Genomic DNA, 54,319 nt, shown 5'->3' on the forward strand with positions numbered 1-54,319 from the left:
GGAGGGCTTGCGGCTCCCGGCCTCGATCGCTCTGCGGGCTTGCGGTGGTTTCCGCTCGATCGCGACTCCCGGAACCGGCCGGCCTGCCGCTTCGTCATCGGTCCCGAGCGGCGCCGCCGCCGGATCGGGAAAGTCGACCTTGTCTCCGGTGGCGCCCCGATCGATCGCTTCTCGGAGTTGCTCCGTGTTTTGCTGCTGCGGTGACGGCGTGGGCATCAGCTAGCTTTCCGGCCGATCGCGACGGCCTGTGTTCGGAGGTGCAAAATGAACCGCGCCCTGCCGACGGGGTTCCGCAGCCGCCGCGACAGAACGGCTCGCGACATTGGGGCATCGCGCGCTATACTCGCGACGCTTCCGCCGCCGGGCCATCGATCGGGGGGACCCTTCGTGGAGTTCGACGCTCTTCTGCTCTCACGCCTGCAATTCGTCTGGGTGGTCGCTTGGCACATCCTGCTGCCGGCCTTCACTGTCGGCCTCGCCTCCTTCATCGCGGTGCTGGAGGGCCTGCATCTCGCGACCGGCAAGCCGGTCTATTTCCGGCTCTCCGGATTCTGGACCAAGATCTTCGCGGTTTCCTTCGGCATGGGCGTCGTCTCCGGCATCGTGATGCCGTTCCAGTTCGGCACCAACTGGAGCCGCTTCTCCGATGCGACCGCCGACGTGCTCTCGCCGCTGCTGGCCTATGAAGGCCTGATGGCCTTCTTCCTGGAATCCGCCTTCCTCGGCGTGCTGCTGTTCGGCCGCAGCCTGGTGCCCAAATGGGCGCATTTCGTCGCCGCCCTAATGGTGGCCGGCGGGACCTTGTTCTCCTCTTTCTGGATCCTCTCGACCAACAGCTGGATGCAGACGCCGGCCGGATATGCGATCGAGAACGGCCGCTTCGTGCCGGTGGACTGGCTCGCAATCATCTTCAATCCCTCCTTCCCCTACCGGCTGGCGCATACCGTGACCGGCTTCTATGTCACGACCGGCTTCGTGGTGATCAGCGTCGCCGCCTATTACATGCGCCGCGGGCGCTTCATCGAGGAAGCCCGCAGCATGTTCTCGATGACCCTCTGGCTGCTGACCGTGCTGGTGCCGCTGCAGATCCTGATCGGCGATCTCCACGGCCTCAACACCCGCGAGCATCAGCCGGCCAAGCTCGCCGCGATCGAGGCGCGCTGGGAGACGGCGTCGCGCGTGCCCCTGAGCCTCTTCGCCATTCCCGACCAGGAGGCGGAGACCAACCATTTCGAGATCGAGATCCCGGTTCTGGGCAGCCTCATCCTGGCGCACGATCCCAACGGCACCGTGCAAGGCCTGAAGGATTTCCCGAAGGCAGACCGCGCCCCGGTGATCATTCCCTATTTCGCCTTCCGCATCATGGTCGGCTTGGGGCTCGTCATGCTGGCGATCGTGATCGCGAGCCTGTGGTTGCGGCTGCGCCGCGACCTCTACCTCGCCGAATGGTTCCTGAAGGCCTGCCAATACGCGGCGCCGATCGGCTTCCTGGCCGTGCTGGCCGGCTGGACCACGACCGAGGTCGGACGCCAGCCCTGGACCGTCTACGGCCTGCTCCGGACAGCCGATTCCGTGACGCCCTCGCTGAGCGGCACCGACGTCGCCCTCTCGCTCGCCGGCTACATGATCGTCTATCTCATTATGTATCCGGCCGGCGGCCTCATGATGATGAAGCTGGTGAAGCGCGGCCCGGCTGACCAGCATCACGATGCGGTCGAGAGCGGCCGCCCGCGCGGCCCGGTCGAAGCCCTGCCGTTCGCCGAAGGCCGCGAGGGGAGGCAGCCATGATCGACTTCGTCCCGCTCTGGACCGTCATTCTCGGACTCGGCGTCTTCCTCTATGTGATGCTCGACGGCTTCGACCTCGGGGTCGGCATCCTCTACGGCTTCGCGCCGCACACTACGGCCCGCAACCTGGTCATGAACTCGATCGCGCCGATCTGGGACGGCAACGAGACCTGGCTGGTGCTCGGCATCGTCGGCCTGCTGGCGGCCTTCCCACTGGCTTTTGCGATCATCGTGCCGGCGGTCTATTTCCCGATCCTGGTGATGCTGCTGGCCTTGGTCTTCCGCGGCACCGCCTTCGAGTTCCGCTTCCGCGATTCCGAGCACCGCACCTTCTGGGATCACGCCTTCTGCTACGGCTCCGCGGTCGCCACCTTCAGCCAGGGCGTGGTGCTCGGCGCCTTCATCCAGGGCTTCGAGGTCGAGGGCCGGCATTTCGTCGGCAGCTCCTTCGACTGCTTCACGCCTTTCTCGCTGTTCACCGGCGTGGCGCTGCTGTTCGGCTACGGCCTGTTGGGCGCCGGCTGGCTGATCCTGAAGACCGAAGGCGAGCTGCAGGCCTGGGCCCGCCGCTGGGGCTTCCGCTGCTTCATCGGCGTGGGCCTTGCCGTCGCCGTGGTCAGCATCTGGACTCCGCTAGCCGACCCGCGGATCGCCGAGCGCTGGTTCTCCTGGCCGAACATCGCCTTCCTGGCGCCCGTGCCGGTGATCACCGCGGCGCTGGCGATCTGGGAATGGCGGGCGCTCCGCGGCACGGCCGAAGTCGCGCCCTTCCTGGCCGCGATCTCCCTCTTTGCGATGTCCTATCTCGGCGTTGCAATCAGCCTCTGGCCGATGATCGTTCCGCACCACTTCAGTCTCTGGGAAGCCGCCTCGGCGCCGAGCACCCAAGCCTTCCTCGCCGTCGGCACGCTGTTCCTGCTGCCGGTCATCCTGATGTACACCGGCTGGTCCTACTGGGTCTTCCGTGGCAAGGTTCGCGCCGATATCGGCTATCACTGAGCCGAAGAGTTGCTATCCTCCCCGGCACCATGACCGATGCCACCATCCTCACCGAACTCCGCGCCATCCTGGGCGATGGCGGACTGCTCACCGCAGCCGCCGACCGCGCGCCCTATGAGTCGGGAGCCCGCTACGATCGCGGTCAGGCCGCCTTCGTCGCCCGCCCGAAATCCACCGCGGAGGTTTCGAAGACCGTCGCGACCTGCATGCGCCACGGCATCGCGCTGATCCCGCAATCCGGCAATACCGGCGTGGTCGCCGGCTCGACGCCGGACGCCAGCGGCACGCAGGCGATCCTCAGCCTCGATCGCCTGACCGCGCCCTTCGCGCTCGATCGGGCCAACCGCTCGGTCACCGCCGGCGCGGGGCTGCGGCTCTCGGAATTGAACCGGCGCCTCGCCGCCGACCGCCTCTTCTTCCCGATCGATCTCGGTGCCGACCCGCGGCTCGGCGGCATGATCGCGACCAACACCGGCGGCTCGCGCTTCCTGCGCTACGGCGACGTCCGCCGCAACACGCTGGGGCTGACCGTGGTGCTGGCCGACCGCGACGGCACCGTGCTCGATCTCTCCGGGGGCTTGCGCAAGAACAACACCGGCCCGGACTGGAAGCAGCTCTTCATCGGCACCTCGGGCAGCTTCGGCGTGGTCACCGAATGCGTGCTCAACCTCGAGCCGCTGCCGCAGCAGACCGCCGCCGCTTTGCTGGTGCCGGCCGCGGAGCAGAGCGTCCCCGACCTGCTGGTCGCCATGGAGCAGGCGCTCGGCAGCTATCTCTCGGCCTTCGAGGGGATGTCGAAGAATGCAATGGCCGCGGCGCTGGCCCATGTGCCGTCGCTGCGCAATCCCTTTGCCGGCGGCGCGATCCCTGATTTCGCGATCCTGGCCGAGGTCTCACGCAGCTGGCCGCCGCGCGACGGCGAGCAGCCGCTCTCCGCCGTGCTCGAAGAGGTGCTGGCCGCTCTCCTCGACCGTGGAACGCTCAGCGACGCCCTGGTCGGGCGCGCCGAGGAAATGTGGGCGCTCCGCCATGCGCTCTCGGAAGGCGTGCGGCAGTCGGGCAAGCTGATTGCCTTCGATCTCTCCTTCCGGCGCGGCGACATCATGCGCTTCAGCACGCATATGAAGGCGGAAATGGCGCAGCGGTTCCCCGGGATCACGATCTGCGACTTCGGCCATGTCGGTGACGGCGGCGTCCACTTCAACCTGGTGGTATCCAAGTCGGACCCGCGCGCCACCGATCCCGCTTTCGAGCAGGCCTTGCGCGACTGGGTGTTTCAGGTTGCGGTCGAGGAGTTCGGCGGCAGCTTCAGCGCCGAACACGCGATCGGTCGCCGGAACCAGGGCATGTATGCGCGCTACACCGAGGCGGAGCTGCGCCGGCTCGCCGCGCAGTTCAAGGCCGCGACCTCGCCGGGCCCGCTCGGCGCGGTCGAGCTCTAAAGGTAGCGCAGGCCCGAGCGGGTGAGCAGCGCCGCGTAGAAATAGAGCTCGGCGTCGAGCGCGCGGCGGATATTCTCCGCTTTGCGGAAGCCGTGCTGCTCGCCTTCGAACAGCAGATAGCCGACCGGCACGTTCCGGTCCTTCAGGCCATCGACCATCATCTGGGTCTGGTTCGGCGGCACCACCTCGTCCTCCGTCCCCTGGAAGAAGATCACCGGCACGGTGAGCTGGTCGATGTGGTTGATGGGCGATCGCTCGGCATAGATCTTCTCGTCCTCGGGGTAGGGCCCGATCAGCCAGTCGAGATAGCGCGATTCGAATTTGTGCGTGTCGCGGGCGAGCGCCGCCAGGTCGCTGACGCCGTAATGACTGGCGCCGGCGCTGAAGGTCTTCTCAACCGCGGTCAGCGCCCGCAATGTCGTATAGCCACCGGCGCTGCCGCCGCGGATCGCCAGCCGCTGCGGATCGGCGTTGCGCGCCGCCACCAGATGCCGCGCGCCGTAGGCGCAGTCGTCGACGTCGACAATCCCCCAGGCCTTCTCCAGGCGCAGCCGGTAGGCGCGGCCATAGCCGGTGCTGCCGCGATAATTCACGTCGAGCAGGCCGAAGCCCCGGCTGGTCCAATACTGGACCGCGAGGCTGAGCATGTGGCTGCTGCTCGCGGTCGGCCCGCCATGGCTCTTCACCAGCACCGGGACCTTCTCGCCGTGGGGGGCGCTGTAATCCTTCGAAGCCGGCGGGTAATAGAAGGCATGGGCGATCTCTCCGCCGCTGGTCGGAAAAGCGATCGCCTCCGGCGTCGAGATATAAGGGCGCAGCGCATCGCTGACGATCGCTGACGTCCGAATCACGCGCTCGACGCCGGTCTCGAGGTCAAGCGCCACCAGGGCCTCCGGCTCGGACCCGCTGCCGCCCAGGAACACCACCCGGCCGGCGCCGACGCGGACCTGCGAGATTTCCGTGAACCGCGTGGCGATCTCGGTGAGCTTGCCCGAGCCGGTGTCGAGGCTGCCGAGCTTCCAGAGCCCGTCCTTCACATAAGAGCAGACCAGCCGATCGGCGGCGGCGAAGCCGTAGGTGGACATGTTGAAGTTCCACTGCGGCTTGCCGAACTCGGCTTCCATCGGCAGCACGCGCTCGACCCGGCCGGCCCGCAGGCGATGCAGGTTCCACCAGCCGCCGTCCCGGTCGGACACGAAGTAGAGCTCTCCGGCCGGCGACCATTGCGGCTGGAACAGCGCTTCATCCGGCCCGCCGGCGATGCGCTTGGGCGCGCCGAGCGTCCCGTCTGCGGCCACCTCGGCCAGCCAGAGATCGGTGGTGACCCAGGGCATGTTGGGATGATCCCAGGTCAGCCAGGCGAGCTGGCTGCCGTCCGGGCTGAGCCGCGGCGCCGCGTAGAAGTCATGGCCGGAAGCGACGATGCGAGGCGGCATGGCGCCGGCGAGATCCACCCGCACCAGCGCGTTCCGCACCGCGCCGGGCGAGGTGTGATCCTCCTGCACCAGGAAGATGGCGTTGCGCCGGCGACCCACCGTGCCGTCGGCATAGCGGAGCGCCGCGGCGGGATCGGTGGCCGGCGTGATCGCCCGCGGCGCTTCGCCCGGGCCCTGCCGATAGAGGCATTGGTCGGGATAGTGGGAGAAAATCGCCACGCCGTCGACGACAGTGAAAGCGCCGCCGCCGTATTCATGGGCCCGCGTGCGGACGTTCCAGGCTGGGCCGTCTTCGGGCGTCACCGCCTCGATCGCGCCGTCGCGCCGCTGTCGATAGATCAGGTAGCGGCCCTTCTTCTCCGGCTGCGATTCGGTCCAATAGATGTCGGCACCGTCGAGCATGACCTGGTCCAGCCGGACCGCGTCGGCGGTGACCAGATCGGACGTGATCGGGGAAGCCCAAGACCCATAGGGAGCGACTGGCATCGATCTACCTCATCGAAACTTGCTTCACACGACCCGCAACGCCCGGACGCCCAGCATCACCAGCAGCAGACCGGCGACCACGCTGACCGCGATCATGCCATGCGGGTCCCAGAGCCACATCGCCGCGCCGCCCAGCAGCGGACCGACGAAAGCGCCGAACTCCCAGAACATGGTGAAGATGGTGTTGGCGCTGGGCAGCTCCTCCTTGGTGAAGGCGCGCCCGAGCATGGTCAGCGAGGTGGTGTAGATCCCGTTGCCGAAGCCACCCCAGACCAGCAGCAGAATCCAGATGCTCGGGTTGTCGATAGAGAAGGGCAGCAAAGCCGCACCGATCGCCTGCACCGTGCCGGAGAACATCAGCACGCGCCCGGCATTGAAGCGGTCGAGCAGATGGCCGACCGGGATCTGCGCCGCCATGCCGCCGACGATCAGCGCCGTCACCAGCGAGACCGCCTGCGCCTCGGAGAGGCCCATGCGCATGCCGTAAACCGGCAGCAGGGTCATGTTCACCACCATCGTCCCGCCATGGATGACCGCGGCGATCATCGGCACCGGCGCCCGCCGCGCCGCCTGCAGCAAGGGGATCGACTCATGGTGATGGAAGGTCGGCACGCTGCCGCCCGCCGCCGCGATCGGCACCGGCAGCAGGGCCAGTGCCAGGATCGCCGCGCTGACGAAGAAGGGCACGGCGCCTTCGACCCCCAGCACGCCGATCAGCAGCGGCCCGCCGGCCGAGCAGCCGCTCAGCACCGTCACGTAGATGCCGATGATCTTGCCGCGGGCATGGTCGGGGGCCAGCGCGTTGACCCAGGTCTCGCTGACGATCCAGATCACGCCGATCGAGATCCCCATGATGAAGCGCAGCGCGAACCAGGCCGGCAGCGCAGGCAGCAGCGGGAACAGGACCAGGCAGAGCACCGCGACCGCGGTGCCGGCGACGATGCTGGCGATGGCGCCCAGCCGGCGCACCAGCATCGGCACGAAGACGCCGCACAGGAGCACCGCGATCGGCGGCATGGCGGCCAGCGCGCCATTGGTGAACGAATCGATGCCACGCCGTTCGAGATTGACCGAAAGCAGCGGCCCGACCAGGCTGTAGATCAGCGCGACCACGCCGACGCTCGCCATCACCGCGACGAGGCCCCGCAGGCTGACGCGCTGAACCGCGCCTCCCGAAGCTGGTAAGATCCGCTGACCGTCCAAATGCCACCGCCTGCCGTCCGGACGCGACTATCGACGCCGCGCCACAAAGTTGCAAGACCGGCGCACACGGCCTAGAGATCGGGGATGCCGCACCGGATTCGCAAGCTCGCCCCTGCCGACCTCAAGGACGCCGCGCTCAACTACCTCGGGCGCTACGCCGCCTCGACCGCGCGGTTGCGACAGGTGATGACGCGTCGGATCAACCGCTCGGCCAGGGCGAACGAACTCGACCCGCAGCCCTTGATGGCCGAGTTGGAGCGCGTCGTCGCCATGCTCCACCGCACCGGCCTGCTCAACGACGAAGCCTTCGCCGAAGGCCGCGCCCGCAGCCTCAACCGCCGCGGCGGCTCGCGCCGCCAGATCGCGGCGAAGCTCTCGGCCGCCGGTGTCGCGCAGGCGACCACGGCGCAGGCCCTCGCCGGCCTCGAAGACGAGCTGCCGGATGCGGAATTCACCGCCGCTCTCGCCTATGCCAAGCGACGCCGCCTCGGTGCCTTTCGCGCGGTGTTGGACGAGAGTCCCGAGCGGCGGCGCAAGGACCTGATGGCGATGGCCCGCGCCGGCTTCGCGCTCGACCTCGCCCGCCGCGCGCTGGCCGGTGAAGAAGACAGTTGAACGACGAATCGGAGGAGCTGCATGGCGAAGAAAGTCGCGTCCAGGAAACCAGCCAAACCGGTCCTGCTCTCCGGCGGCAACCCGCAGATCGCCAAGGGTGACGGCGACGCGCCGGTGCAGGCCTATATCGCCGCCATGCCAGATTGGAAGCGTGGCGTCGGCCAGCAGCTCGATGCGCTGATCACTAGGACCCTGCCGCGGGTGCAGAAAGCGGTGAAGTGGAACTCCCCCTTCTACGGCATCGCCGGCCATGGCTACGTCATCTCGTTCCACGTCTTCACCCGCTATGTGAAGGTCGCCTTCCTGCAGGGCGCACATATGAAGCCGCCTCCGCCCGGTTCCAGCAAGGACAGGAACGCACGCTATCTCGACATCCACCAGGGCGATGTGATCGACGAGAAGCAGTTCGCCGCCTGGGTGAAACAGGCGGCGAAGCTGCCGGGCTTCCTCGGGCCGAAGGGCTGAGCCGTTGCTTCCTTGACGCGTTAGAGGTGGCCTTCCTTCTTAAGATCCGACATCGCCGCCTCGATACCCTTCCTGAGGATTCCGACCAGCTCGTCGATCTGCGCCTCGGTGAGGGTGAGCGGCGGGGAGATCACGTTGAGCGCCCCCAGCGGCCGCACGATCAGGCCCAGCCGCTCGCAGTGATCCGATATCCGCTTGCCGATGTTGACCTCGTCCGGCAGGTGCTCGCGGGTCGCCTTGTCGGCGACGTTCTCGACGCACATCATGAAGGCCTTGCCGCGCACCTGGCCGACGATCGGCAGGTCGAGGAGCTCGTTCAGCTTCTTCTCGAGATAGGGCCCCATCTTCTGCACATGGCCGCAGATGTCGTCCCGCTCCATGATCGCGATATTGGCGAGGCCCGCCGCGCAAGCCACCGGATGGCCGGAATAGGTGTAGCCGTTGGTGAACCAGTTGTCGGGATCCGGCGCGCTCATCGCGTCGTAGATCCGGTCCGAGAAGATGCAGGCGCCAAGCGGCTGATAGCCGGAGGTGAGGCCCTTCGCGGTCACGATCATGTCTGGCTCGATGCCGAACACGTCCTTCGAGGCGAAGAAGTGGCCCAGGCGCCCGAAGGCGGTGACCACCTCGTCGGAGATGTAGAGCACGTCATGCCGCCGGCAGACCTCCAGGGTACGCGCGTGGTAGCCCTCAGGGGGAACGATCACGCCGCCGGCACCCATGATCGGCTCGGCGAAGAAGCAGGCCACGTTGTCCGGCCCGATCTCCAGGATCTTGGCTTCCAGCTCCTGCACCAGGTGGTCGCAGAACTCCGCTTCGCTCATCCCCTCCTTCCGGGCCTTCTCCGAGCGATAGAAATTCGGCGAGGAAACGTGGTGAATCCACCCGTCGAGGAAGTTAAGGTAGGGACTGCGATCGCCGGGCCGGCCGGTGATCGAACCGGTGAGGTAGGTGCTGCCGTGATAGGCGTCGATCCGGCTGATCACATGGAGCTTGGACTTCTTGCCGCGCCGCGCGTGGTAGTAATGCGCGAGCCGGACCGCCGTGTCGTTCGCGGTCGAACCGCCGCAGGTGAAGAAGACCTTGTTGAGATCGCCCGGCGCCAGGGTAGCGAGCTTGGCCGAAAGCTCGGCTGCGGGGACATTCGTGGTGTCGACGAAGGGATTGTAGAAGGCTATGCGCGTTGCCTGGGCGGCGATCGCATCGACGATCTCCTTCCGCCCGTAGCCGGCGTTCACGCACCACAGCCCGCCGATGCCGTCGAGATAGCGCTTGCCCGAGATGTCGGTGACGTAGACTCCCTCGGCGCGGTCCATGACCAGCGAGCCGTCCTTCTTGAAGGAGTCGAAATGGGTCCAGGGATGGACGAAGTGATCGCGGTCCTTCCGCCAGATGTCCTGAGGGTCGACCTGGTTGAGATCCGCCGCCCAAACATTCGCCGCGCTGCTCATGACGCGCACTCCCTTTCAAAGGTCCGGGGTAAATCCTATAGTGACTATAATATTATAGTCAACCTAGGAAAGGTTAACGCTTCGGCATGAGCGGACTCCGGGAAAAGCAGAAGGAAACCCGCCGCCAGGCCATGCTGACGGCGGCTGCCAAGCTGTTCAAGGAACAGGGTTTCGCCAAGACCTCGATGGAGGAAATCGCCGCCGCGGCCGAGCTCTCGGTCGCCACCGCCTACAACTACTTCAAGACCAAGGGCGAGATTTGCGTGGCGATCTACAAGGCCGACCGCGACCTGGTGCAGCAGGCGACCGACCGCATCATCGCCGCTCCGCCCAAGGACCCGGTCGCTGCGATCTGCAAGCTGATCGAGACCGATTTCGAAACCGAGGTGCCCTTCATCGACCGCGGCGCCTGGGAGGCCCTGTTCCTGGCCGCGTTCCAGAGCCCGCCCGGCGTGACCGAGGCCTGGAGCGGCGCCGCCTTGTTCCGGGTCGACCAATATCGCCGCCTGCTGAAGGCCTTGCAGGAGCGCGGCTCGGTGGGGAAGGAAGCGGATATCGAAAGCGCCGCCGAGCTGCTTGGCGCGCTGGACTTCTCCTTCTTCTTCACCTGGATCGTCGAATGGCGGACCGGCTCAGGCGCGCCGCGCCGCTTCCTGGATGCCGCCAAGAAGCGCAGCCTCCGGGCCCAGGTGAGACAGCTGGTCGCCGGGCTCAAGGTCTAATTTCCGCCGGGTATACGGATCACATACAAATCAGCGAACCCGGCCGTGGGCTCGGGTGTTGAGTCAGGCGGTGCGGCGTTTCCAACCGGACAGTTCCAACCAGGCAAGGGGCATGACGAAAGGGCGGCGGATCGCAGACGTGCTCCTGGCATTGCTCCTCGCCTCGGTCCCTCCTGGGGCGGCGGCGGCGGCCGAGCCCAAGATCGAACAGGCCGGCTACAAGGTCGAGATGACCACGGTCGAGGACGCGACCCTCGGTGCCGCCCTGCATTCGAGCTCGACCCTGATTGAGCTGGAGGAGAAGCCGCCGGAGGATGTGACCGCGCTCCGCCGCCGCGCCATCGAGGATCTCGCGCGCCTCAAGAAAGCGCTGCGCTCCGCCGGCTACTACGATGGGAACGTCACCATCACGGTGGACGGCGAGACGGTGGTGCCCGGGGCGACGCCCGGCGACTACGAGGACGCCAGCAAGAAGAAGATCCCGGTCGCAATCAGGATCGAGCCCGGCCCGCTCTACAAGCTCCGGAAGATCGAGGTCACCGGTTACCAGGGTCTGCAGTTGCGCCTGAAGCCGGGCACCGCGGCGCGCGCCTCGATGATCATCGCCGAGCGCCGCCTGCTGCTCGACAAGGTGATGGCGGAAGGCCACCCCTTCGCCGCCGTCGCGCTCAAGCCCGCGACGGTGGATCATGCCACGCATGAGCTCGACGTCAGCTTCGAGGTGACGCCGGGTCCGGTCGCCGATCTCGGCAAGGTCACGGTCAAGGGTCTCGACTACACCAACCCCGATTTCGTCGCCAAGCGCGCGGTCTTTCCGCCCGACACCAAATACAGCCCGGCGGCGCTCGAAGGCCTGCGCAGCGATCTTCAATCGCTCGACCTCTTCAGCGCGGTCAAGGTGATCCCGGCGGCGGAGTTGGACGCGGACGGCACGCTCCCGGTCAGCGTCGAGGTGACCGAGCGCGAGCGGCACTTCGTCGGCTTCGGCGCCAGTTACTCGACCAACGACGGTGCCGGTGCCACGGCCTATTGGGGCACCCGCAATCTCTTCGGCAACGGCGAGCGGTTGCGCTTCGATGCGACGGTCGACGGCGCCGATCCCGGCGAGATCACCGACAAGCTCGACTACCGGCTCTCCAGCACCTTCCGCAAGCCGGATTTCATGACCCTGCGCCAGGACCTGGTCGCCAGCCTGGTCGCCGCCGACGAGCACGATCCCGACAGCTTCGACAAGCGCGCGGCGACGCTCAATGTCGGTTTCGAGCGCGCGCTCTCGAAGACGGTTCGCGTGAACTACGGCTGGGAGACCGAAGCCGCACATATCAAGGACGACACCGGCACCAACGATTTCTTCCTGAACGGCCCGACCGCGTCGATCGCCTACGACACCAGCGACGACCTCCTGAACCCGACCCGCGGCGTGCGCTTGACCTTCGGCGGCGAGGCGCTGCCGACCTGGCTCGGCTCCAGCGAGGACGTCTACACCCTGAACGGCACGGCGGCCGGCTATCTCAACCTGCTCGGCAAGGGCGATCTCGTCCTGGCGGGCCGGCTCGGCGTCGCCAGCGCCTTCGGCAGCAGACTCGAGGACCTGCCGGCGGATCGCCGCCTCTATGCTGGCGGCGGCGGCTCGGTGCGCGGCTACGAGTTCCGCTCGATCAGCCCGGAAAGCAGCGACGGCGACGAGATCGGCGGCCGGAGCTCGATCACCGGTAGCATCGAGCTGCGCTACCGCTTCCTCGAGGATTTCGGCATCGTGCCGTTCTTCGATGCCGGCACGGTTTCGTCGGACTCGACGCCCAATTTCGACGAGCCGATCCAATACGCCGCCGGCGTCGGCTTTCGCTACTACACCAGCTTCGGCCCGATCCGTGCCGACATCGCCGTGCCGCTGAACCCGCGCCACGACGACGATCCGGTCGCCTTCTATGTCAGCATCGGACAGGCCTTCTGATGCGCCGCGCCCTGAAGATCCTGCTCGGCATTCTCGGCACCCTGGTCGTGCTGCTGCTGATCGCCTTCGGCCTGATGCAGACCGGTTTCGGCAAGCGCCAGATCCTCGCCTTCATCGAAGCCCAGCTCTCCGAACCCCCGGCCAAGCTCGAAGCCCAGGCGCTGGAAGGCTTCGTGCCCTTCGACATGACACTCATCGGCGCCAAGCTCTCCGATGCCAGCGGCATCTGGCTCGAAGTCGATCGCCTGTCGCTCGCCTGGTCGCCCTCGGCCTTGCTGCGCGGCACAGCGTCGGTCGAAGCTCTTACGGCCGATCGCATCGCCCTGCTGCGGTCGCCGGTCTCGCCGCCGTCACCACCCAGTGACGAACCGACCAAGCTTGAACTGCCGCGCCTCCCGGTCGATATCGATCTCAAGCGGCTCGCGGTCGAGCGTCTGGAGCTGGGGCCGGAGCTTCTCGGCGAGCCCGCGGTCTTTGCGATCCGGGCCCAGGCCAAGCTCGGCGATCCTGCCAAGGGATTGCAGGCCGAGCTCGCGCTCGACCGCATCGACCGCGATCTCGACCGGCTCGCCTTGACCCTCGACTATCGTCCCGCCGCCGACACCCTCGCGATCGAGGTGAAAGCCGAGGAGCCCAAGGGTGGCCTCATCACCAAGCTGGTCGGCCTGCCCGGCACGCCGAAGTTTGCGCTGCACATCACCGGCAGCGGCCCGCTCACCAACTGGCAGGCCAAGGGCCAGGCGGCGTCGGATGACCGGCCGCTGCTCGATCTCACCGTCAGCAGCAATGGCCCGGCCGAGGACCGGACCGTGGCTTTCAACGCGCAGCTCCACGACGCGCCGATGCTGCCGGCGGACATCGCGCCCTTGATCGCGGGTGGCGTCGCCGTGGATGGCCAGGTTCACGTTGCAGCGCTCGACCAGCCGATCCGCATCGACCGCGTGAAGGTCGAAACCCGCGCCGGCACGGTCTCGGCCCAGGGCTCGATCGCGCCCGACCAGGCGCTCGACCTGAAAATGGACCTGCGTCTCGTCGATTCCACGCCCTTCGCAACATTGCTGCCGCCGGAACTGCGTTGGGACGGCGCCAGCGCGGAGCTTCATCTCGCCGGTCCGCTCGCCCAGCCGAAGCTGACGGCGGAAAGCCGGCTCACCAACCTCGGCTACGCAGCCTACGGTATCGGCGACGGCCAGATCAGCCTTGCCGCGAACCTCGACACCGAGAAGCTGCGCGCCGAGGCGGCGACGATCTCGATCGGCGCCAAGGCGATCACCGTCCCCGATCCCAAGCTGCAAGCGATGCTGGCCGGCGGCGCCACCCTCGACTTCGCCGGCGCGCTGGACCAGAGCGGTGCGATCACCGCCGATCACCTTCAGCTCCGGGCCGGCACGGCGGCGCTCGACGCCGAAGGTGCCGCGGCCGGCTGGGGCGTAGAGAGCACCCAGGTGAAAGGCAAGCTCGCTCTCGGCGATCTCGCGCCCTTCCTGGACTTCGCCGGATTGCAGGGCAAGGGCAAGCTCGACGCCGGCCTAGCCTTCGATCGGACCCAGGAAGGAATGTCGCTGGACCTCGATGCCGCGGCGGCGGAGCTTTCGATCGGCATCGCCGAGGCCGATCGCCTGATCGGCGCGACACCCAAGCTCGCCCTCAAGCTGCGCCAGGATCAAGCCGGACTTCTGACCGTCAATGAAGCGAAGCTGGACGGCGCCGGCGTCGCACTGACCGTCGGCGGTACGATGACCCCGGAACAGCGGCTCGATCTCAAGGCCGACGCGAGCCTCGCCGATCTCGGCCGGGTCGTGCCGAATGCCAAGGGCGCCGTCACGCTGGCGGCGACGGTCACGGGCAACGCCGCCGATCCAGCGGCAAAGATCCAGATCGGCAGCGAACGGCTGAGCTTCGACCAGTTCACCCTCGCGCGCTTCCAGGCGGCGATCGATGCGAGCGATCTGGTCTCAGCGCCGAAAGCGGCGATCGATGCGAAAGCCCAGGTGAACGACCTGCCGGCATCCCTGCGTGGCAAAGGCGGCTTTGACACCTCTACCGGCAAGGCAACCGCGGCCAACCTCGACGCGCGGCTCGGTGCGACCAGCGTCACCGGCAAGCTCGACATCGTCGGCGGTCTGCTCAACGGTACCCTCGCTTTCGCCAGCCCGAACCTCGGCGAGTTGGCGCCGCTGCTCGGCACGGCCCTCGGGGGGAGCGCCGAGGGTAGCGTCGAACTGCGCGCAGCGAAGGGAAAGCAGGACGTCGCCCTCGATCTCACCGCGGATCAGTTCGCCGCTTCGGACACGAAGGTCGCGAAGATCCAGGTGAACGCCTCGGCCGCCGATGCCTTCGGCAAGGATCCGGCGCTCGAGGCGGCGCTGACCGCCGGCGGCATCGAGGCCGGCGGCCAGGCGATCGACCGGCTCGACGCCAAGGCGACGGGCCGGCTCGCCGATCTTGCCGTCTCCGCGGAAGCGACCGGCAAAGATCTTGCGCTCGCGACCCGGCTGAACCTGCAAGCCGCCGGCGAGGCGACGCGTATCGCCCTCGCGCAACTCGATCTCACCTTCCGCAAGGTGAAGGCCAATCTGCAGCAGCCGGCGGAGGTGACGCTCCAGGGTGGGGGCACCCGCATCGCCAACCTGGTGATCGCCAGCGGCGGCGGCACGGTCGCGCTGGACGCCGATCTCGGCGCCGACAGCAACCAGATCGCGCTCACGCTGAAGCAGCTCCCGACCTCACTGGCGGAGGTGGCCGCGCCCGACCTGCATCTCCTTGGCACGCTCGACGGCACGCTCAACCTCGACGGGCCGAAGAGCGCGCCGCAGGCCAGGCTCGCGCTCACCGGCAAGGGCCTGGGCGTTTCCGGCGCCTCGGCCCAGCTGGTCGATCTCAACCTCAACGGCGACTGGACCGCGGGACAGTTGCGGGCCGACGGCAAGGCGGTGCTCGGCAAGGGCAGCGGCCTCGATTTCAACGCCGCGCTCCCGATGGCGGCGGATCCGGCGAGCGGCTTCCCGGTTTTCAATCGCGGCGCGGCGCTCACCGCCTCGGCCAAGGGCGAGATCGATCTCGGCCTGGCCAATGCCTTCATTCCCGGGGGCGCCGACCATGTCGCGGGCCGTGCGGCGGTCGATCTCGCCGCCGGCGGCGCGGTCGGACAACCGGTGCTGTCCGGCAAGGTCGCGATCACCGAGGGCAAATACGAGAACCAGCGCTACGGCACGCGCCTCTCTAATCTCACCGCCCAACTCGAAGGCAAGGGCAGCAAGCTGCGCCTGGTTGCCTTGAGCGCGCGCACCCCGGGCGGCGGCACCCTGAGCGGGGAGGGCGATTTCGATTTCGCCGGCGCGATGCCCGTCACCATCGCCATCCACATGGACAAGGCGCGGATGCTGGATGCCACGATCGGCACCGCGGTCACCGCCGGCGACCTGCAGGTCAAGGGCACTTTGGGCGAGGATCTCACGCTCACCGGCAAGATCATGATCGTGAAGGCGGAGATCAAGATCCCCGACCAGCTGCCGGTTGATGTCGAGGAAATCCCGGTCAAGGAGATCAACCTGCCGCCGGCGCGCCAGGCCGAGGTCGATGCCGCAGCGGAGGCGCCGCCGCCGAAGACGGTGAAGATCGGTCTCGATCTCGCGGTCGATGCGCCGGAGCAGGTCTTCGTGCGCGGCCGCGGGCTGGACGCAGAGATGGGCGGCGACCTGAAAATCACCGGCACCGCGGATCTGCCGATCATCACCGGCGCGCTCAAGCTCCGGCGCGGCGACTTCGATCTCTTGAGCCGGCGGCTCGATTTCAACAAGGGCATCGTCACCTTCAGCGGCGCCGAGCGCGTCGATCCGGTGCTGGACTTCGCCGCCACCACCAAGTTGCCCGAGGCCGACGTCACGGTGACCGTGACCGGCACGGCGTCGCGCCCGGTGATTGCGCTCAGCTCTTCGGCCGCCCTGCCGCAGGACGAGATCATGGCGCGGCTGCTGTTCGGCAAGGCCAGCGGCGCGCTCTCGCCGTTCGAGGCAGTGCAGCTGGCCCAGGCCATGGCGCAGCTGACCGGGGTCGGCGGCGGCGGGCCGGGCGTGCTGGACAAGATCCGCAAAGGTCTCGGCCTCGACCGGCTCGACATCGAGGCGGGCGAGGGCAGTGCCACGTCTGCTCCAAGTCTCAGCGCCGGCCGGTATGTCTCCCGCGGCGTCTTCGTCGGCGCCAAACAGGGCGCGACGCCCGGCAGCAGCAGCGCCACGGTCGAGATCGAGCTGACCCCGAACGTCAAGGTCGAGACCGACGTCGGCGCCGATTCCAGCGGCAAGGCGGGTATCAATCTCGAATGGAACTACTGACCTGTCACAACCGCAGGGGCAGATTCGTCCCATAGGGACGAAACCACCGGAAAGCCGCTACCATGGCCGAACCTGTTGATATCTATGCCCACCGCCGCCAGCTCCAGGCGATCGCCTACCGCATGCTCGGCTCCATGGCCGAGGCGGAGGATGCGGTGCAGGAGACGTTCCTCCGCTGGCACCGCCAGGACCAGGCGCAGCAGGTTTCCGAGATCCGCGAGCCCAAGGCCTGGCTGATCACGACCTTGACCCGGCATTGCATCGACCGCCTGCGTGCCGCCAAGGCGCAGCGCGAATCCTATGTCGGCATGTGGCTGCCGGAACCGCTGGTGGAGGAGCCCGCCATCGAACCCGTGGACCGGCTGGAGCTGGCGGAGAGCCTGTCCATGGCCATGCTGATGATGCTGGAGCGGCTCTCGCCCGATGAGCGCGCCGCCTTCCTGCTGCACGAAGTCTTCGATACCGACTATCCGGACATCGCCCGCATCCTGGGCAAGACCGAGGCCGCCTGCCGCCAGCTGGTGCACCGCGCCAAGGAACGGGTCAAGGCCGGCAAGCCGCGCTTCGTCCCGTCACGCGCCGAGCAGGAGAAGGTGATGGCGGGTTTCAGGCACGCGGTCGCCAGCGGCGACGTCGCCGGCCTGGCCGCGCTGTTCAGCGCCGATGCGACGCTCTATTCCGACGGCGGCGGCAAGGCGACGGCGACCATCAACCCGATCTTCGGCGCCGAGAAGATCGCCCGCTTCTTCATCGGCGTGCGCGACAAGCAGCCGGAGGGCGCCGAAATCGTGCCGCGGATCGTCAACGGTTCGGTCGGCTATGTAGTCTATCTCGGCGACAAGGTGCTGCAGGCCAGCCACTTCGAGTTCGACGGCGATCGCATCGCCGAAGTCCACATCGTCCGCAACCCGGACAAGCTGCAGCATCTGATGCGCGGTCAGGCCTAGAGCCGTCGCTCCACGGTCAGCACCGCGCCGCGGACGCCGGTGATCAGCACCTTGGCGCCGTCCGGGGCGTCGTCGCCTTCGGCGCTCCAGACCGAATCGTCGATCTTCACCCGGCCGCGGCCGTTCACGATCGGCTCGGTCAGCTGACCGGTCCGGCCGATCAGGGAGTCGCCGCGGCGGTTCAGGTTCACGTCATCGGTCGCGACGATGATCTTGCGGCCGAACTTGTACCAGCCGAGCACCGAGAGTCCGGACAAGGCTGCGAACAGGATCAGCTGCACCTCCCAGCTCATGGCGGAGAAGACCAGCGCCACCAGGCCGACGATCAGCGCCGCGCCACCCAGCCAGATGAAGAAGAAGCCGGGGGTCAGCATCTCGACGCCGGCGAAGATCACCGCCAGGATGAACCAGTGCCAGAATTGCAGATGATCGAAGCCGGACATGGTCTCCACCTACTCCAAACGCACCCTACTTAACTCTGCGGCCGGCTGAGCACGCTGCTGGTCCGCGTCTGCTGCTGGTCCATCGCCGACTTGGCGAGCTCGGCGATGCCGCCGATGGCGCCGATCACGTTGGCGGCTTCCAGCGGCATCAGAATCACCTTCTGGTTCGGCGCGGTCGAGAGCGCCTGCAACGCCTCGACATACTTGACGCCGAGGAAGTAGTTGATCGCCTGCACGTTGCCCCGGGCGATAGCATCGGAGACGAAGGAGGTCGCCTTGGCTTCCGCTTCGGCCTCGCGTTCGCGGGCCTCGGCGGCGCGGAACGCGGCCTCGCGCTGGCCTTCGGCCTGCAGGATCGCCGACTGCTTCTCGCCTTCGGCCTTCAGGATTGCGGCCTGGCGGAAACCCTCGGCTTCCAGGATGTTGGCGCGCTTCTCGCGCTCGGCCTTCATCTGCCGCGCCATGCTGTCCACCAGCTCCTTCGGCGGGGCGATGTCCTTGATCTCGATGCGGGTCACCTTGATGCCCCAGGGCGAGGTGGCTTCATCGACCACCTTGAGGAGCTGGTGGTTGATCTTGTCGCGCTGGGAGAGCAGCTCGTCGAGATCCATCGACCCCATCACCGTACGGATGTTGGTCATGGTGAGGTTGAGGATCGCGATCTCGAGGTTGTTGACCTCATAGGCCGACTTCGCCGCGTCCAGCACCTGATAGAACACGACGCCGTCCACGCTCACCATGGCGTTGTCCTTGGTGATGACCTCCTGGGTCGGGACGTCGAGCACCTGCTCCATCATATTGACCTTGGCGCCGACCCGGTCGATGAAGGGGATCAACAGATTGAGGCCGGGGCGCAGTGTCTGGGTGTAGCGGCCGAACCGCTCGACCGTCCATTCGCGCCCCTGCGGCACGGATTTGACCCCCATGAAGACGAGCAAGATCGCCATCACCACGATGACGATGGCGAAGACCCCGACGATCGAAATCATGTGCTTCCCCACAGTTGAAACCCGGTCGCGGGTCGCGACCCGATATCGCAACGTAATGTAATCGACCGCGACCGGGGTTCAAGCGAAACCGGACAAAGGGTTGTATGCGTTCGGTGATTTGGCGCGTGATGGTTACCGCGCGAAATCGTTAACCGTCGTAGCTCGCGGCCTGCTGAGAGAAGAACGAGGCCTGGGCCGGCTTCTGCGGCAGCTTCAAGGTGAAATCCTTGGAGCGGACGCGCCCGGTGCGCTCGCCGCGAACGACCACGCCTTCGAGCTTGCTCGGCACCGGGTTCGGCACCAGCGGCACCGCATCTTCCGCCGAGTAGACGCAGATGAACAGCGTCCGCGGCATCGGCGAGAGATTGGGCTTGGAGCCATGGGCCAGCCGCGTGTGCATGAGACACACACTCCCTGCCTGACCCAGGCAGAGCGCCGCGCGACTCTGCATCTCGTCGGCGGTCTTCTCCTCGATCGCGCCGGTGAAGGCGCCGTTGTGCCAGAGCGTGTGCAACTCGCCGCAATGCGAGCCGGCCAGCACTTCCAGGGCGCCATTCTCCTCGGTCATGTCGTCCAGGAGCAGCAGGGCGGTGACCAGGTCGTCATTGCTGTGCGGCGTGAAGGGGAAGTCCTGGTGCCACTTCACCTTGGTCGCCGCACCCGGCAGCTTCGAATTGATCTTGCTGTGGTGGAACTTGACGTTGGGCCCGATCAGATCGGCGACGTAATCGGTCATCCGGCTGGACGCCATCACGTCATGAAAGGCTTGCGACACCTCGACCGGCGAGTTCACCCGCCGCAAGGCAGGTTGGGCGGCGCTATGGCCGGGCTCGAGATCGAAGCGCGGCCGGCCGTCGACCATCTCGCCGTAGTTCTGGGTCTTGGCCCGGCTCTCCTCGACCCAGGCATTGAAGTCGCGGTGCAAGGCGGCGAGCTCGGCCGGGGTGACGGCGCCGGGCGCCATCAGATAGCCGTTCTCCCGGAAGAAGTCTTTCTGTGCTGTGGTCAGCGCGGACATGCGTTGATGATAGAGCGTATCGTCGTCATTTTGAAAGTCTCGTCATGGCCGCCCAGCTGGAACCCACTAGCCCGTCAGCTTGAGGGCTGGATCAAAGCCTGCTCAGTCAAAGTTTCGATTTGCAATCTCCTGGACTGGATTCGTCTCAACTTTTGGTTATGCTTGTTCCGCAGAGGCTCGGCGTTGGCGCTAGCTTAACGACTGGTGAATCGCGGCAATTGCTTGAGCATTCGATTGTGAAGGTAGTTCATGACGCACCCAACCGAAGTGGTAACGGCATGGCGAAGTAAATCAGCTCTACTCTTTTATGAACGAGTAGTTCCGCTCAACATGATGTTCGAAATGACGGGTTATGCTCTGGGCCAAGAAGCAAATCTCGCGGAGTTGGATTTAGCAACACTTAAGCGTCTTCCCGTAGAGGAGTTCTTTCCAGAACGGTTCAGAACTCCTGCGTTCATGGAAGATCTGGATGAAGCTAGTAAATACTACTTTCTGTTCTGGTTTCCGCGCTTTTCGCAGATGAGCGAAGTAATGCAGTCGATACTCTACGCCCATTTTGGCGAAACCAAAGGTTCGGCTGAAGAAAGGGCACCAAAGGTCGTCGGGCAATTTCTGGCGAAGTACTCACTTACTGCTGCGCCAGTTTACTTCAATGACGGGATGGCAACGGCCGATGAATCTGAATCGAACATAGCGACGGACCCTGTGCTTACCCTATCTGCATGTAAGCTCGTTGATGCCCGTAAGCTTGATTGGGATAAATTGATAGAGTTCCGCAAAGACAGAGATGGAACGTCGAAATTCCGGCGGTTTCGAGGATTCCTCTACGAGAACTATGTTGGGAAACCGGCGTCTTATGTTGAAGACGACATTTTGCGACGGGTGGAGGACTACGAAAGCACGATCAAGCGCTGGGACTTCGAAACTGTTCAGGGCACGCTTAATACAATTTTCACTTCAAAGATTCTCGCGGGCGCGGTTACTGGCTCGTTTCTGGCGAGCCTAATGGGCGCTCCCCTTCCTGCAATTTTATCAGCGGCGGGTGGCGTTTCTCTCGAAATCGGAAAGAGTTTGATTCAGCTCAGAGGGCGAAAATTTACCCTCCGCGAGATGCTTAAAGATAACCCGATCTCATACATCGTTACCGCCAAGGCGCTCGAAAACGAAACTAATTCTGGAGAAAGTACGAAGGCTCTCTAAGGATTAGTTCGACCTCAGACATTGAAAATCCAACTTCGATCCGGTCGAACCAAACTCGTGGGGTACGTCTTCGCGATTCATGACGATGATGAAAGGACAAGTTATCCCGGCATCCGTTCCGGCAAGGGCAGCGGGGTCACCTTGCCCTGGTCCTCGAGCTCGACGGATTCGATCTGTTCCGCGCGTTTGGTGACCTTGTCGGTGGAAATGCGGATCTGCCGCACGTCCTCGTTCGCCTGGTTGAAATGGTTCTGCAGCTTCTCGACCCGGTCATCCAGCCGGTTGATGTCCTGGAGCAACTCCCGGACCTTGGTCTGGATGACATGCGCCTGCTCGCGCATGTTGACGTCGCGCAGCACCGCGCGGATCGTGGTCAAGGTCGCCATCATGGTGGTCGGCGAGACGATCCAGACCTTGGCGCGGCCGGCTTCCTCGACCAGGTTCGGGAAGTTGCTGTGCAGCTCCGCATAGACCGCTTCCGAGGGCAGGAACATCAGCGCCGAATCCGCGGTGGTGCCGGGCAGGATGTATTTCTCGGCGATCGCCTTCACATGGGTGCGGATCGCGGTGGTGAACTCGCGCTGGGCAAGCTTGGTGGCGATATCGTCCTTGGCCTCGCGCAAGGACCGATAGGCTTCCAGCGGGAACTTCGCATCGATCCCGATCGAGCCCGGCGGGTTCGGCAGCCGCAGCAGGCAATCCACGCGTTTGCCCGAAGGGAGCGTGGCCTGGAACTCGTAGTTGGCGGCGGGCAGCACGTCGCGCACCAGGTCGGCGAGCTGGATCTCGCCGAAGGCGCCGCGCGACTGCTTGTTGGAGAGGATGTCCTGGAGGCCGACCATCTGGCCGGCCAGCCCATCGAGCTTCTTCTGCGCCTCGTCGATCACCGCCAGCCGCTCTTTCAGCTCCGAGAGCGACTTGCCGGCTTCATGTGAGGATTGCTGCAGCCGGTCGGCGACGCGGTTGCCGAACTCGGTCAGGCGGCGGTCCATCGCCTCCTGGCTGCCGGCCTGGTGCGCGGCCAGCTGCTGTAACTGGCCGGAGAGCGCGTCGATCCGCGGATCGGGCAGCGCCACCGGCGCGGCCGGCTTCGGGCGGAGCAGCAGGATGAGGATGGCGACAACGCCCAGCAGGGCGAGAGCGGAGAGGACGAGGGGCATTTCAGGCATGGCTCACTTCCCGATAGAGATTCGCGACTCGGCGCGGCCGGTTGCTTGACGATAGCCCGGGAAATCCATAGGTAAAGGTACGAAACGAGTACGGTTGAGTAAAGTACGAAACGAGAACGAAAGCAATGGCCGTTCTGCCCATCATCGTCGCGCCCGATCCGCGCCTGAAGCAGGTCGCGAAACCCGTCGACAAGGTCGATGCCGAGATTCGCCGGCTGATGGATGACATGCTGGAGACGATGTACAAGGCGCCGGGCATCGGGCTCGCGGCACCGCAGGTCGGCGTGCTGAAGCGCGTAATCGTCATCGACATCGCGCGCGAGGATGAGAAGCCGGAGCCCTTGCGCATGGCCAACCCGGAACTGATCGCGGTCTCGGACGAAGACGCCGTCTACAACGAAGGCTGCCTGAGCCTGCCCGAGCATTACGCCGACGTGACGCGACCGGCGGCGATCAAGGTGCGCTATCTCGACCATGAGAACGAGATTCGCGAGCTCGAGGCCGACGGCCTGCTCGCCACCTGCATCCAGCACGAGATGGACCATCTCGAGGGGATCCTGTTCGTCGATCATCTGACGGCGCTGAAGCGCAACATGATCCTGCGCAAGCTGTTGAAGGCGAAGAAGAGCCAACAGCCCGTCTCGGCCTGAGCTGATGACTGCGCTCAAAGTGATCTTCATGGGCACGCCCGACTTCGCGGCGGTCGCCCTGAAGGCGCTGGTCGATGCCGGCCACGCGATCGTCGCCGTCTATTCCCAGCCGCCGCGGCCCGCCGGGCGCGGGCAGGAGCTGCGCAAATCGCCGGTGCAGATGCTGGCGGAAGCACGGGGATTTCCGGTGCGCACCCCCGTCAGCCTGAAGACGACGGAAGCGCAGGCCGAGTTCGCCGGCTTCAAGGCCGATCTCGCCGTGGTCGCCGCTTATGGCCTGATCCTGCCGCAGGCAATTCTCGATACCCCGCGGCGCGGCTGCCTCAACATCCATGCCTCGCTGCTGCCGCGCTGGCGCGGGGCCGCGCCGATCCAGCGTGCGATCCTCGCCGGCGACAAGGAGACCGGCATCTCGATCATGCAGATGGATGCCGGGCTCGACACCGGCGCGGTGCTGCTGGAAAAGCGGATCGCGATCCGCGACACCGAGACGGCCGGCGCATTGCACGACCGCCTCGCGGCACTCGGCGGCACGGCGATCGTCGAGGCACTCGCTGGAAGTTACAAGCCGATGCCGCAACCCGCCGACGGCGTCACCTATGCGGCGAAGATCTCGCCGGAAGAAGCGCGGCTCGACTGGAATCGTCCCGCGGCGGATCTCGCGCGCGCCGTGCGCGCCTTCAATCCGGTCCCGGGCGCCTGGACCACTTTGCCGAACGGCGAGCGGTTGAAGATCCTTTCGGCCCTGGTCGCCGACAGGAAGGGCGCGCCGGGCACGCTCCTTGACGCGCAGCTCACCATCGCCTGCGGCGAGGGCGCGCTGCAGCCGCTGCTGGTCCAGCGGCAGGGCAAGCGCGCGATGGAAACCGGCGAGCTGCTGCGCGGCCTTGCGCTGAAACCCGGCGAGCGGTTCACGTGACCCGCTTCAAGCTCACCATCGAATATGACGGCGGCGGCTTCGTCGGCTGGCAGCGCCAGGACAACGGCCCCTCGATCCAGCAGTCGCTGGAAGACGCGGTGTTCCGCATCACCGGCGAGACCGTGCTGGTGCAGGGCGCCGGCCGCACCGATGCCGGCGTGCATGCACTGGGCCAGGTCGCCCATGTCGATGTCGAGAAGGCGATCGAGGCGGAGAAGCTCAAGGACGCGATCAACTACCACCTGAAGCCCGCGCCGATCGCCGTCCTCTCTTCGGCAGTCGCGCCGCAGGACTTCCACGCGCGCTTCTCGGCGACCGGCCGCGCCTATCTCTACCGCATCGTCAACCGGCGCGCGCCGCTGACCGTCGATCACGGTCGGGCCTGGCTGGTGAACGCGGCGCTCGATTCCGACGCCATGCACGACGCCGCGCAAGTGCTGCTCGGCAAGCACGACTTCTCCACCTTCCGCGCCTCGCTCTGCCAGGCGCAATCGCCGGTGAAGACCCTCGACCGCCTCTCCATCCACCGCGTCGGCGAGGAGATCCAGGTGATCGCCGAGGCGCGCTCCTTCCTGCACCACATGGTGCGCAACATCGTCGGCACCTTGCGCCTGGTCGGCGAGGGCAAGTGGTCCAAGGACGATGTGCGTGAAGCGCTCGAAGCCAGGGACCGCACCAAGGGCGGTCCCACCGCGCCGCCCGACGGGCTCTATCTGACAAGGGTAAGCTACTGAAGAAGAAACGCCCGCCCTCTTTCGAGAGCGGGCGTCCCCGATCAGATCAGCCGGATGAGCGCTACCTGCATTCGCGCAGGAAGGTCAGGTTGTTCTGGCGCAAGCCATCCGGCGAAGTCGTCAGGTACGGCTGTTGCGTGCGCGGATGCGTGATGACCACGACCGCGACGCGCTTGCCGGCATTGACCCAGTAGCTGTCACCGCGACCGATATTCGCGATCACCTCGTCGATCGTGTGATACCAGCCCACGCCGCCCAGACCCTCCAGACGCTGGTCTTCGTCCGGGCCATCCTTGCGCGAACAGGTGACATCGTAACTCGCCATCTCTCTCCTCCACTCCCCATGATGAAGACGCGTGGTGCCATGAACCGGCTCGACTGAAGCGACGATCCTTCATGCGGACATGCGCATGCGCCGACACGCAGCCGGTTCCCCATGCTTGCGGGTCTTACAATCCGCGGCGTCACGCCGCGCTTGCTTTTTCAGCCAAACTCCCGATGTCCATCGATGTGGCCCGTGCTCGATGAAATTCAAGCACTAGGGGTAGTGGGTGCGTGTGTGAGGGTTAATCCGCGCGCGATTCACTCGCAGATGCAAGCGCGCGCGATTCGCCGGCGCAACCGCCGCGATATCAGACGCGCCGGCTCATATGCACGATGAAGCCACCCTTGAACGCGGACTCCGCGTCGAGGCGATAGCCCTGCTTGCGATAGAAGGCGACGTTCTCCGCGAACAGCTTGTTGGTGTAGAGGCGGAGCTCTGTGAAGCCGAGTTCGCGGGCCAGCGCTTCTGCATGGCCGAGCATCCGGCGGCCGTAGCCACGCCCCTGCTGCGCCGGATCGACGGCGAGATTCTCGATCAGCAGATGATCGGGCTCGTGGATGCATTCGACCAGGGCGACCAATGCGCCTTCCGCGAAGAGCAGGTCGATCAGGTGCTCGCGCACGGCGAGGTCATAGTCCGCTGTCATCGGCTTCGGCGCGCGGCCGATCACCGGAATCCATTTCTCGTAGGCGGCGCGGGTCAATGCGGCGATCGCGGCGGCATCGGCCGGGACCGCGCGGCGAATTTCCGTCTCAGCCACGGGCCGCGAGCCAGCCCGGGAGTTCGCGGATGCTCTCCAGCTGGGCGAAGCGCGGCGAGTCCGAGGGCGGCTCGGCATGCTCATGCGCCCAGGTGATGTGATAGGGGATGTGGATGCCCCAGAGGCCCGCTTCCAGCGCCGGCAGCACGTCCGACTTCATCGAATTGCCGATCATCACCGTCGCTGCAGCTTGGATCCCCTGGCGCGCGACGATGCGGCGATAGGTGTTGGCATCCTTCTCGCTGACGATCTCGATCGCCTGGAAGAAGTCGCCGAGGCCGGAGCGGGCCAGCTTCTGCTCCTGGTTCATGAGGTCGCCCTTGGTCACCATGACCAGCCGGTAGCCGCCCTGCAGTGCCTCCAGGGTCTCGGCGACACCGGGCAGCGGCTCGACCGGATGTTCCAGCATCGCCCGGCCGAGATTGAGGATCTCCATGATGGTCTTGGCCGGCACGGCGCCGCGCGTCAGGTCGATGGCGGTCTCGATCATCGACAGGGTGAAGCTTTTGACGCCGTAGCCGTAGAGCTTGAGATTCTTGATCTCCACCTCGAGCAGGCGCGCCCGCATATGGTCCGGCTCGCCGTAATCCTTCAGCAGGCCGACATAATGATCCTGCGTCAGGTGGAAGATCGACTCGTTGTGCCAGAGCGTGTCGTCGGCATCGAGTGCGACGGTGGTGATGATCATTCGAACAAGCCCTTCTTCAAGCCGTCGATCCAGCGATGGGCGATGGCGGCGGCTTCGGATGCGCTGAAGGTCTTGGGGTCGAGACAATGCTCCAGCCAAAGCCCGTCGAGCAAGGCGGTGAGCGCCAGGGCTGCCTGCCGCGCCTCGATGGCAATGCCGTGCTCGCGCCTCAGTTCCGCGATCATCCCCTCGAGCAGGCGGCGATAGCCGGCATAGACCTTGGCGTGGATCGCGTGAATCTGCGGGTCGGTGCGGGTCAGATTCCAGAAGGCGAGCCAGACCGCGAGGAGATCGGCGTCGAGCAGCGGCGGCTTGAAGCTGGTCTCGATGAAGGCATGCAGCCGCGCCTCGGCCGAGGGACCGGCGGCGGCGAGCGCCTGGTCCAGGATCGCGGCGATCTGCTTGCCGGTCGCGCGATAGGTCTCGGCGATGAGGTCCTGCATGCCCTCGAAGTGATGCCGGACCAGGCCGGGCGAGACGCCGGCCTCCGCCGCGACATGCCGCACCGAGGTGCCGGCAAGGCCGTCCCGTGCCAGGCAGCGCGCGGTCGCCTCGATCAGCTGCTGGCGGCGGCTTTCCGGCAGGTCGCGGGTGAACTTCGGTCCCGGGCTGGCTTTGGCGGAAATGGCGGCATCCTCGCAATTGTACAGACGTAAAATAACCGCTTGCACGCTATTATACGATCGTATAATTACGATCTCACCCAGGACACAGCCGGAAGAGGCAGCCATGTTGCGCGACGTGAGGTTGGAAGCGGGGTCGGCGGTGATCGCCTGGACCGATGGGCATCAGGTGACGGTGCCGCTGCTCTGGCTGCGCGACCACTGCCCCTGCCCGAAATGCCTGCACCCGGAGACCCGGCAGCGCCTCTCGGATCAGGTGGCGTTTGAGGATGCGCTCTCCACCCGCCGCCTCAGCATCGCCGCCAACGCGCCGGAGCTGGAGATCGAATGGGCCGGCGACGACGCCCATGTCAGCGCCTTCGATGCCGCCTGGCTGCGCAACGCCACGCGCCTCGCCGGGCCCGCCGCGCCGGAACCCTTCCTTTGGAATGACGCCCGCTTGAACGGTGCCCCGCCCCACGTCGCCTATGAGGCGCTGATGGCGCCGGATGCGGCCGGCGACCGCGTGCTGAAGGACTGGCTGGAGCAGATCGAGCGCTACGGCTTCGCCTTCGTCGAAGGCACGCCGGCGACGCCCGAGGCGACCCAGGCGGTGGCCCGGCGCGCGGCCTATATCCGCGAGACCATCTTCGGCGGCTATTACGATTTCACCGCCAACATGGAGCACAAGGACACCGCCTATACCTCGATGGCGATCGGGCCGCATACCGACGGCACCTACAGCTTCGACGCGCCCGGCTACCAGATGTTCCATTGCCTCGGCCTCGACTGCGTCGGCGGCGACAGCGTGCTGGTCGACGGCTTCGAGATCGCGGCGATCATGCAACGCGAGATGCCGGACCTCTACCGCGTGCTGACCGAGGTCGAGGTCACCGGCCAGTACATCGACCATGAGAAGGGCATCCACCTCATGGCCAAGCGCCCGGTCTTCCGCCTGGATTCGAGCGGCCGCCTGGTGCAGGTCAGTTTCAACCATCTCGACCGCGCGCCGCTGTTCCTGCCCGCCCCCGAGCTCCAGGTCTTCTACCGCGCCTATGGCGCCTTCGCGCGTCTCGCCAACGACCGCAAGCTGCAATATCGGCGCCGCCTGGAGCCGGGCGCGCTGGTTCTGTTCGACAACTGGCGCCTGTTGCATGCGCGCGATGCCTATCAGGGCTACCGCCGCCTGGCCGGTGCCTACCTCAACAAGGAGGATGTCGAGAGCCGGCTGCGGGTGCTGCGCCTCAAGGAGAAAGATTTGGCCGAAGCGGCCTGATCTTCAGAACATCGGCCCGTGGACGAGGCCATAAAGCACGAGATCGAGGATTCGACTGAGGCTGAACTCCGCGAGGACCAGCGCGACGATGACGCCGATTCCGGTACCCAGCAACCGCCAGAATGCGAAGAACTCGCAAGCGGTGACGAACAGGATGACCAGCCAGAACAGGTCGTAGACCACGCTGTCGTCCAGTCCGTAATAGCCGGCGACCACGATCGGGATTTGCAGGCCGATGCTGAGAATTGAAAGCCAGTTGTAGACCGCGATCGCGCCATAGATGCGCGCCTCGCGGTCGATGGCCCGGCCGGCATAGAACAGCAGCAGCGGGAATGAGACCCAGCCCAGCCCATAGGTGATCAGCTCGCCGAGGACGACGCGGACCATATCGGTGTCCTCGGGCCACTTCGCCCGGAGGTGTATCAGGAAGAGCACGATCGGCAGCAGTGGAAGCGCGAGCCGGAACGACCGCCGCGCCCCCCGCGCCGAGAGATCAAAGAAGCCGGCGAAGCCGGCGTCGAAGCGGGCGAGGCGCAGCAGGCCGTGCAGCGCGATCTCAAATTCTGCGAAGCTGATCATGCGGGGAGTGTGGCGCGTTCCGGCTACTTGATCCAGTCGATGATGTGGTCCTCGAGGTCGCCGGCCGCGCGCTCCGAGATCGCCCGGCCGCGGACCGAGATCCCCGCCTGGTGCACGGTCTTGGGATCGCCCGAGACCAGCGGGTGCCACCAGTACAGGTCGCGGCCTTCTGCCACCAGCCGATAGCCGCAGGTCTCCGGCAGCCAGTCGAGGCGGCGGATGTTTCGCGGGGTCAGCTGCACGCAGTCCGGGACGATTTCCTTGCGGTGCTTATAATCCTTGCAGCGGCAATTCCTGAGATCGAGCTGCTTGCAGGCGACATTGGTGAAGTAGAGCTCGTTGGTGTCGCCGTCGCGCAGCTTCTCCAGGCAGCAGCGCCCGCAGCCGTCGCACAGGCTCTCCCATTGCTTGCGGTCCATCTGTCCGAGCGGAGTCGTCTTCCAGAATGGTTTGTCTGCTGGATCGGCCATGGCCGGCACCGTAGTCTTGCCGGCGCGGCGATGCAAACAGCAGCGCCTCCCGAATTTCCGACGCGCGACTCGCTCGGCGCCAAGGTGTCAATCGCGCGCGGCGGGCAGCGGTGAAAAATTACCGAAAATTTGACGCAATTTTTACTACCGGCGAATCGCGCGGCAAATGTATGACTCGGCTCGACAGTTTCGGGGACTCGATCCGTCCGCCTGCGGATCGAAGACTGCATTGGAATCGGGATGAGCACCTTCGCCCGTGATCGACGATCGCCCGAACGGGGATCGCTAACCGAGTTTGCTGTGGGACGCCCGCAGCGCCGCGCCGTCGATCTGATCGAGAATCTGGAGCTCCTGCGCCGTGCGCCGCGGCGCCCGAGCGGACTGCCGCTCAGCGCCGTCGAGCTCTCCGCCGCCGATAGCTTGATGCGGATCGCGCGGGCGATGGCGCCGTCGCTGGACGAGATCCGCGCCATTGCACAGCGCTACGCGATTGCCGGCAGCGACACCGAATTGCTGCGCCATCCCGAGGTGGCCGAGCTGGTCGCGGAGCGCTTCCCCTATCACCAGCCCGACCGTGCCGCCTGCCGGGCCTATTATGAAGCGCACCCGCAGGAGTTCCGCGGCACCGACCTTTATGAGGGCGGCGAGATCGTGATCGGCGGCGATGTCACCGACCGCGACTGGCGCAGCGACGCCTATGGCCGGGCCGAACGCATCATCGCGATGCTCCACTACGACCGACGGGTCTTCAACGACCTGCTGCTAACCTCCGCCGCCAGCGCCGATGCGCGCGGCGGCCGGATCGGTCCGGTCGCTTGCGGCGCTTGGCAGAGCGAGGTCGCGGCGCCGTTCTTCAGCCTGAAGGCCGGCGAGGTCTTCCCGCTGCCGGTGCCGTCCCGACAGGGCTTTCATGTGCTGCTGATGGAGCGGGTTCAGGCGGGGCGGTTGCGTCTCTTCGCCGAGGTCGAGACCGAGGTGGCCCGGCGCCTGGCCACGCGGTCGCGGCTCGCCGCCGCTTGGCGGCATCTGGAAAACCTGAGCGAGCGCGCGGGTCGCTAACCACGGGTTGTCACCCCCAGAAATCTATACACCATTCCTGGGGTGTGGCCGGCTGGTCGCGGGTCCTGTCGCATTAAGATAAAATTTTAGGTTCATTCTTGACTTCTGAAGGCATCAGTTCCTAGTCTTATTCGGAGATAGGCCGAGCTCGCTTGGGGGGAGAAATATGACCGCTCTAGCGCTTAACGGTAGATCGCTGAATTTCCGGGGAAAGTCCGGGCCTCACTTGGCGCGCGGCCAGCACCGCATCGCCATGGGTCCACTCGAGCATGATCGTCTTAGAGTTGTCATAGCTCAAGCCCAACAGGCGGGGATTCAGGGGTCAATTCCTGAGACTCTACGAGATCCGCGCCTGGCCCAGATGCTGTCGCGCCAGTTCAAGGTGCCGACGCCGAGCCAGGATGCCTGCCAGCGCTACTATCGCGATCATTTGGAGCAATTCCGCGAGCCGGATCGCTATATCGGCCGGCAGATCGTGTTGCGCGGCGCGCGCGGCGATGCGGCGGCACGTGACGAAGCCTGGGCGCGGGCGGAGCGGCTGATCGCGATCCTGTTCTTCGACCCGAAGATGTTCGGCGACCTGGTCGCGACCTATGACTCGATCAGCGACGGGACCGGATCGGGCCGGATCGGGCCGGTGGTGCGCGGCGAGCTTTCGCCCGAGCTCGACATCGCCTTGTTCGGTCTCAAGCCCGGGCAGATCTATCCGGCCCCGGTCGCGACGGAGCAGGGCATCCATGTGGTCATGCTGGATCGCGTCGTGCCCGGCGAGGTCACCGCCTTCTCCGTGGTGCATGGCCGGATCTCTGCCGGGTTGCGCAGCGCGATGCGGCTCGCGGCGGCGCGGCGGCATCTGGCGCGGCTGGCGGAACGCTACAGGGCAGCCGCCGCCGCCGAATAGGCGCTAGCCGAGACTCAAGCGGAGCTGCCCTTCTTCCTGGCCGAGTTCTGCGCGGACCCGCTCCGGGGGCAACACGACGCGGATCGTGGTGCCGCGCCCCTTGACGCTTTCGATCAACATCATGCCGCCATGGAGCTCGGTCATGCTGCGCGCCAGCGGCAAACCGAGACCGGTGCCGGAATTGTGGTTGCGGCCGGCCGCCGCCTGGCCGAACAAGGTGAGCGCCACCTCGATCTCGGCATGGGTCATGCCGGAGCCTTCATCGACCACCTGCAGCTCGAGCCCGCCATCCGGGCGAAGCCGGCATTTGAGGACGATCAGGCCGCCCATCGGCGAATACTTGCTGGCATTACCGACCAGGTTGATCAGGATCTGCAGGATCCGGCGCCGGTCGGCGTGCAGCCAGATCTCCTCGCGCGGCATCTCGACGCCGAGCTGCTGCAGCCGGTTGCCGATCTGCTCGCCGAGCAGGCGCCGCACCTCGACGACGACGTCGGTGATGCGGAAGTCGGATTCGTTGATCTCCATCTTGCCGGCCTCGACTTTGGAAAGGTCGAGGATGTCGCTGATCAGGTTGAGGAGATGCTCGCCGCTGTCGACGATCACCTTGCCGTAGTCGCGATAGGCCGGCGCCACGCCGGGCCCGACCTTCTCCATGGCGATCACCTGGCCGAAGCCAATGATCGCGTTGAGCGGGGTCCGCAGTTCATGGCTCATGCTGGCGAGAAAGGCGGACTTGGCGCGGCTGGCGGCATCGGCCTGCTGGATTGCCAGGGTCAGCTCGGCACGGCTGCGCGACAGCTCCGCCTCGCGCAGCTTGCTGTCGGTGATGTCGATCAGATAGCTGTCGAGGAAGGTACGGCCGAGCTCCTGGTCGACATAGACCCAGGCCACCTCGCGACCCCAGCGCAGCTCGCCGGTCAGCGGGTGGACGAAGCGGAACTCCAGGTCGAACGGCTTGCCGAACTGCTTGCGGGCGATCTCGGCGTTGAGATAGCGCGCACGGTCCTCCGGCACGATCGACTGGTACCACTCGTCGAGGCGGGAATCGCCGCTGGCATTGGCGGTGCCGAACAGCCGCTCGCTGTCGCGGCCGAACACCTGGCAGCCGGCCTCGTCATAGCCGTGCCGGCTGTCGCCCTTGACGCCGCGGCAGAACATGATGTTGTGGAGATTCTCCACCAGCGAGCGGAACCGGCGCTCGCCCTCGCGGGCGGCGTTCTCGCGCTCCTTCTCGTGGGTGATGTCGGTGTGGATGCTGAGCAAGCCGCCGTCGGCGGTCTTGATCTCCTTGCTGCGGATCCAGCGGTCGTCGATTTTGCGCTCGAACGAGCCGCTCGGTCGCTGGTGCTGCTCGAGCCGGTTGGCGACCACATCGTCGAGGTTGTCGAGCTGCAGCTCCTTGGCCTTATGCTCGCCCCAGCGCGCGTTCTGCCGTGCGAAGCTTTGGCCGAGCTCGACCAGATGCTCGAAGCCGGAGAAGAACATGCGGACGTAGATGTCGTTATAGGCGACGAGCTTGTCCTCGGCGTCCCACAGCGAGTAGGCGACCCCGCTCTGGTCCAGCCCGTCGCCGAACACGTCCAGCGTATGGGCGGCGGTCATGCTGGAGGCAATCCGATGCGGCATCCAGGTCCCCAAACCTCGACAGAAGCAAAGCAAGTTCCGAGCGGCCGACAAATGCAGCCGCCCCTTCCCCCGACACAGGAACACAGTATGGGTATAGATATTGCTAACGAATCGTGAATGGGGAATGGTTGGACGCGAGATAGTGTTCAATTGGCAGCGGAAAAATCATGACAGGCGCAGCCCGTACCGCTCAGGAACTCGCCGCTCGGGAGCTCGGCCGAGGCTTTCCCGCCGGCTTTCGCTGGGGTGCCTCGACCTCGGCCTACCAGATCGAGGGCGCCGCGGCCCTGGACGGCCGGGGCCCGAGCATCTGGGACATCCGCAGCCGGATCAAAGGCAAGACCGCCAACGGCGACAACGGCGACGTCGCCGCCGACCACTATCACCGCTACCAGGAGGACATCGCGCTGATGCGCGATGCGGGAATGCAGGTCTACCGCTTCTCGACCGCCTGGCCGCGCATACTGCCGCGCGGCCGGGGTGCCATCAACCCGGCCGGGCTCGACTTCTACGACCGGGTGATCGACACGACCCTGGAGGCGGGGATCGAGCCCTGGCTCTGCCTCTATCACTGGGACCTGCCCTTTGCCCTGGAGGCGGTCGGCGGCTGGACCAACCGCGACAGCGCCTATTGGTTTGCCGACTACGCCGCGGTGGTGGCGCAGCGCTACGGCGACCGCGTGAAGCATTACGTCACCTTCAACGAATCCTCGGTCTTCACCGTGTTCGGCTATTCGATGGACTGGGCGGCGCCCGGCATCATCGACAAGGTCGCGCATTTGAAGGCCACGCATCACGTAAACCTCGCCCATGGCCTCGGCGTCGATGTGCTGCGCGACCTGGTCAAGGGCGCCTCGATCGGCTGCGTGCACAACAACCAGCGGGTCATTCCGGAGAAGGAAACGGCGGAGGACCGCAACGCCGCCGCCTGGCTCGATGCCTTCTGGAACGGCGCCTTTCCCGATCCGCAGAATCTCGGCCACTACCCGCCGCTGCTGGCCGAGCTGATGGAGCCGCATATGCAGGCCGGCGATCTCGCCCGGATCTGCCGGCCTTGCGACTTCTTCGGCCTCAACCACTACGGCCCGATCTTCGCCAAGGCGGAGCCGAAGAACATCTGGGGCTTCGGCTGGGGCTCGGCGCCGGAAGACGCCGACAAGACCGACATGGGCTGGCCGATCTTCCCGGAGGAGTTCACCACCGAGCTCATCCATCTCACCAAGCGCTACAAGCTGCCGATCTACATCACCGAGAACGGCTGCAACACAGACGACGTGCCGGATGCCAACGGCGTGGTCAACGATGCGAAGCGCATCACCTATCTCACGCGCTACATCACCGCGATGCTGAAGGCGATCACGCAAGGCGCCGATGTCCGCGGCTACATGGTCTGGTCGCTGCTCGACAATTTCGAATGGGGCTCCGGCTATACCAACCGCTTCGGCCTCATCCACGTCGACTTCGAGACCCTGAAGCGCACGCCGAAGGCCTCCTATCACTGGTACAAGGAATTGATCGCCGCCAGTCGCGCCAAGGCCTGAGGCTTCAAGCCCAGGCCTGGTGCGCCTGGACCTTGTCCTCGCCGACCGAGACGCCGCCGCTCTCGTTGCGCTCGAGCAGGAAGCGCCGGGTCTCGGCGCCGAGCAGGGTGTCGACATGGCCGATCGCGATCACCGTCTCCTTGGGGAACTCGGTGCGCAGCAGGTCGATCATCGCCCGCTGGCCGGCGGGGTCGAGGGTGTCGGCCGCTTCCTCCATCAGGATCCAGTCGGGCCGTTTCAGCAGCAGGCGTGCGAAGCCGAGCCGCTGCTGGGTGTCGATGGTCAGCACCTGGTCCCACTTGCCGGATTCATCGAGCCGGGCGATCAGGTCCTGCAGCCCGACCTGGGTCAGCGCCGCCCGGATCGCCGCTTCGTCGATCGGCGCATCGCCGGTCGGATAGTCGATCGCCGCCCGCAAGGTCCCGGTCGGCAGATAGGGCCGCGGCGGCATGAAGAAGAACCTGGCGCCGGCGGGGAGCTCGATCGTGCCGTCGCCCCAGGGCCAGACGCCGGCGACCGCTTTCAGGATGCTCGACCCGGCGCTGGTCTCGCCGGTGAAGAGGATGCGCTCGCCCTTGCGGATCTCGACATTCATGTCCTCGATCTGCGGCTGGCCGGCGGGGGTGGTGGTCGAGAAGTTGCGGAAGGCGAGGACCGGCTGCTCGCTGTTGGTGACGGCGATCGGCTTGCCGGTGGTGGTGTGCAGCAGCTCGTCGAAATTGTCGACCGCGTTGACCAGGCCGAACACCCGCTCCGCCGAGGCGCGCCAGTCGGCGACCTTGCCGAGATTGTCGATCGCCCAGGAGAGCGCGCCCACCATCTGCTGGAAGGCCTGGGCGCTCTGGATGAGGACGCCGAGGGTGATCAGGCCGGCGATGTAGCGCGGCGCGACGACCAGCGTCGGGAAGACCTGCGAGAGCACCGACCAGCTGGCGGAGTAGAAGAACATGTTGGCCAGCGCCCGCGTGACGCTGTCCCAGGCCGAGGTGACGCCGTCGAACAGATGGTAGAACTTCGAGCGCACGTCGCGCTCGCCGCCGGCCAGCGCGATGCCGAGCGAGTTCTCGCGGGCATGCGAAAGTCCAAATCGGAAATCTGCCTCAGTGGTCTGCCGGCGATCGACCGCGCGAATCAGCGGCCGGCCCAGCGCCAGCGCGATCCCGCTGCCCAAGCCGGCATAGATCACCGCCAGCCAGACCAGGTAGCCCGGCACATAGTAGGGCGTGTTGCTGATGATGATGTAAGGCGCCTGGCTCAAGGACCAGAGGATCTGGGTGAAGCTCACCAGCAGCAATAGGTCGTAGAACAGGCTGTGGCCGAGATCGATCGCGTATTCGGTGGCGCTCTTGATGTCCTCGGCGATGCGGCCGTCGGGATTGTCGTGCGGCCCGGGCAGGTAGCCGATCTGGTAATGCCGTCCCTTCATCATCCAGTTGTGCTCGACCTGGCGGCTGAGCCAGGCGCGCCAGCCGATCTGCAGCCGGCGCTTCACCCGCAAGTGCAGGTTCACGATCGCGACATTACTCACCAGGATGATCAGCAGGATGCCGGAGAGGTTGGCGAACTGGTGCATCGCCTTCTGCTCCAGCGCGTCGAACAGCCAGCGCATCCAGCGATTGAGCGCCACGGGCACGCCGACCTGGCAGATGGTGAGCACCACCAGCGCCAGGGTCAGCAGCCGGACCTTGATCTTCTCCTCGGAGCTCCAGTAGGGCCCGGCGATGCGCCAGAAGGTCTTGAAGAACTCCGACCAGCTGATCAGCGCCTCGCCGGTGCCGGCCCCGCCGGCGCGCGGCTTCGCCGGCTCGGACTTGGGCCGGTGCGTGCCGCGCCGCTCGCTCATCGGGCCGTCGGTCGCGCCGGTCATCGGGCGCACATTGTCCCACGCCTTGCGATCAGCGGGATTGTTCTTCGGGCCTTTGCCGGGCTCGCTGGGTTTCGCCATTCCGCTGCCTCGCCGGGATCAGTTGGGACCGATCGCGGTCATGATCATCGAGATGCGGCTGCCGTCCTCGGACAAGGGCAGCAGCATGATTTCATAATGTAGCAGCTGGTCATCGACGATGGCATCCCGCTCGGCGAAGCGCGGCCGTCTGCCATCGATCAGCGCAGCGTAGAAATCCTCCGTCAACTTGCGCTGATTGGCGCGAGGAAAGTCGTGCATCCACATGCCGGTCGCCTCGAAGCCGAGCAAACGGTACCAATAAGACCCGACCAGCCGCAAGCGATAGCGGCGCTCGTCGCCGACCTCCGGCGCGTGGACCTCGGTCAGGGTGATGCGGTCCAGCATGAACAGGAAGTCCACCGGATCGATGTCGGCCCGGCGCGGAAATTCCCGCGCGCCGCAGCGCCCGGCCCAATAGGCCAGCAGGCGCCGCAGATCGGCGCTTTTCGGCAGCGCCTCGCTGCCGTCGGCATGGTTGATGGCTCCCCCGGACATGAAGGAACACTATCACATCCAGCACATCTATTCCGCGTCGAGTTCCGGGTAGTGCCGGAAGATGCCCATTTCGTTGAAGGGAATCCGGCGCGGCGACTCGCAATAGGCCCGAATGCGCGGCAGGGCCGCGACCGCGTCATGCACGGCGACGACTCGGGGCGCCGTCTTCTCGAGCTTGCGCATCGCCTTGGGGAAGGCATAGCGCAGCCCCTCGACGATCTGGAACAGCGAGAGGTCGACATGGCTCAACCGCGCGCCGACCGCGTGCCGGCCCTTACCCGCCTTGTTCGCCTTCACGACACGCTCGAAATAGCCGAGGTATTTCGGCACACGTTGCGCCAGGAAACCGGCGGCGCGGCGCTTGGCCTCCGGCTTCTGGTCCTCGTAGTAGAGGCCGCTGCCGACCGGGTGATGCACGTCGTGGATCTCGACCACGAAGTCCGAGACGGTGAGCTGCAACTGATGCGCCCAGAGCCGGCCGGCCTCGGTCTTCGGCGCCAGACCATGCTTGTCGCCGAGGTAGAGCAGGATGTTGGCGGTCTGGCCGATCAGCAGCTTGCCGGCTTTGAGATAAGGCGGCGCGAAGCTCGGCGTGGCGCCGCCTTGCATCAGCTTCATCATCTTCGCCTCGCCGCCCTTGGTACGGGCGACATCGACATAATCGGCGCCCGCCGCTTCGAGGGCGAGGCGCACGTATTCGCCGCGGCCCTGGATGCCGTCCCAGTAGTAGAGCTCGTAGCGCATGCGGCCACTCCCGTCAGCTGAGGATCTGGTAATGCACTTCGTGGATCACGCATTGCTTGCCGTTGATCGGCAATATGTCCTGCGGGCAGGCCGACATCGCGACGATGCAATCCAGCGCCGCGCGCAACACGACGTAGTCGCCGGGCTTGGAGACCGGCTCGCCCCATTGGGTGGCGCCGTCGCTGCCAACCGGAATATTCATCCAGAGATTGACCGGGCTCGGCACCTCGGTGACGTTGATGCCGAGCTGGCGCATGCCGGCGATCAGGTTGTCGGTGCAGTTGTCGTGGTAGTCCTTGCAGCCGAGCAGGCCGTAGCGATAGTCGTCGCAGGCGGCGATCAGGGTGTCGTGGATGCCGGGCGAGGTGTCTTCCTCGAGGATCAGGATCGGGCGGCGGCGGTTGGTGTGCAGCGCCTGGCCCCTCTTCGGATATATCGAGCCGAGGGTCGGCCGCATATGCTCGACCGAGAGGAACTCTCTCAGGTCCTCGGCGCTGAACGCCCAGGTGTCGCAGACCTGGCTGCCATGGGTGTTGATGATCTTGATCGCCTGACCCTTGGTCAGCCGCGCCGCGCGGCCCTTGCGGGCGGGTACTGTGAATGTCTCAACCATTTGCGGGCCTCCGTCCCCCGACTTCGTCGATGTGTTTCAGCATGTCCGCGGGATCCTCGTAGACCCTATAGGCGCTGGCGCGTTCCAGCTCGTCCTGGCCGTAGCCACCGGAAAGCAGGCCGATCCCCAGGGCGCTGGCGCGGCGCGCGGCCAGCAAGTCCCAGATCGAATCGCCGACCACGGCGCAATGCTCGATCGGCACGGCGATGCGGCGCGCGGCTTCGAGGAAGAGATCGGGGTCGGGCTTGGCGTAGCGGACCTGGTCGCGCGTCACCACCGCGGCCTTGTCAACATCGACGCCCAGGCGCTCGATGTTCGGCCGCGCGGTCTCCATCCGGCCCGAGGTCGCGATCGCCCAGGGGATCTTGTTGTCGGTGAGATAGGCCAGCAGCTCGCGGGCGCCGGGCAGCGGCTGCACCAGATGCGAGCGCTTGGTGTAGGCCTCCTTGTGGCGCTGGCGCAGGCGCTCCAGCCGCTCCTCGGTGATGTCGAGGCCGGTCTCGCGCAACAGGATGTTGGTGAAGAGGCCGCCGCTCATGCCGATCTTGCGGTGGATGCGCCAGACCGAGATCTGGATGCCCTCGGCGGAGAGGGCGTCATGCCAGGCCAGCACATGCTCGTAGACGCTGTCCACCAGGGTGCCGTCGAGATCGAACAGAAAGGCGGTCTGCGGGACGTCAGGCATGAGATCGGGGCTCCGGGAAGGGATCGCGGGGAGGGACGCTAAAATGAGGGACGCTGGGGCCATTCGAACGCGATTTTCCCCGACTGTCACGCGGTATCTCGATGACGCGGCGGGCTTTATGTGGCGTGCGTTCCGCTGCTAGACTGATGACAAACAGGCTGCAGGGAGAAGCAGCGATGCAAGAAGACAGATGGCTGGGCTGGGCCGGCCTCATCATCGCCTTCATCATCTTCCAGGTGGTGCGGGGCGTGCTGCGCGGCGCGAAGAACGGCGGCACCGGCATGGCGCGCCTGAACGCCGCGGCGGAGCGGATCCTGAAGGAGCGCGGCGCTTCCGTCGCCAACCCGACGCCGCGCAGCGCGGCGGCGCCCAAGGCGGCACGCCCCGGGGCGACGCGCGCCAAGTCGCCCGGCACGGCGAAGCCGCACAACCATGCGCCGCTGCCCAAGTCCACCACCCCGGCGGTGATCCGCCGCGACGGGCTGCTCTCCAGCGGCCGGGAGCCGGTGGTGCAGCGCCGGCGCTGAAGAGGTGGCCTTGGCCGCCGTGCCGCGCTACTCTCCCGCTCCGGGGAAAACCGCGACGGCGCGACCGCTGGGACTCGCGTGGGGAGACTGAAGACATGATTCGCTGGAACGGGATGCTGGCGCTGGGCGCCGCGGCTCTGCTGGCCGCCGGCTGCGCCGCCAAGAAGGCCGAGGAGACGCCGGCCGAGCCGATGGCCGAGAGCGCGCCGATGGCCGCCGCCTTCGACCAGAGCCTGCTGGCCTCGCCGGGCGCCAAGCCGATCCTGCTCTCGAGCGAGGTGATGCCGGACGGCGGCAGCTTGGAGCAGGGCACGGTGGTGACCGGCAAGGACGGCTGGGCGGTGCATGGCGAGAGCGAGGGTGTGGCCTGGCGCTACGGCTCGTCGGATGCGGGGCAGCTCCGCGTCGCCGGCGAGCCCAATACCGAATGGCAATATATCCAGGTGCAGCAGAGCTGGGGCGTGCAGTGCAAGGCCGAGCCGGGCAGCGGCGACGCCGGGGCGGCGGGGCGAACGCCTTGCGCGATCCTGCGCATCGCCTCGGTCGAGCCCGGCACGATGGCGACCGGGGGCCTCGCGCTCGACGAGCACGTGACCTGCGTGCGCGCCGCCAACCCGAACGAGCCCGCCACCATCAGCGTCGATGGCGCGGCGCCGGTCAGCCTGCCGCAGCCGAGCCTCTGCCTCTCTGGCGCCGACAGCGACGCCATCCAGAAGGCGATGATCGGCGGGCAGAATGTCAGCGTCATGGCCGGCTTCTACCCGAGCGGCCCGGCGAAGACGATGAGCTTCCCGACCCACGGTCTCGCGCAGGCGCTCGCCATGCGCGCCTGGATCGTCGAGCAATACAAGGCCGGCAAGCTCAACGCGCCCGATTGAGCTGCGGGCGACGGCGGCCGAAGATTTCGAGAACATATCCATGTATGCAGCCCGTTCGCTCCTGCGTTTGATCGCGCCCGTGGCCTTGGCTTTGGCGCTCGCGGCCTGCGGGTCGGATGACGACCTGGAGACGGCGGCGGCTCCCGCGCCGGCGCCGGCGCAGACCAAGATCTCCAAGGCCGACGCCGACGCGCTCCGCGCCGAGATCTATCCCCTGTGGCAGCCGCCGGCCGAGCCGCCCTGCCACGAACAGCTCAAGGTCTACATCCAGCTCGCCGAGGACGGCCGGGTCACCCGCGCCGACGCCAAGCCGGAACGGGGCTACGACGATCCCTGCCGCGGCGCGCAGGATGCCGCGATCCGCGCGATCTGGGCGGCGAGCCCGCTCACCGTGCCGAGGACCCGCGACTGGGACGGCATCACCCTGATCTTCGACCGCGACGCGCTGATGCCCTGAAGGCCCGGCGGGCAGGCGCTGCAGGCGGAAGGTGAGTATCCGCAGGCTTCGCAACAATCTTGCGTCCGCCGATGAGAAAGACGCAAGCAGCTCAATGGCTTATGCTGCGGTTGACTTTGCTCACACTATGGTGTACGGTCTTGCCGACCTCAGGAGTAGCGAAAGCCAACAGGCTTGGACTCCGCCGGCCTGCGGCTGGAGCCGGACGGCAGAAGGCGGATGGCCGTCGACGTGCGCCTAGCGCCACCGGCGGAAGTTCGCCGGGCTGGCGATCAATCTCTTCGGCGGGCTGGACAGGTTCGAGGATCTGCCGCGCGATGGACGTTGCGTGCGGGATTTCATGTTCTAGGACGATGACCGCGGCATGATCACCATCGCCCCCGGCCAGGCCGAGGATTTCGCGAACCTGAACGCCTTCGTCGCCGCAGCGATCAAGGACGCGTTCTATCGGCCGGGCCTCACCGCCGAAGAGATCGCGGAGAACGACCGGATCGCGGCGATCGCCGAACGCACCGCGCGCGAGACGCTGAACGAACCGCATCGCGCGATCTTCGTCGCGAAGGATGACGGGGCGCTGGTGGGATTCGTGATCGTGGACCGCACGGATGAAGCGATGCCGGAGATCGACTGGCTCATCGTGGGGCCGCAATGGCAGGGCAAGGGCGTCGCGCACCGGCTGATGGAGCGTGCGCTGGAATGAGTCGGCGAGGGCGTCCCGGTCCAGCTCGGCGTCATCCACTTCAACGCCCAAGCGATCGCTTTCTACAGAAGTTCGGATTTGGGGACACTGGAGCGGCGCACGGGCGACATAAGATCCCGCGGCGGCTGATGGTGCGGCACCAACCATCTCGGAGGAGCCAAGGCAAAGAGAATGACCGACTCGGCCATTTGGTGTTATGTAGTTAAAACTCGCGCAGTAATAGTCCTGAGAACTGAGAGCACTTTGACGTTAGAAATCCCTGCCGATCCGGTATTTGCGAACATCCGCCCCTTCCTTCGATGGGCAGGCTCCAAGCGGAAAGTAATCAAGCATCTACTTCCCTTTGTTCCAACCAGGTTCGACAAGTACTACGAACCATTTCTTGGGGGGGGATCGCTCTTCTTTTTCCTGGGGCCTAAGCGCGCCGAAATCTCAGACATGAGCGGGATGCTGATTGATACCTACTTAGCGGTTAGGAATAGGCCAGAAGAGATATTGGACAACTTGCGACCCCTTAAGCCAAATAAGACCACCTACAAGCAGATCAAACGTGCTCAGCCAATCGACAAAGCCGATGCCGCTTCTCGCATCATCTTCCTGAATAAGGCGTGTTGGAATGGTCTGTTTCGTGTGAACTCAGCTGGAGAGTTCAATGTCCCCTTCGGATATCCAAAAAGCGATTTTATCATCGATGAGGGGAATTTCCGACGGTGCGCGACGCAGCTTCGTCGACGTGAAGTTTCAATTCGACAGCAAGATTTCGAGGAGATCGAAGATCGTGTTTGTGCCGGGGATTTTGTGTTCCTTGATCCACCGTATGTGACTTCGCATAACCTCAATGGCTTTGTTGATTGGAACGAGTGCTTGTTCTCGTGGAAAGACCAAGTCCGACTCGCGAAAATGGCTAAACGGTTGGCGAGGCGAGGCGCAAACGTGCTGATAACAAATGCCAATCACGCGGACGTTCGCGAACTTTATGAAGGCTTTATCTACTCTAGCTTTGTCCGTTCGAGTACCCTAGCGTCCGACAAATCGCGGCGAGTTCCCACGTCCGAAGCAATCTTTCTCAGCGGCCCAGCTTATGCTACCTTGCGTAGCAAAGCGGTTGCCCGGGGGATTAGAAAAAATGGCCGCCAAGGTCCAGTTAATAGCGCCGAAAGATATCTCGCCAAATCCAGATAATCCGCGGTTGATATTTAGGCTCAAGGAACTTGAGGAGTTAGAGCAGAGTATCTCGGCTCAAGGCATTCTTGTTCCACTAACCGTCTTCGAGAACGGAAAAAGGTTCACGCTCTTAGACGGCGAGCGTCGCTGGCGATGCGCGCGCAAACTTGGATTGCATCGAGTTCCTGCAATCATTCAGCCAAAACCTGAGCGCGTTCAGAACATCATGATGATGTTTGCCATTCACAATGCTCGCAGGGATTGGGACCCGCTTCCCACCGCCCTGAAGTTGGAAGAACTGGAGCGTCAGTTAACGAAGGCTCGGGGGAAGAAACTCACAGAGGCCGAACTCGCTGCCTCTGCTTCTCTGTCGCGCGGAGCAGTGCGTCGATACCGAAAGATTCTGAGGATCCCTAAGGATATCCAAGCGACACTGATGAAGGATCTTGAAGATCCGACTAAGCAGCAATCGATTTCCGTTGATCAGGTTATCGAAGCTGTTGATGCAGCGGAAAATTTGGTCGATGCAGAGGTGATTGAGAAAAGCGACAAGCGTGTTGTGATTGACGCCATAGTCGACAAATTCAAAGAAAAGGTGATTAAGAACACCGTCGAACCACGAAAGTTTGGCGCCGTTGCCCGATTTGTGAAGAAGAAGGAACTGAGCGTAGCTCGAGCTAAAACGGCTATTAGGCGGTTCATCGCACGACCTGAGATGACTGTTGGGCAAGTAGTCTCGCAGACCATCGAAAGCGTCGAGCAGCAACGTTCACTGGAGCGCAGTTTCAAGACGTTCGAAGAAAAATGGCTGACAACAATTGAATCCAACGGTGATCTCATTCCGCAGTTCAGGGATCGAATACAAGAACTGATAGCGAGGCTAAGGGCGCTCTTGTGAGGGCGCTAACATGGCCGCTGTAATCAACTTCTTGACAGTTCCGCAAGAGCTTCAGGCAATAGCTCATGCTTGTCGCGAGAATGTTCAGGCTCTCGGCCTAAAGCTCTTCTATGAGCATGCAGCTGATGATTTTCCGGAGACGGCAACCATCTACGCAAAGAGCCGCGACGAACACCGATTCTACATCTTCGATGCTAGAGTCAAATTGGATAGGTTGACTCTCTGGTCGGGTTACGGTCGGTCTTGTTCAAGTGCGACGTACGTCGTCCTCTGCCTCCCTGTGCAACCCGTGAATCCGGATGACATAGTTCGCCTCCGTGAGCTTGGAGTTGGGCTGACTACGATTAATCCAGAGAGCGGTGCCGTCATGGAAATAGTCGCTCCAAATGATCTATCACTGAACATCGCTCTTCCGCCATTAAACAGGCAAAGGATGTCGGTCCGACGAGATCTAGGAGATGCTTACAAGCGTTTCGCCAACGGGGATTGGAAGCACGGTTTTGAGGACGCTTGCAAACTGGTGGAGAGTTATGCGCGCGAGCATCTTTGCAGAGAGGCGAGGGCAGGCCAAGTCCAGGTTCCGGGAAAGAAAGGCGCTGCCAAAACATTAGGTGTCAATGAGATCAAGAGAATGCCACTCGGCGCCCTAGCTGACGTCTTTTGTAAGAAGCTAGTGCCTAATCAAATTGATGCTCATCTATGCAGTGGGCTGAAGAAGATTAATCCAGACCGCATAAGCGTTGCGCATAAGATCAAAGATAGGCGGATCGAACGGCGCTTGCGTGACAACGTTGGGCGCCATATGTGGACAATTGACAATCTCCTACGAAAGATACCGGTCTAGGAGCCTGAGCGGACGATAGTCGCTCTTAAATCATAATCCTCCGCCGCCTCGACCTTCACCTTCACCCTGTCGCCAGCTTTCAGCTTCTCAGCGCCCTTGCCTTCGACGAAGACGTTGCCGTCGATCTCCGGCGCGTCGGCGGCGCTGCGGCCGACGGCGAAGACCTCGCCGGTCTCTTCGTCTTCCGTCGCGGCTTCGTCGACCAGCACTTCGATCGTCTTGCCGACCTTCGCTTGCATGCGGCGTTCGCTGATCAGGCGCTGGTGTTCCATGAAGCGTTCCCAGCGGTCCTGCTTCTCGTCCTCGTCGATGGCGCCTTCCAGCTCGTTGGCCTTGGCGCCCTGGACCGGCTCGTATTTGAAGCAGCCGACGCGGTCCAGCTCCACTTCGTCCAGCCAGTCGAGCATGAAGTTGAAATCAGCCTCGGTCTCGCCGGGGAAGCCGACGATGAAGGTCGAGCGCAAGGTGAGGTCGGGGACGGCGCGGCGCCAGGCCTTGATGCGCTCGGCCGTCTTCTCCTGATGCGCCGGGCGGCGCATCGCTTTGAGGACGCTGGGGCTCGCATGCTGGAAGGGGATGTCGAGATAGGGGAGGACCTTGCCCTCGGCCATGAGGGGGAGGGCTTCATCGACGTGCGGGTAGGGATAGACGTAGTGGAGGCGGATCCAGGCGTCCAGGTCGCCGAGTTCCTTGGCGAGCTCCAGGAACTTCGCCTTCACGTCGCGGCCGCGCCACTTGCTCTCGGCGTATTTGATGTCCACGCCGTAAGCCGAGGTGTCCTGGGAGATCACCAGCAGCTCCTTGACGCCGGCCTTCACCAGATTCTCGGCCTCGATCATCACGTCGCGGATCGGGCGGCTGACCAGGTCGCCGCGCAGGCTCGGGATGATGCAGAAGCTGCAGCGGTTGTTGCAGCCCTCGGAAATCTTCAGATAGGCGTAGTGGCGGGGCGTCAGCTTCAGGCCCGCCGGCGGCACCAGGTCGAGGAAGGGGTCGTGCTTCGGCGGCACCGCCTCGTGCACGGCGGCGACCACGCTCTCATATTGCTGCGGGCCGGTGACCGCGAGCACGCCGGGATGCGCCTTGCGGATCTCGTTGGGGTTGCCGCCCATGCAGCCGGTGACGATCACCTTGCCGTTCTCCGCGAGCGCCTCGCCGATCGCGTCCAGGGATTCCTGGCGCGCCGAATTGAGGAAGCCGCAGGTGTTGACGATGACCACGTCGGCGCCGTCGTAGGAGTCCGAGATCTCGTAGCCCTCGGAGCGGAGCGTGGTCAGGATCCGCTCGGAATCCACCAGCGCCTTCGGACAGCCAAGGCTGACGATGCCGACCTTGGGGTTGGCTTTCCGACGGCCGGTCTTCCGGCCGGCGCCCTCCGAAGCCTTGGCGGAGGAGGGTTGGTTGGATGTGCTCTGCGCGCTCATGGCGCGAGGGGGTACCCGGATTTGGCCCGGGTGTCCAGGCATGGGGATGCAGGGCGGGGATGCAAGGGGCGTGGCTGGCCCTGCTCCGTCGTCATGCCCGGGCTTGGCTCGGGCACCCCTGAGTTTTCTGCAACGAAATCAAGCAGTTCAGGGATCCCCGGGTCAAGCCCGGGGATGACGACCGAGACCGGGGCCGAGCCGCCATGACTGGGCCGGACGAACTACCCCGGCGTGGCCCTATCCCGCGGCGGGGGCAAAGGTTAACTTCGCGGCCGCCCTCCTTCGCCAAGGCTTCCGCCTTCGCTTAAAGCTTCGGCGGACAGGTCGGAGGGCAAGTAGGGGGCCGGCTGGGTATGGTGGATCAGCTTATCGCCGAACTGGGCGCGCATTGGCCGCTGCTGCTGGCTTCCAGCGCCGCCATCTTCCTCGCCGCGATCGTGCGCGGGTTTTCCGGCTTCGGCTTCTCGCTGCTGTCGATCACCGCGATCTCGCTGTTCATGCCGACCCAGGCGATCGTGCCGTCGATCTTCATGCTGGAGGTCGCGGCCTCGCTCAATCTCATTCCCTCGATCTGGCGCGAGATCGACTGGAAGGGGCTGGCCTGGCTGCTGCTCGGCTATGTGATCGGGCTGGCGCCCGGCATCTATGCGCTGGTCTATGCGCCGGAGGCGCCGCTGCAGATCGCCCTCAGCATCTTCGTCATCGTGACCAGCATCGTGATGCTGCGCGGCTTCCGCCTGGAGCGGACACCGGGGCCGGCCGCGACCACGGCGACCGGCGTCGCCTCGGGGCTCTTGAACGGCGCGTTCGGCACCGGCGGGCCGCCGGTGGTGCTATTCTATTTCTCGACGCCGGCCGCGGCGGCGGTGGGGCGCGCCTCGGTGATCGCCTTCTTCCTCTCGACCGACACGCTGGGACTCGCCGGCCAGGCGATGAGCGGCATCATCACCCTGCAGAGCTTCGTACAGTTCATCGCCTGGCTGCCCGCCCTGCTGATCGGCGTCTTCATCGGCAGCAAGGGCTTCCAGCACATGGACCAAGCGAAGTTCCGCAAGGCCGTGCTGTGGATCCTGCTGCTGCTCGCGGTGGTGGGGCTGGTGAAGGGCGGCACTCAGCTGCTGGCGTGAACCGCAGGACAAGTGTCCGCTACCAACTTCCGATTGCCAAGCCGCCATGCCGGGCCGCAGAATAGGCGCGGGGACATAGCGGCATACGAGGGGGAGTTCATGCAGTTTCAAATCGGGCGCGTAATCAGCGACAGCATCGCTGTGTTCGGCCGCAACCTGGGGCCGTTCCTGGTGATCTCGCTGATCATCGGCATTCCCTACCTGCTGGTCTCGCTGATGACCGTGGCCTCGATCGACATCGAGGCGATCCAGGCGACCGGCCAGCTGCCCTCCGGCTTCTGGGGCATGATCGTGATCGGCATCCTGATCGGCATGCTGACCTATGCGCTGACCCAGGCCGCCCTGGTCTACGGCACGGTGCAGGACCTCCGCGGCCAGCGGGCTTCGTTCGGCGACTGCCTGTCGCGCGGCTTCGCGGTGCTGCCGCGGGTGCTGATCGTGGCGCTGCTGGCCAGCCTCGGGATCTGGATCGGCTCGATGCTGCTGCTGGTGCCCGGCCTGATCCTCATGGTGATGTGGTGGATCGTCAACCCGGTGCTGGTGATCGAGGGCGCCGGCGTCGGCCAGGCCTTCAGCCGCAGCCGCGACCTGACCCGCGGCCACCGCTGGCAGATCTTCGGCATCCTGGTGCTGGTCGGCCTGGTCTATTGGATCGCGAGCTTCCTGCTCGGCCTGGTCGGCGGCGCGATCGGCATGGTCGGCCAGCAGATCCTGAGCGCCGTCGTCATGCTGTTCTTCTCGGCCTTCGCCAGCGTGCTCACCGCGGTCGGCTACTTCTATCTCCGCGCCGAGAAGGAAGGCATCATCATCGACGACCTCGCCAAGGTGTTCGACTAGCGAGCGTTCGATCAGCCGGGCGTTCGGTTGAGCCGGCGCGCGGTGCCGCACTTCACGATCGGCGGTGTCATCGGCGCCGGCTGCTCGGTGTTGATCCGCGATTTCCTGCGTCTGCTCGCGATCGGCCTGGCGGTCGCGGTGCCGGTCGGCCTGGTGCTGGCGGTCGCGATCCTGGAAGGCCCATTTGAAGCCGGCGGCGCCGTGATCCGCGTCGCCCCCGAGCCGGGCGTCGATATCGGTGCGATCCTCTATTGGCTCGCTGTCGCCCTGCTGTTCCTGGCCGGCTATGCCGCGGCGCTGACCGCGCTCACCCATGGCGCGCTGCAGGCGCTCGGCGGCGAGCCGGTCGGGATCGGCGTCAGCCTGCGCGTCGCGATCCGCACTTTGCCCAAGGCCTTTGGTGCGATCCTGGTCTACTGCCTGGTGGCCGGCATTCTGCTCGTCGCCGTGGTCTGGTGCATCGTGGCGCTGTCGACGGAGCTGTCGGTTGCCTGGCGGCTTCCCGATTTCATCGACTACGGCAAGCTGGCGCGGAACGGCGGCATCGGCCTGGTGGGCCTGGTCCTGCTGCTGCTGTTCATGATCGCGAGCTGGGTCTTCGTGCCGGCGCTGGCGGTCGAGGGCGCGGGACCGATCCGCTGCTTCCGGCGCAGCTTCGCCCTCACCAAGGGGCGGCGCTGGAAAGTGCTGGCGATCGTCGTTCTGCTGGCCGTCGTGAGTGTGGGATCTTCCCTGCTCACCGGACAGATCCAGCAGGCCGGCGCCGTGGATCTCGGCGCATGGCTCGACTACGCGCTGACCGGTTTGCAGACCGCGCTCGGCGTGACCATCTCGGCCGCCGGCTATCAGCGGCTGCGCGCCGAGAAGGAAGGCGGCGCCGACCTCGCGCAAGTTTTCGACTGAAAGCGCGGGCGTCGCGCGCAACGCTTGCGCGAAGTTCGCATTGCGCGCGACGCCCGCGCCGCCGCAGAATGGCGGCGCGAGGATTGGCGGGGGAAAGTCCGGATGGCGATGGACGGAAATGCGGCGGGCGGGCCGCCGCGCTTTGCGGTCGGCACGGTGATCTCGACCGGCCTCGGCCTGCTGCTCGCCAACATCTGGCGCTTCCTCGGCATCATCCTCGCGGTCGCCCTGCCGGCGGCGGTGGTGCTGGTGCTGCTGGCCGCAGTGCTGCAACTTTCCGAGCCGCTGGCATCCGGCGGCCGCGCCCCGCAGGTGCTGGCGCTGCTGGTCGTCGCCGTGTTCGCGATTCTGGCCTATCTGCTGATCCTGAACGCGGTCACCTTCGGCGCGTTGCAGGGCCTGCGCGGGCGCAAGGTCGAGATCGGCGCCAGCCTCGCCAACGGGCTCGCCGCACTGCCGCGCGCCTTCGTCGCGGGCCTGATCTTCGCCGCGGCGGGCGGCGCCGTCGGCTTCATGGTGGTCTCGATCGGCGGCGCCATGGCCATGGGCGGCGGCTTTGTCGGCGGCCTCCTGGCCGGGCTCGCGCTGATGGTGGTGATCTTCTACCTGATCGTCCTTTTCTGGGTCTTCCTGCCGGCGATCGTGGTCGAGCGCGCCGGGCCGATCGCCTGCTTCATCCGCAGCGCGGCGCTGACCAAGGGCTACCGCTGGCGAATCCTCGGCATCCTGCTGCTGGTGGTGGTCGCCAATATCGGCGTGGCCTTGCTGATCAAGCTGCTGGCGCTGGTCGGCGCGCCGGCGGCGAGCGTGGTGCTGGATCAGCTCTCCAACCTGTTCTTCCTGGCCTTGAGCGCGGTGCTGTCGGCCGTCGGCTACAGCCTGATCCGCGCCGAGAAGGAAGGAGTGGCGACCGACGACCTCGCCGGCGTGTTCGACTGAGGAAAGCATGAGCGACGAGGCCTATGCGCTTGCCGAGACGCCGCGCTTCCAGCCCGGCCGGGTGATCGCCGACAGTTTCGAGACCTTCGGCCGGATCGCGCCGCAGGTGGCGGGGATCGTGCTCATCGTGGCGGTGCCGCTGTTCGTCTGGCTGGTGCTCGGCGGCAAGAAGATGCTGATGGAGTTCGCCCTGGTCTCCAGCGCGGAAACCTGGCAGGCCGGCTTCGATCCGGCGCAGGTGATGCTGATGCTGCTGATCGCGCTGATCGGCCTGGCGATCCATGGCGCGGTGACCGACGCCGCCTTCCAGGACCTGCTGGGCGAGCCGGCCGACCTGCTGCAGAGCCTGGGGCGCGCGCTGGTGATGGCGCCGAGCCTGGTCGGCGCCGGGCTGTTCGTGGTGATGCTGTTCGGCTTCTCGCTGGTGATGCTGGGGGTGGCGGCGGGGCTGCTGGCCGGGGTCCTGCATTGGAGCTTCGGCCTGGCGCTGGGCCTCGGCGGCGGGGTCGGCCTGGCCATGCTGGCGCTGCGCTGGTGGCTGCTGATCCCGGTGATCGTGGTCGAGGGGGCGGGCCCGATCGCCTGCATCAAGCGCAGCACCGCGCTGACCGAAGGCCATCGCTGGAAGCTGCTCGCTTTGCTGCTGACGCTCTACCTGCCGCAGCTCCTGGTGAAGCTGCTGCTGGTGGTGGCGACGCCGGTGCTGGGCGCGGTGGTGATTGCGGTCGTGAACATCGTCATTTCCGGCGTCTTCACCGCCTTCAACGCGGTGGCGGCCACGACCATCTACGGCCACCTGCGGGCGATCAAGGAAGGCTCGGGCCTGGCCGGGCTGGCGGAGATCTTCGAATAGCGGTCAGCGCTCGGCCTTCAGCTTCGGGCCGTTCTTGCCGTTGCCGCTTTGGTCGCCGCTGCGGTCATGCTTGTCCTTGCGGCGGTGGCCGAACAGCAGGCGGCGCTCGAGATGGGCGCGCTGGGCGGCGTAGAAGGCCTCGAGGAAGCCCGTGGCGTCGAAGCGCTGCGTCGCCGGCGCCACCTGGTCGGCATCGGGCCAGCCGATCTTGGCGCGGATGCGCTTGGCGATCTCCTCGCGGCCGGCGGCGCTGCCGGCCTCGGCGCGGCGCAACACCGCCTCCAGGGTCTGGAGCTCGTAGACGCCGTAATGCCCAAGCTGCGCCGGGGTGAATTTGAACGGCGAGGCCTCGACCCGCGCCTGGGTCAGCGGGATGGCGCTCGGCGCGCGGGCGGTGAGGTCGGGGAGCAGGGCCGCCTTGGGGGCGGTGATCACCAGCGTTCCCGCCACCATGTCGCCGACCCTGAGGCCGTCGCGGTTGAACAGCGGCATCAGGGTGAAGATGCCGACCCAGCCCAGCATCAGCAGCTGCTCGATCGCCTCGAAGCCGGTCAGGCTCGGCACCGCGAGAACGGTCAGCGGCATGAACACCTCGACCTCGCGCATGAGGTTCCGGACCACGATCGATTCCGGCCGGAGCGGGCCACCGCCGCGGTCGATCACCCGGAGGCCGAGCAGCCGCTTGCCGGGGGTGGCGCCGCGCCAGGCGAGCTCGGTGATCGGGAAATAGAAGATGCGGAGCAGGAAGAAGGCGAGCACCCCGATCACCAGGGCCCAGATCTTGATCACCGAGACGGTGAAGGCCAGCGCGATCCCGCCGATCACCAGGATGATGATGATGAAGACCACGTCGAGCACGAAGGCGGCGGCGCGCGAGCCGCGGTCGGCGAGCTCGACCACCAGCGGCACGCCTTCCGGCGTCACGATCGCGCGCTGGCGGCGGGCCAGCGGCAGGCCGTTGCTTGGCAGCGCCGCGGTTTCACCGGCCACGGTCATTGGCTCTCGTCATCGGGTGCGGGCGGCAGCGGTTGCAGGAAATAGAAGGCCCAGAAGGCCAGCATCAGCCCGCCGATCGCATAGCGGGCCCAGAGCGTCACCACCCATTGCCGGGCATAGCCTTCGAGCATGCCGGCGACGCAGAACATCAGCACGCAGCCCAAGGCCACCTGGCCCGCGGTCCGTCCGGTCTCCGCCAGGGCGCCGAGCCGGGTCTTGCCGCCGGGGAAGAGGATGGCCCGCGCCAGCGCGAAGCCGGCGCCGCCGGCCAGCATGATCGCCAGCAACTCGGTCGAGCCGTGGATGATCAGCCAGCCGCCGATCTCGATGCCGAGGCCATGGCTGACATAAAGCGCCACGAAGGCGCCGAGCATCAGCCCGTTCTGGATCAGCAGCAGGGCGGTCGGCAGGCCGAAGGCGAATCCGAGGGCGAAGCAGACGATGCCGATCCCGGCATTGTGGACGAACAGGAAGGAGGCGAAGGCCGAGAGCATGTCGCCGGGCGCGGTATCGTGGTCGTAGAGCACCGCGCGCAATTCCGCTGCGGTCGAGGTCGGCATCCGGCCCTGGGCCGCGCTGCCCGGCATCAAGGTGTAATACCATTCCGCATTGTTCATGCAGAGGAAGTAGCCGGCGAAAGCCGCGATCACCGAGAGCAGGATCGCGAGCAGGATCGGCCGGGCGAGCTCGCGGACCGCCGCCGGGAAGCCGCGGCGCACGAAGGCGCTCGCCACCGCGAAGAAACCCTTGCGCGGCCCGTAGATCTGGAAATAGGCGCGGTTGGCGAGGCTCTCGAGATAGGCGAGCAGGCTCTGGTCGAGCGAGATCGAGCGCGCGACCGAGAGCGAGGAGAGGGCGCCGCGGTAGAGGGTGGGGAGCCGGGTCAGTTCCTGCGGGGTGAGGCTCCGGGGCGAGCCCTTGCGGAGCTTCTCCAGCAGGTCCTCGAGCTCGCGCCAGGAAGGCTCGCGCTCGCGCCGGAACTGGGTGCTCTTGAGGACCGCGGATTCCATCAGGGTTGCGACGCGAGATCCGCGGCCATCAAGCCCCGATTACTTCTTGAAGTTCTGCTTGTAGGAGGACTCGGTCTTCACGCTGTCCTTGGCGTCCTTCTTGGGCTTCTTCTTCTCGCGTGTCGTCTTCTGCTGACCTTTGGCCATGATGGTCTCCCGGATTGTTCAACCGCAATAAATGTACACGGTCCGTTGGCGAGGTCCAGAGGGACCCTACATCCGGTAAGGTGTTGCGTGCCGTGCATAGGCGCCCCGGCATCGGGCGGGGGCGCAATCCGGCGCGAAGCGGTTATCTTTGCCGGAGCATTTGACCGGAGGCCTGCCCGTGATTCCCTTCTCCGTCCTCGACCTTTCGCCGATCTGTGAGGGCGGGACCGCGTCCGACGCCTTCCGCAACACCCTCGACCTCGCGCAGAACGTGGAGCGGCTGGGCTACCGGCGCTATTGGCTGGCCGAGCACCACAACATGCCGGGAATCGCCAGCGCCGCGACCGCGGTGGTGATCGGCCATGTCGCGGCCGGGACCGGGACCATCCGGGTCGGCTCGGGCGGGATCATGCTGCCCAACCACGCGCCGCTGGTCATCGCCGAGCAGTTCGGGACACTGGAATCGCTCTTCCCCGGGCGAATCGATCTTGGCCTCGGCCGGGCGCCGGGCACCGACATGCGGACCGCCCGGGCGCTGCGCCGCAATCTCTCCGGCAGCGACGACAGCTTCCCCCAGGACGTGATGGAGCTGCTGGCCTATTTCGGCGCCGAGATGCCGACCCAATCGCAGGTGATGGGCAATCAGGTCCGCGCCGTGCCGGGTGCCGGGCTGAACGTGCCGCTCTGGATCCTGGGCTCCAGCCTGTTCGGCGCGCAGCTGGCGGCGGAGCTCGGCCTGCCGTTCGGCTTCGCCTCGCATTTCGCGCCGGACTACCTGATGCAGGCGCTCTCCATATATAGGGAGCGGTTCAAGCCCTCGACGCAGCTCCAGAAGCCGCATGCCCTGGCCTGTATCGGCGTCTTCGCCGCCGCGAGCGATGCCGAGGCGCGGCGGTTGTTCACCTCGCTGCAGCAGCAGTTCATCGCGCTCCGTCGCGGCACCCCGGGCCCGCTGCCGCCGCCGCTCCCCAGCATGGAAGGCCATTGGTCGCCGCAGGAGCGGATGATGGTCGAGCATAGCCTCATGTATTCGGTGGTCGGCGGCCCGGAGACGGTGCGCCAGGGCCTGGCCGAGTTCATCCACGCGACCCAGGTGGACGAGCTGATGATCACCGCGCAGATCTATGACCACGCGGCGCGGGTGCGCTCCTTCGAGATCACCATGGAGCAGCGCGAGAAGCTCAGCGCCGAGAAGCAGCGGCGGGCCGGCTAGGCCTTACATCTTAGGCGATACACCTATTGGCAGATCCGGTAATACGGCGAGCGGGTGCTGGGGCCGAGATCGACGTGGAGATGCTCGGCATGCGCGGCGTCGCTGCCGGGGCCGAGGACGGTGAGGA

The 54,319-nt window shown here is 65.7% G+C and carries 54 protein-coding genes (2 of these 54 only partly in view); 30 read left to right on the forward strand and 24 right to left on the reverse strand.

Annotation, left to right across the window (positions count from 1 at the left end; translation table 11 throughout):
* Positions 1-216, reverse strand: the 5' portion of a protein-coding gene (locus ACH2CY_RS00810) for a hypothetical protein (protein WP_395014857.1). 81 nt of this gene lie to the left of the window's left edge; 216 of the gene's 297 nt are visible here — the first part of the coding sequence; it begins with the start codon at positions 214-216; its stop codon lies off the left edge, out of view.
* A gap of 171 nt (positions 217-387) precedes the next feature.
* Here ACH2CY_RS00810 and ACH2CY_RS00815 point away from each other — a divergent pair, with 171 nt between their 5' ends.
* The 3 genes from ACH2CY_RS00815 to ACH2CY_RS00825 are packed head-to-tail and all read left to right on the forward strand — an operon-like array spanning position 388 to position 4,228.
* Entirely contained in the window at positions 388-1,788 is a 1,401-nt protein-coding gene (locus ACH2CY_RS00815) for a cytochrome ubiquinol oxidase subunit I (protein WP_395014859.1), read from the forward strand.
* On the forward strand, positions 1,785-2,786 hold the full coding sequence (locus tag ACH2CY_RS00820; RefSeq protein ID WP_395014862.1) for a cytochrome d ubiquinol oxidase subunit II: 1,002 nt from the start codon (positions 1,785-1,787) through the stop codon (positions 2,784-2,786). Before ACH2CY_RS00815 ends, ACH2CY_RS00820 begins: the two co-directional genes overlap by 4 nt.
* Positions 2,787-2,815: 29 nt before the next feature.
* Entirely contained in the window at positions 2,816-4,228 is a 1,413-nt protein-coding gene (locus tag ACH2CY_RS00825; protein WP_395014865.1) for an FAD-binding oxidoreductase, read from the forward strand.
* Here ACH2CY_RS00825 and ACH2CY_RS00830 read toward each other — a convergent pair.
* Positions 4,225-6,150, reverse strand: coding sequence for a prolyl oligopeptidase family serine peptidase (locus tag ACH2CY_RS00830; protein ID WP_395014868.1), 1,926 nt, complete (start codon positions 6,148-6,150; stop codon positions 4,225-4,227). The genes ACH2CY_RS00825 and ACH2CY_RS00830 overlap by 4 nt on opposite strands.
* Positions 6,151-6,174: 24 nt before the next feature.
* Positions 6,175-7,278: an MFS transporter gene (locus ACH2CY_RS00835; protein WP_395014871.1), complete on the reverse strand. Its 1,104-nt coding sequence runs from the start codon at positions 7,276-7,278 to the stop codon at positions 6,175-6,177.
* A gap of 159 nt (positions 7,279-7,437) precedes the next feature.
* On the opposite strand from ACH2CY_RS00835, the gene ACH2CY_RS00840 reads away from it, so the two are divergent.
* Positions 7,438-7,968, forward strand: a complete 531-nt coding sequence (locus ACH2CY_RS00840) for a regulatory protein RecX (protein WP_395014873.1) — start codon at positions 7,438-7,440, stop codon at positions 7,966-7,968.
* 21 nt (positions 7,969-7,989) lie between these two features.
* A complete protein-coding gene (locus ACH2CY_RS00845) occupies positions 7,990-8,433 on the forward strand; it encodes a DUF1801 domain-containing protein (protein ID WP_395014876.1) in 444 nt (147 codons plus the stop codon).
* A 20-nt stretch (positions 8,434-8,453) separates the two neighbouring features.
* Here ACH2CY_RS00845 and ACH2CY_RS00850 read toward each other — a convergent pair whose 3' ends face one another.
* Positions 8,454-9,884, reverse strand: a complete 1,431-nt coding sequence (locus tag ACH2CY_RS00850) for an aminotransferase (protein WP_395014878.1) — start codon at positions 9,882-9,884, stop codon at positions 8,454-8,456.
* Between the two features lie 86 nt (positions 9,885-9,970).
* Between ACH2CY_RS00850 and ACH2CY_RS00855 the strand changes: the two genes are divergently transcribed.
* The 4 genes from ACH2CY_RS00855 to ACH2CY_RS00870 all read left to right on the forward strand — a co-directional run bounded on the left by ACH2CY_RS00855 (position 9,971) and on the right by ACH2CY_RS00870 (position 17,841).
* Positions 9,971-10,606, forward strand: coding sequence for a TetR/AcrR family transcriptional regulator (locus ACH2CY_RS00855; RefSeq protein WP_395014880.1), 636 nt, complete (start codon positions 9,971-9,973; stop codon positions 10,604-10,606).
* Positions 10,607-10,718: 112 nt separating this feature from the next.
* A complete protein-coding gene (locus tag ACH2CY_RS00860) occupies positions 10,719-12,560 on the forward strand; it encodes an autotransporter assembly complex family protein (protein ID WP_395014882.1) in 1,842 nt (613 codons plus the stop codon).
* Entirely contained in the window at positions 12,560-16,894 is a 4,335-nt protein-coding gene (locus ACH2CY_RS00865) for a translocation/assembly module TamB domain-containing protein (RefSeq protein WP_395014884.1), read from the forward strand. Before ACH2CY_RS00860 ends, ACH2CY_RS00865 begins: the two co-directional genes overlap by 1 nt.
* A 62-nt stretch (positions 16,895-16,956) precedes the next feature.
* Complete coding sequence (locus tag ACH2CY_RS00870) at positions 16,957-17,841, forward strand: RNA polymerase sigma-70 factor (protein WP_395014886.1); 885 nt, start codon at positions 16,957-16,959, stop codon at positions 17,839-17,841.
* On the opposite strand, the gene ACH2CY_RS00875 is transcribed toward ACH2CY_RS00870, so the two are convergent.
* The 3 genes from ACH2CY_RS00875 to ACH2CY_RS00885 all read right to left on the reverse strand — a co-directional run bounded on the left by ACH2CY_RS00875 (position 17,838) and on the right by ACH2CY_RS00885 (position 20,291).
* On the reverse strand, positions 17,838-18,284 hold the full coding sequence (locus ACH2CY_RS00875; protein WP_395014888.1) for an NfeD family protein: 447 nt from the start codon (positions 18,282-18,284) through the stop codon (positions 17,838-17,840). The two genes, ACH2CY_RS00870 and ACH2CY_RS00875, sit on opposite strands and share 4 nt — an antisense overlap.
* A gap of 29 nt (positions 18,285-18,313) precedes the next feature.
* The gene (locus ACH2CY_RS00880; RefSeq protein WP_395014890.1) at positions 18,314-19,273 is read right to left on the reverse strand and encodes an SPFH domain-containing protein; all 960 of its coding nucleotides are present in this window, start codon (positions 19,271-19,273) and stop codon (positions 18,314-18,316) included.
* Positions 19,274-19,421: 148 nt separating this feature from the next.
* Positions 19,422-20,291: a phytanoyl-CoA dioxygenase family protein gene (locus ACH2CY_RS00885; RefSeq protein ID WP_395014892.1), complete on the reverse strand. Its 870-nt coding sequence runs from the start codon at positions 20,289-20,291 to the stop codon at positions 19,422-19,424.
* Between the two features lie 249 nt (positions 20,292-20,540).
* Here ACH2CY_RS00885 and ACH2CY_RS00890 point away from each other — a divergent pair, with 249 nt between their 5' ends.
* Complete coding sequence (locus tag ACH2CY_RS00890; RefSeq protein ID WP_395014894.1) at positions 20,541-21,491, forward strand: hypothetical protein; 951 nt, start codon at positions 20,541-20,543, stop codon at positions 21,489-21,491.
* Between the two features lie 101 nt (positions 21,492-21,592).
* Here the strand turns inward: ACH2CY_RS00890 and ACH2CY_RS00895 are convergent, their stop codons facing one another.
* Complete coding sequence (locus ACH2CY_RS00895) at positions 21,593-22,660, reverse strand: DNA recombination protein RmuC (RefSeq protein WP_395014896.1); 1,068 nt, start codon at positions 22,658-22,660, stop codon at positions 21,593-21,595.
* 125 nt (positions 22,661-22,785) lie between these two features.
* Between ACH2CY_RS00895 and def the strand changes: the two genes are divergently transcribed.
* The 3 genes from def to truA are packed head-to-tail and all read left to right on the forward strand — an operon-like array spanning position 22,786 to position 24,963.
* The gene (gene def / locus ACH2CY_RS00900) at positions 22,786-23,310 is read left to right on the forward strand and encodes a peptide deformylase (RefSeq protein ID WP_395014898.1); all 525 of its coding nucleotides are present in this window, start codon (positions 22,786-22,788) and stop codon (positions 23,308-23,310) included.
* A 4-nt stretch (positions 23,311-23,314) separates the two neighbouring features.
* Positions 23,315-24,229, forward strand: a complete 915-nt coding sequence (gene fmt / locus ACH2CY_RS00905) for a methionyl-tRNA formyltransferase (RefSeq protein WP_395014899.1) — start codon at positions 23,315-23,317, stop codon at positions 24,227-24,229.
* The gene (gene truA / locus ACH2CY_RS00910; RefSeq protein ID WP_395014902.1) at positions 24,226-24,963 is read left to right on the forward strand and encodes a tRNA pseudouridine(38-40) synthase TruA; all 738 of its coding nucleotides are present in this window, start codon (positions 24,226-24,228) and stop codon (positions 24,961-24,963) included. The genes fmt and truA overlap by 4 nt, the downstream gene beginning before the upstream one ends.
* Before the next feature lie 61 nt (positions 24,964-25,024).
* On the opposite strand, the gene ACH2CY_RS00915 is transcribed toward truA, so the two are convergent.
* The 4 genes from ACH2CY_RS00915 to betI all read right to left on the reverse strand — a co-directional run bounded on the left by ACH2CY_RS00915 (position 25,025) and on the right by betI (position 27,407).
* Complete coding sequence (locus tag ACH2CY_RS00915) at positions 25,025-25,288, reverse strand: DUF3892 domain-containing protein (protein WP_395014904.1); 264 nt, start codon at positions 25,286-25,288, stop codon at positions 25,025-25,027.
* Between the two features lie 307 nt (positions 25,289-25,595).
* Positions 25,596-26,048 (reverse strand): GNAT family N-acetyltransferase, encoded by a 453-nt coding sequence (locus tag ACH2CY_RS00920; RefSeq protein ID WP_395014905.1) that lies wholly within the window; start codon positions 26,046-26,048, stop codon positions 25,596-25,598.
* Complete coding sequence (locus tag ACH2CY_RS00925) at positions 26,041-26,736, reverse strand: HAD family hydrolase (RefSeq protein ID WP_395014907.1); 696 nt, start codon at positions 26,734-26,736, stop codon at positions 26,041-26,043. Before ACH2CY_RS00925 ends, ACH2CY_RS00920 begins: the two co-directional genes overlap by 8 nt.
* Positions 26,733-27,407: a transcriptional regulator BetI gene (betI, locus tag ACH2CY_RS00930; protein WP_395014908.1), complete on the reverse strand. Its 675-nt coding sequence runs from the start codon at positions 27,405-27,407 to the stop codon at positions 26,733-26,735. Before betI ends, ACH2CY_RS00925 begins: the two co-directional genes overlap by 4 nt.
* Before the next feature lie 58 nt (positions 27,408-27,465).
* Here betI and ACH2CY_RS00935 point away from each other — a divergent pair, with 58 nt between their 5' ends.
* Positions 27,466-28,614 carry a trimethyllysine dioxygenase gene (locus ACH2CY_RS00935; protein WP_395014910.1) on the forward strand — a complete coding sequence of 383 codons (1,149 nt, stop codon included), beginning with the start codon at positions 27,466-27,468 and terminating at the stop codon, positions 28,612-28,614.
* A 3-nt stretch (positions 28,615-28,617) separates the two neighbouring features.
* Here the strand turns inward: ACH2CY_RS00935 and ACH2CY_RS00940 are convergent, their stop codons facing one another.
* Together ACH2CY_RS00940 and ACH2CY_RS00945 are read right to left on the reverse strand one after the other, a co-directional pair.
* On the reverse strand, positions 28,618-29,193 hold the full coding sequence (locus ACH2CY_RS00940) for a hypothetical protein (RefSeq protein WP_395014913.1): 576 nt from the start codon (positions 29,191-29,193) through the stop codon (positions 28,618-28,620).
* A 23-nt stretch (positions 29,194-29,216) separates the two neighbouring features.
* On the reverse strand, positions 29,217-29,663 hold the full coding sequence (locus ACH2CY_RS00945; protein WP_395014916.1) for a YcgN family cysteine cluster protein: 447 nt from the start codon (positions 29,661-29,663) through the stop codon (positions 29,217-29,219).
* A 300-nt stretch (positions 29,664-29,963) separates the two neighbouring features.
* Between ACH2CY_RS00945 and ACH2CY_RS00950 the strand changes: the two genes are divergently transcribed.
* Both ACH2CY_RS00950 and ACH2CY_RS00955 read left to right on the forward strand, forming a co-directional pair.
* A complete protein-coding gene (locus ACH2CY_RS00950; RefSeq protein WP_395014917.1) occupies positions 29,964-30,722 on the forward strand; it encodes a peptidylprolyl isomerase in 759 nt (252 codons plus the stop codon).
* Positions 30,723-31,083: 361 nt separating this feature from the next.
* Positions 31,084-31,623: a peptidylprolyl isomerase gene (locus ACH2CY_RS00955; protein WP_395014919.1), complete on the forward strand. Its 540-nt coding sequence runs from the start codon at positions 31,084-31,086 to the stop codon at positions 31,621-31,623.
* Positions 31,624-31,626: 3 nt separating this feature from the next.
* Here ACH2CY_RS00955 and ACH2CY_RS00960 read toward each other — a convergent pair whose 3' ends face one another.
* Complete coding sequence (locus tag ACH2CY_RS00960; RefSeq protein ID WP_395014921.1) at positions 31,627-33,252, reverse strand: ATP-binding protein; 1,626 nt, start codon at positions 33,250-33,252, stop codon at positions 31,627-31,629.
* A gap of 167 nt (positions 33,253-33,419) precedes the next feature.
* Here ACH2CY_RS00960 and ACH2CY_RS00965 point away from each other — a divergent pair, with 167 nt between their 5' ends.
* Positions 33,420-34,793 carry a GH1 family beta-glucosidase gene (locus ACH2CY_RS00965; RefSeq protein ID WP_395014923.1) on the forward strand — a complete coding sequence of 458 codons (1,374 nt, stop codon included), beginning with the start codon at positions 33,420-33,422 and terminating at the stop codon, positions 34,791-34,793.
* Between the two features lie 4 nt (positions 34,794-34,797).
* Here the strand turns inward: ACH2CY_RS00965 and ACH2CY_RS00970 are convergent, their stop codons facing one another.
* Genes ACH2CY_RS00970 through ACH2CY_RS00990 form a run of 5 tightly spaced genes read right to left on the reverse strand, consistent with a single transcriptional unit; the run spans position 34,798 to position 39,275 of the window.
* On the reverse strand, positions 34,798-36,738 hold the full coding sequence (locus ACH2CY_RS00970) for an ABC transporter ATP-binding protein/permease (protein WP_395014926.1): 1,941 nt from the start codon (positions 36,736-36,738) through the stop codon (positions 34,798-34,800).
* Between the two features lie 18 nt (positions 36,739-36,756).
* Positions 36,757-37,233, reverse strand: coding sequence for a PAS domain-containing protein (locus ACH2CY_RS00975; RefSeq protein WP_395014928.1), 477 nt, complete (start codon positions 37,231-37,233; stop codon positions 36,757-36,759).
* Between the two features lie 27 nt (positions 37,234-37,260).
* Positions 37,261-37,977: a glutathione S-transferase gene (locus ACH2CY_RS00980; RefSeq protein WP_395014930.1), complete on the reverse strand. Its 717-nt coding sequence runs from the start codon at positions 37,975-37,977 to the stop codon at positions 37,261-37,263.
* 13 nt (positions 37,978-37,990) lie between these two features.
* Positions 37,991-38,590 carry a DUF1989 domain-containing protein gene (locus ACH2CY_RS00985; RefSeq protein WP_395014933.1) on the reverse strand — a complete coding sequence of 200 codons (600 nt, stop codon included), beginning with the start codon at positions 38,588-38,590 and terminating at the stop codon, positions 37,991-37,993.
* Positions 38,583-39,275, reverse strand: coding sequence for an HAD family hydrolase (locus tag ACH2CY_RS00990; protein WP_395014934.1), 693 nt, complete (start codon positions 39,273-39,275; stop codon positions 38,583-38,585). Before ACH2CY_RS00990 ends, ACH2CY_RS00985 begins: the two co-directional genes overlap by 8 nt.
* Before the next feature lie 176 nt (positions 39,276-39,451).
* On the opposite strand from ACH2CY_RS00990, the gene ACH2CY_RS00995 reads away from it, so the two are divergent.
* The 7 genes from ACH2CY_RS00995 (at position 39,452) to ACH2CY_RS01025 (ending at position 44,743) form a co-directional block, all read left to right on the forward strand.
* On the forward strand, positions 39,452-39,802 hold the full coding sequence (locus tag ACH2CY_RS00995) for a hypothetical protein (RefSeq protein WP_395014936.1): 351 nt from the start codon (positions 39,452-39,454) through the stop codon (positions 39,800-39,802).
* A 95-nt stretch (positions 39,803-39,897) separates the two neighbouring features.
* Positions 39,898-40,680, forward strand: a complete 783-nt coding sequence (locus tag ACH2CY_RS01000; RefSeq protein WP_395014938.1) for a hypothetical protein — start codon at positions 39,898-39,900, stop codon at positions 40,678-40,680.
* 40 nt (positions 40,681-40,720) lie between these two features.
* Positions 40,721-41,137 (forward strand): hypothetical protein, encoded by a 417-nt coding sequence (locus tag ACH2CY_RS01005; protein ID WP_395014940.1) that lies wholly within the window; start codon positions 40,721-40,723, stop codon positions 41,135-41,137.
* Between the two features lie 364 nt (positions 41,138-41,501).
* Complete coding sequence (locus ACH2CY_RS01010) at positions 41,502-41,837, forward strand: GNAT family N-acetyltransferase (protein WP_395014943.1); 336 nt, start codon at positions 41,502-41,504, stop codon at positions 41,835-41,837.
* A 171-nt stretch (positions 41,838-42,008) separates the two neighbouring features.
* A complete protein-coding gene (locus ACH2CY_RS01015) occupies positions 42,009-43,019 on the forward strand; it encodes a DNA adenine methylase (RefSeq protein WP_395014945.1) in 1,011 nt (336 codons plus the stop codon).
* A complete protein-coding gene (locus tag ACH2CY_RS01020) occupies positions 42,964-43,899 on the forward strand; it encodes a ParB/RepB/Spo0J family partition protein (protein ID WP_395014946.1) in 936 nt (311 codons plus the stop codon). The genes ACH2CY_RS01015 and ACH2CY_RS01020 overlap by 56 nt, the downstream gene beginning before the upstream one ends.
* A gap of 10 nt (positions 43,900-43,909) precedes the next feature.
* Positions 43,910-44,743, forward strand: a complete 834-nt coding sequence (locus ACH2CY_RS01025; RefSeq protein WP_395014948.1) for a hypothetical protein — start codon at positions 43,910-43,912, stop codon at positions 44,741-44,743.
* On the opposite strand, the gene rimO is transcribed toward ACH2CY_RS01025, so the two are convergent.
* The gene (gene rimO / locus ACH2CY_RS01030; RefSeq protein WP_395014950.1) at positions 44,740-46,167 is read right to left on the reverse strand and encodes a 30S ribosomal protein S12 methylthiotransferase RimO; all 1,428 of its coding nucleotides are present in this window, start codon (positions 46,165-46,167) and stop codon (positions 44,740-44,742) included. The genes ACH2CY_RS01025 and rimO overlap by 4 nt on opposite strands.
* Before the next feature lie 353 nt (positions 46,168-46,520).
* Here rimO and ACH2CY_RS01035 point away from each other — a divergent pair, with 353 nt between their 5' ends.
* The 5 genes from ACH2CY_RS01035 to ACH2CY_RS01055 all read left to right on the forward strand — a co-directional run bounded on the left by ACH2CY_RS01035 (position 46,521) and on the right by ACH2CY_RS01055 (position 50,826).
* Positions 46,521-47,294 carry a sulfite exporter TauE/SafE family protein gene (locus ACH2CY_RS01035; RefSeq protein ID WP_395014953.1) on the forward strand — a complete coding sequence of 258 codons (774 nt, stop codon included), beginning with the start codon at positions 46,521-46,523 and terminating at the stop codon, positions 47,292-47,294.
* 99 nt (positions 47,295-47,393) lie between these two features.
* Positions 47,394-48,131: a hypothetical protein gene (locus ACH2CY_RS01040; protein WP_395014954.1), complete on the forward strand. Its 738-nt coding sequence runs from the start codon at positions 47,394-47,396 to the stop codon at positions 48,129-48,131.
* 27 nt (positions 48,132-48,158) lie between these two features.
* Positions 48,159-49,034, forward strand: coding sequence for a hypothetical protein (locus ACH2CY_RS01045; RefSeq protein ID WP_395014956.1), 876 nt, complete (start codon positions 48,159-48,161; stop codon positions 49,032-49,034).
* Positions 49,035-49,136: 102 nt separating this feature from the next.
* Positions 49,137-49,973: a hypothetical protein gene (locus tag ACH2CY_RS01050; RefSeq protein WP_395014958.1), complete on the forward strand. Its 837-nt coding sequence runs from the start codon at positions 49,137-49,139 to the stop codon at positions 49,971-49,973.
* 7 nt (positions 49,974-49,980) lie between these two features.
* Positions 49,981-50,826: a hypothetical protein gene (locus ACH2CY_RS01055; RefSeq protein WP_395014961.1), complete on the forward strand. Its 846-nt coding sequence runs from the start codon at positions 49,981-49,983 to the stop codon at positions 50,824-50,826.
* Positions 50,827-50,829: 3 nt separating this feature from the next.
* Here ACH2CY_RS01055 and ACH2CY_RS01060 read toward each other — a convergent pair whose 3' ends face one another.
* Together ACH2CY_RS01060 and ACH2CY_RS01065 are read right to left on the reverse strand one after the other, a co-directional pair.
* The gene (locus ACH2CY_RS01060) at positions 50,830-51,822 is read right to left on the reverse strand and encodes an RDD family protein (protein ID WP_395014963.1); all 993 of its coding nucleotides are present in this window, start codon (positions 51,820-51,822) and stop codon (positions 50,830-50,832) included.
* Positions 51,819-52,832: a stage II sporulation protein M gene (locus ACH2CY_RS01065; RefSeq protein ID WP_395014965.1), complete on the reverse strand. Its 1,014-nt coding sequence runs from the start codon at positions 52,830-52,832 to the stop codon at positions 51,819-51,821. Before ACH2CY_RS01065 ends, ACH2CY_RS01060 begins: the two co-directional genes overlap by 4 nt.
* Before the next feature lie 325 nt (positions 52,833-53,157).
* Here ACH2CY_RS01065 and ACH2CY_RS01070 point away from each other — a divergent pair, with 325 nt between their 5' ends.
* Positions 53,158-54,192: an LLM class flavin-dependent oxidoreductase gene (locus ACH2CY_RS01070; RefSeq protein ID WP_395014967.1), complete on the forward strand. Its 1,035-nt coding sequence runs from the start codon at positions 53,158-53,160 to the stop codon at positions 54,190-54,192.
* Positions 54,193-54,215: 23 nt separating this feature from the next.
* On the opposite strand, the gene ACH2CY_RS01075 is transcribed toward ACH2CY_RS01070, so the two are convergent.
* A protein-coding gene (locus tag ACH2CY_RS01075) for an extensin family protein (protein ID WP_395014969.1) crosses the window boundary here: on the reverse strand, positions 54,216-54,319 show its end. The gene runs 502 nt beyond the window's last position; 104 of the gene's 606 nt are visible here — the last part of the coding sequence; its start codon lies beyond the right edge, outside the window; the stop codon is at positions 54,216-54,218.

The sequence above is a fragment of the Dongia sp. genome, assembly GCF_041905885.1.
GTDB lineage: Bacteria > Pseudomonadota > Alphaproteobacteria > Dongiales > Dongiaceae > Dongia.

What these genes read in the sequence shown, in the direction of transcription:
- ACH2CY_RS01040 (WP_395014954.1), top strand. Translation starts at nt 47,394, where the DNA reads ATGCAGTTTCAAATCGGGCGCGTAATCAGCGACAGCATCGCTGTGTTC.
- ACH2CY_RS00865 (WP_395014884.1), top strand. Translation starts at nt 12,560, where the DNA reads ATGCGCCGCGCCCTGAAGATCCTGCTCGGCATTCTCGGCACCCTGGTC.
- ACH2CY_RS00855 (WP_395014880.1), top strand. Translation starts at nt 9,971, where the DNA reads ATGAGCGGACTCCGGGAAAAGCAGAAGGAAACCCGCCGCCAGGCCATG.
- rimO (WP_395014950.1), bottom strand. Translation starts at nt 46,167, where the DNA reads ATGAGCGCGCAGAGCACATCCAACCAACCCTCCTCCGCCAAGGCTTCG.
- ACH2CY_RS01015 (WP_395014945.1), top strand. Translation starts at nt 42,009, where the DNA reads ATGACCGACTCGGCCATTTGGTGTTATGTAGTTAAAACTCGCGCAGTA.
- ACH2CY_RS00985 (WP_395014933.1), bottom strand. Translation starts at nt 38,590, where the DNA reads ATGGTTGAGACATTCACAGTACCCGCCCGCAAGGGCCGCGCGGCGCGG.
- ACH2CY_RS00940 (WP_395014913.1), bottom strand. Translation starts at nt 29,193, where the DNA reads ATGATCAGCTTCGCAGAATTTGAGATCGCGCTGCACGGCCTGCTGCGC.
- ACH2CY_RS01010 (WP_395014943.1), top strand. Translation starts at nt 41,502, where the DNA reads ATGATCACCATCGCCCCCGGCCAGGCCGAGGATTTCGCGAACCTGAAC.
- ACH2CY_RS00945 (WP_395014916.1), bottom strand. Translation starts at nt 29,663, where the DNA reads ATGGCCGATCCAGCAGACAAACCATTCTGGAAGACGACTCCGCTCGGA.
- ACH2CY_RS01065 (WP_395014965.1), bottom strand. Translation starts at nt 52,832, where the DNA reads ATGGAATCCGCGGTCCTCAAGAGCACCCAGTTCCGGCGCGAGCGCGAG.
- ACH2CY_RS01020 (WP_395014946.1), top strand. Translation starts at nt 42,964, where the DNA reads ATGGCCGCCAAGGTCCAGTTAATAGCGCCGAAAGATATCTCGCCAAAT.
- ACH2CY_RS00820 (WP_395014862.1), top strand. Translation starts at nt 1,785, where the DNA reads ATGATCGACTTCGTCCCGCTCTGGACCGTCATTCTCGGACTCGGCGTC.
- ACH2CY_RS00925 (WP_395014907.1), bottom strand. Translation starts at nt 26,736, where the DNA reads ATGATCATCACCACCGTCGCACTCGATGCCGACGACACGCTCTGGCAC.
- def (WP_395014898.1), top strand. Translation starts at nt 22,786, where the DNA reads ATGGCCGTTCTGCCCATCATCGTCGCGCCCGATCCGCGCCTGAAGCAG.
- ACH2CY_RS00875 (WP_395014888.1), bottom strand. Translation starts at nt 18,284, where the DNA reads ATGTCCGGCTTCGATCATCTGCAATTCTGGCACTGGTTCATCCTGGCG.
- ACH2CY_RS01050 (WP_395014958.1), top strand. Translation starts at nt 49,137, where the DNA reads ATGGCGATGGACGGAAATGCGGCGGGCGGGCCGCCGCGCTTTGCGGTC.
- ACH2CY_RS01060 (WP_395014963.1), bottom strand. Translation starts at nt 51,822, where the DNA reads ATGACCGTGGCCGGTGAAACCGCGGCGCTGCCAAGCAACGGCCTGCCG.
- ACH2CY_RS01025 (WP_395014948.1), top strand. Translation starts at nt 43,910, where the DNA reads ATGGCCGCTGTAATCAACTTCTTGACAGTTCCGCAAGAGCTTCAGGCA.
- ACH2CY_RS00965 (WP_395014923.1), top strand. Translation starts at nt 33,420, where the DNA reads ATGACAGGCGCAGCCCGTACCGCTCAGGAACTCGCCGCTCGGGAGCTC.
- ACH2CY_RS00955 (WP_395014919.1), top strand. Translation starts at nt 31,084, where the DNA reads ATGCTGTCGCGCCAGTTCAAGGTGCCGACGCCGAGCCAGGATGCCTGC.
- ACH2CY_RS01000 (WP_395014938.1), top strand. Translation starts at nt 39,898, where the DNA reads ATGATTCGCTGGAACGGGATGCTGGCGCTGGGCGCCGCGGCTCTGCTG.
- ACH2CY_RS01005 (WP_395014940.1), top strand. Translation starts at nt 40,721, where the DNA reads ATGTATGCAGCCCGTTCGCTCCTGCGTTTGATCGCGCCCGTGGCCTTG.
- ACH2CY_RS00915 (WP_395014904.1), bottom strand. Translation starts at nt 25,288, where the DNA reads ATGGCGAGTTACGATGTCACCTGTTCGCGCAAGGATGGCCCGGACGAA.
- ACH2CY_RS00980 (WP_395014930.1), bottom strand. Translation starts at nt 37,977, where the DNA reads ATGCGCTACGAGCTCTACTACTGGGACGGCATCCAGGGCCGCGGCGAA.
- ACH2CY_RS01055 (WP_395014961.1), top strand. Translation starts at nt 49,981, where the DNA reads ATGAGCGACGAGGCCTATGCGCTTGCCGAGACGCCGCGCTTCCAGCCC.
- ACH2CY_RS00975 (WP_395014928.1), bottom strand. Translation starts at nt 37,233, where the DNA reads ATGTCCGGGGGAGCCATCAACCATGCCGACGGCAGCGAGGCGCTGCCG.
- ACH2CY_RS00860 (WP_395014882.1), top strand. Translation starts at nt 10,719, where the DNA reads ATGACGAAAGGGCGGCGGATCGCAGACGTGCTCCTGGCATTGCTCCTC.
- ACH2CY_RS00960 (WP_395014921.1), bottom strand. Translation starts at nt 33,252, where the DNA reads ATGCCGCATCGGATTGCCTCCAGCATGACCGCCGCCCATACGCTGGAC.
- ACH2CY_RS00895 (WP_395014896.1), bottom strand. Translation starts at nt 22,660, where the DNA reads ATGCCTGAAATGCCCCTCGTCCTCTCCGCTCTCGCCCTGCTGGGCGTT.
- ACH2CY_RS00995 (WP_395014936.1), top strand. Translation starts at nt 39,452, where the DNA reads ATGCAAGAAGACAGATGGCTGGGCTGGGCCGGCCTCATCATCGCCTTC.
- ACH2CY_RS00845 (WP_395014876.1), top strand. Translation starts at nt 7,990, where the DNA reads ATGGCGAAGAAAGTCGCGTCCAGGAAACCAGCCAAACCGGTCCTGCTC.
- ACH2CY_RS00935 (WP_395014910.1), top strand. Translation starts at nt 27,466, where the DNA reads ATGTTGCGCGACGTGAGGTTGGAAGCGGGGTCGGCGGTGATCGCCTGG.
- ACH2CY_RS00825 (WP_395014865.1), top strand. Translation starts at nt 2,816, where the DNA reads ATGACCGATGCCACCATCCTCACCGAACTCCGCGCCATCCTGGGCGAT.
- ACH2CY_RS01035 (WP_395014953.1), top strand. Translation starts at nt 46,521, where the DNA reads ATGGTGGATCAGCTTATCGCCGAACTGGGCGCGCATTGGCCGCTGCTG.
- fmt (WP_395014899.1), top strand. Translation starts at nt 23,315, where the DNA reads ATGACTGCGCTCAAAGTGATCTTCATGGGCACGCCCGACTTCGCGGCG.
- ACH2CY_RS00870 (WP_395014886.1), top strand. Translation starts at nt 16,957, where the DNA reads ATGGCCGAACCTGTTGATATCTATGCCCACCGCCGCCAGCTCCAGGCG.
- ACH2CY_RS00885 (WP_395014892.1), bottom strand. Translation starts at nt 20,291, where the DNA reads ATGTCCGCGCTGACCACAGCACAGAAAGACTTCTTCCGGGAGAACGGC.
- ACH2CY_RS00880 (WP_395014890.1), bottom strand. Translation starts at nt 19,273, where the DNA reads ATGATTTCGATCGTCGGGGTCTTCGCCATCGTCATCGTGGTGATGGCG.
- ACH2CY_RS00970 (WP_395014926.1), bottom strand. Translation starts at nt 36,738, where the DNA reads ATGGCGAAACCCAGCGAGCCCGGCAAAGGCCCGAAGAACAATCCCGCT.
- ACH2CY_RS00850 (WP_395014878.1), bottom strand. Translation starts at nt 9,884, where the DNA reads ATGAGCAGCGCGGCGAATGTTTGGGCGGCGGATCTCAACCAGGTCGAC.
- ACH2CY_RS00890 (WP_395014894.1), top strand. Translation starts at nt 20,541, where the DNA reads ATGACGCACCCAACCGAAGTGGTAACGGCATGGCGAAGTAAATCAGCT.
- ACH2CY_RS00835 (WP_395014871.1), bottom strand. Translation starts at nt 7,278, where the DNA reads ATGGCGAGCGTCGGCGTGGTCGCGCTGATCTACAGCCTGGTCGGGCCG.
- ACH2CY_RS00990 (WP_395014934.1), bottom strand. Translation starts at nt 39,275, where the DNA reads ATGCCTGACGTCCCGCAGACCGCCTTTCTGTTCGATCTCGACGGCACC.
- ACH2CY_RS00840 (WP_395014873.1), top strand. Translation starts at nt 7,438, where the DNA reads ATGCCGCACCGGATTCGCAAGCTCGCCCCTGCCGACCTCAAGGACGCC.
- ACH2CY_RS00830 (WP_395014868.1), bottom strand. Translation starts at nt 6,150, where the DNA reads ATGCCAGTCGCTCCCTATGGGTCTTGGGCTTCCCCGATCACGTCCGAT.